Here is a 56,460-nt window from a genome sequence, read left to right as displayed (position 1 = left end):
CCCGGCGTGCTGGGGCAAAGCCTGACCGGAAAGGCGCTGCAGGACGGGCTTTGGCAGCTCCAGACCTTCGATCTGCGCGCGCATGGGATCGGCAAGCACAAGAATGTCGACGATACCCCTGCGGGCGGCGGTGCCGGCATGGTCCTGCGCGCCGATGTGGTCGCCAGCGCCATCGCCGAGGCGCGTGGGGCCACCAAGGGGATCGCTCCGCTGGTCTATCTGTCGCCGCGCGGGCGACCTTTCGACCAGCAAATGGCGCGGAACTGGGCGCGGATGGACGGGGTGACACTGCTTTGCGGTCGCTTCGAGGGCGTGGACGAACGTGTCTTGCAGCACTTCGGCATCGCAGAGGTCAGCCTTGGCGATTTCGTCCTGACCGGCGGCGAGATCGCGGCACAGGCGATGATCGACGCCACGGTCCGGCTTTTGCCGGGGGTTCTGGGCAATGCCGAAAGCGCCGTCGAGGAAAGCTTTTCGACAGGCCTGCTGGAACACCCGCAATACACCAAACCCGCCACATGGGAGGGGCACGATATCCCCGATGTGCTGCTGTCCGGCAATCACGCGAAGATCGCAGACTGGCGGCGCGCGATGTCCGAGAGGCTGACACAGGAAAGGCGCCCCGATCTTTGGGACGCCTATCCGGGCCGCAAGGACGACAGGGGCTAGGCCGCAGGCCGCCGCTCGAAGTAGATGACGACCAGCGTCAGCAGGCCCAGAACGGCTGCGGGGACAGCAGACGGACCCAGCACCAGCAGATGCGCGATGATCGCGCCGACCATCGTGGCCCCCAGCAACAGCGCCCCGAGCAGGCGGGTGGATTTGACCCAAAGCATCGCTGCTGCGCCGACCTCGATGATCCCCGTCACATAGCGGAACCACTGGCCCCAGCCGATGGCCTCGAATGTGCCGACCATCATCTCGGCCCCTGCCAGTTTTGCGCCCCCCGCCATGACGAATGCGGCTGTCAGAAGAACGCGGGCGATAAGTGGAATGTAGTGCATGGCTCTTTTCCTTCTCCGAGCAATGACAGGACCTAGCCACAGTTTCTCAGATCACACAACGCCGCCCATGCAGCCATGGTTGTGCGATTTTGCAAAGATCGGCACAGGGGCATGCGGCCGCCGATTGGGGTTGATCGCGGAACCGCAACCGCCTATACGGCGGCTACTCCGGTCAGCGCGCTGATTCCGGGGTTTGGTTTATAGGCAAACCGGACAAGGAACCGCATCTTCGCTGGGTGCAGGTGACCGGGGCGGCCAGAAAGCCACAAGAACAGATGTTGACGCACCTCTGGCGGGCAGGCGACTGGACCCGATCACGACACAGAGCTCTACGCCACGAGAAACATTGCGGCCAACCGCAAGCAACCATAGGAGCGTTTCAGATGGACCTGATCGCACAAATCGAAGCCGAGCAGATCGCTCAGCTGGGGAAAGACATCCCCGACTTCAAGGCGGGTGACACCATCCGCGTCGGCTACAAGGTGACCGAAGGGTCGCGCAGCCGTGTCCAGAACTACGAGGGCGTCTGCATCGCCCGCAAGAACGGCAAAGGCATCGCCGGCTCGTTCACGGTTCGCAAGATTTCCTTTGGTGAAGGCGTGGAACGCGTATTCCCGCTGCACTCTACCAACATCGACAGCATCACCGTGGTTCGCCGTGGCAAGGTGCGTCGCGCCAAGCTTTACTACCTGCGCTCGCGTCGCGGCAAATCCGCCCGTATCGCAGAGGTCACGAACTACAAGGCACCCACCGGTGCCGACGCTGCAAGCTAAGGACAAACGTCATGAAAAAAGATATCCACCCAGATTATCACATCATCGACGTCAAGCTGACCGATGGCACCATTGTCCAGATGAAGTCCACATGGGGCAAGGAAGGCGACCAGATGTCGCTGGACATCGACCCGTCCGTGCACCCCGCATGGACCGGTGGCTCGACCCGTCTGATGGACGCCGGCGGTCGCGTGTCGAAGTTCAAGAACAAATATGCAGGTCTCGGCTTCTAAAGCCTGCTGCATGACAGATGCGATAAACGCCGCCCCTCGGGGCGGCGTTTTGCGTTGATGGACATACAATCATGCCCGATCCGGGCGGCAGGGCCTCAGCCCGCCGCCTTGCCGCGCGCGCGATTACCGCCGCCGCCGCCGCCGCCACGCCGCTTGAACCCGCCGGGCTTGCCGCCGCCCGCGCCCGCACCCGCAGGGCGACCACCACCGCGACGGTTGCCGCCGGTCCCGCCATTGGGGCGCTTTTTCTGGCCCGGCTGGACCTCCCACCGGCGGCCCGAGGCGACGGGGATCGTTTCCTTCATGGCCCTTTCGATGTCCTGCAGCTCGATCATCTCGTCAGGGGCGACCAGCGCCACCGCGCAGCCATCGGCCCCGGCACGGGCGGTGCGGCCGATGCGGTGGACGTAGTTCTCGGCCACGTTCGGCAGATCGTAGTTGTAGACATGGCGCACGGCGGGAATATCCAGACCACGGGCGGCCACATCGGTCGCCACCAGCACACGCACCTTGCCCTGCTTGAAAGCCTCCAACGCGCGGTCGCGCTGACCTTGGGATTTGTTGCCGTGAATGGATGCCGCGGCAAAGCCCTTTTTCTCAAGATGCTTGTACATCTTTTCGCACCCGTGCTTGGTGCGGCCGAAGACCAGCGCCAGTTCGTCACGGTGCGCATCCAGCAATTCGACCAGCAGGTCCATCTTGGCGGCCTGCGCCACGAAATGCACCGACTGGTTGATCTTGGTCGCCGCCTGCCCCGGAGGGTTCACCTGCACGCGCACCGGCTTGTTGAGGTAGGTATCGGCCAGTTCGTTCATCAGTTTCGGCATGGTGGCCGAGAACATCATCGTCTGGCGCTCCTTGGCCAAAAGCGGCGCAATCTGGCGCAGCGCGTGGATGAAGCCCATGTCGAGCATCTGGTCGGCCTCGTCGAGGACAAGATAGATCGTCTCGTCCAGCCGGACCGCGCGGCGGTCAAGCAGATCGATCAGACGACCGGGTGTCGCGACCAAGAGATCGACACCGCCGGCCAGACGCTTGGTCTGGGCGACGATTCCGGCACCGCCCACGACAAGGGCGACCTTCAGGTGCGTGCCCTTGGTGTAGTTGGTCAGGTTGTCGGCGATCTGTTTGGCCAGCTCGCGCGTGGGCGCAAGGATCAGGCCGCGCGCGGTCTTGGGGTTCGGCTTGACCCCCGCCTTCAGAAGCGCGTGAATCATCGGCAGGCCAAAGGCCGCCGTCTTGCCGGTGCCGGTCTGGGCCAGACCCATCACGTCGCGGCCGTTCATGGCGTGCGGGATGGCTTGGGTCTGGATCGGGGTGGGATCGGTGATCCCCTGTTCTTTCAGAACGGTAATCAAACGGGGCGCAAGCCCCAGCATGTCAAAATCCATGACGGGAAATCCTATCTATGCGCGAGCGATGCCCGCGCGGGAAACATGGCAACCTGCCGACCGAATGCCGGGGTTGCGTGCAAGGTTGCGCGCGATGCTGACGTAACGCTGAATTGCGTCGCCGCCGAACGTGCGCTGCTCCCTTGCGTGAAATGGGCGCTGATGATCGAACCGGCATCTTGCGAGGGCCACTTGACCCCTGCTCTGCTCACGCGGCAGGACGCTGCGGTTCGGGGGGTGGATGCGCCTTTGCGGCACATAAGTCAAGCGGAACCGAAAAACCGGGCGAAAGGGTTGCATCCGCTTTCACCTCTGCCAGCGGATTCCTATAGTCCGCGCAAGATCATGGACGGGGAATCACCGCGTGGCGCATATCATCGTCGTCGGCAACGAAAAGGGCGGTGCCGGCAAATCTACCGTGGCCATGCACGTGGCGACGGCCTTGTCCCGCATGGGACACAAGGTCGGGGTGCTGGACCTTGATCTGCGACAGTTGACGCTTGGGCGCTATATCGAGAACCGGCGCGCCTTTCTCGCCAAGGCAGGGCTGAACCTGCCGACACCGGCTTTCACCCCCCTGCCAGAGATCGACGCAAGCCAGCTTGCCGAAGGCGTTCACCCCGCCGACCAGCGGCTTTATGCTGCGGTCGGATCGCTGCAGGACAGTTGTGATTTCATCCTGATCGACTGCCCCGGTTCACATACGCGGCTGGCACAGGTGGCCCATTCGCTGGCCGATACCCTGATCACGCCACTCAATGACAGCTTCGTCGATTTCGACATGCTGGCCCGGGTCGATAGCGAGGGCGAAGAGATCCTCGGCCCTTCCATCTATTCCGAAATGGTCTGGAGCGCCAAGCAGCCCCGCGCGCAGGCTGGCCTCGACCCGATCGACTGGGTGGTCTTGCGCAACCGCGTCGGATCGCAGGCGATGATCAACAAGGACAAGATGGAACGGGTCGTCGGAAAACTCGCCAAACGGATCGGCTTTCGCACCGCCCCCGGCTTTAGCGAGCGTGTCGTCTTCCGCGAGCTTTTCCCCCGCGGTCTGACCCTGCTTGATCTGCGCGATACCGGCGTGCGGGGTCTCAGCATCTCGAACATCGCCGCTCGGCAGGAATTGCGCGACCTGATCAAGGCGCTGAACCTGCCCGGCGTGAAAGCCAAGTTCTGAGGGCTGTCTTTTAGGAAAAACCGACTTTTGTTCGTCACACTGCCCGCCTAGGGTGAGACCAAGAACGGGAGGCCGAACCTTGCGCAAACTGATTGAACTCCAACGCTACGCAACGCTCACTGCCTGTGCCGCGCTGACACTGATCTGTCTGGTTGTCGGGTTCTGGGTGACTTGGGTCCTCATTCTGGCGGCGATTTTCGGGGGGCTCACGTTGCTGGGTCTGCGTGACCTGCGCCAAAGGCGGCACGCCATCCTGCGCAACTACCCTGTGCTTGGCCATCTGCGGTTCCTGTTCGAAATGATCCGCCCCGAGATCCGGCAGTATTTGATCGAGGGCGACAGCGACGAACAGCCCTTTAGCCGTGAACAACGCTCGCTGGTCTATCAACGCGCCAAGGGGGCCGAGGACAAACGCCCCTTCGGCAGCCACGAAAAGGTCTATGAGGCCGGTTATTCCTGGCTGACCCATTCGGTCGAGCCTACGCATTTTGAAAACACCGACTTCCGCGTGACCATCGGCGGCCCCAACTGCAAGCAGCCCTATGCGGCCTCGCTCTACAATATTTCGGCAATGTCCTTCGGCTCGCTTTCGGCCAATGCGATCCTTGCGCTGAACCAGGGGGCCAAGATGGGCGGCTTTGCCCATGACACCGGCGAAGGCGGGATCAGCCGCTATCACCGGCAGGGCGGCGGCGATCTGATCTACGAGATCGGCTCGGGCTATTTCGGGTGCCGCAACCATGACGGCACCTTCAACCCCGAACGCTTTGCCGAACAATCCGCCGACCCGCAGGTCAAGATGATCGAGCTCAAGCTGAGCCAGGGGGCCAAGCCGGGGCATGGCGGGATGCTGCCCGCCGCCAAGATCACCCCCGAAATCGCCGAGGCGCGCGAGATCCCGATGGGCGTCGATTGCGTCTCGCCTGCAAGCCACAGTGCCTTTCGGGGCCCGATTGGATTGATGCAGTTCATCGGACGGTTGCGGGACTTGTCGGACGGCAAGCCGGTCGGCTTCAAGCTGTGCATCGGCCACCGGCGCGAGTTCATGTGCATCGTCAAGGCGATGCTGGAAACCGGTATCGTGCCGGATTTCATCGTGGTCGACGGCACCGAAGGCGGCACGGGTGCTGCACCTCTGGAATTCGCCAACCATGTGGGGATGCCCATGGTCGAGGGGCTGACCTTCGTGCACAACACGCTGCGCGGGGCCGGTCTGCGCGATCAGGTCAAGATCGGGGCGGCGGGCAAGATCGTCTCGGCCTTCGATATCGCGCGGGCGCTGTCACTGGGGGCGGATTGGTGCAACTCGGCCCGGGGCTATATGTTCGCCATCGGCTGCATTCAGGCGCAGGCCTGCCACACGAACCATTGTCCGGTGGGTGTGACGACCCAGGACCCGCTGCGCCAGAAGGCGCTTGTCGTGCCCGACAAGGCCAAACGGGTGCACCGGTTCCATGCCAATACGCTGAAAGCCCTGGGTGAAATGGCGGGGGCGGCGGGCCTCGATGATCCGCGCGATTTCCTGCCCTATCACTTCATGACGCGGCGCGCGGACGGGCGGATCACGGAAAGCAACGATGTCTACGCCTATATGCGCGAAGGCTTCCTGCTGGACGATGGCGACGACAACCCGATCTACCGCAAGCGGTGGGATCGGGCCAGCGCGCAAAGCTACGATCCACCCGATCTGAACATCCACGACTAGGTGGCGTCAGCGGTCGGACCCGCTGCGCAAGGGGATCAGCCCTTTCACCCGCATCGCGATCGAGACCCGCGGCGTCGCGCCGGTTTCCGGCCGCGAGCGCGTCAGCAGCACGGGCGTATTCTCGGAGGTGCCGGCCTTGCTTTCGCGGAAGACGATATACAGGCCGCTGGCGATGATGATGCTCGCGCCGATCCCTGTGGCGGCGTCGATCACCTCGTCGAAGAAGAGATAGCCAAAGATGCTGGCCCAGATGATCTGGCTGTATTGCATCGGCGCGATGATCGCCGCTTCCCCGATCTGGTAGGCGGCAATCACCAGACGGCCCGCAATCCAGGCAAAGGCCGCGATGATCCCCATCATCCCCAGATGTGCGACCGGCATCGGCGTGTAGACGAAGGGCAAGGCACAGGCCATGACGATGAATGTCGCCATCATCGGATAGATCAGCATCACCACGGGGCGCTCTTCCGCGCCGATCTTGCGCACCACGATCGAGGCGAAGGATCCGCCGACCGCTGCCACCATGGCGGCCAAATGCCCCAGCGACAGGTCGGTCTGGCCCGGTCGCAGCACGATCAGCACGCCCGACAATCCGATCAGAACCGCCAGCCAACGCCGCAGGCGAACCTTTTCACCGAGGATCGGAATGGCAAGGATCGTGATCAGCAAGGGGGCCGCAAAGAGGATCGCATAGGTCTGGGCCAAGGGCAGCACCGAGAAGGCGTAGAAGGCCGAAACCCCCGTCGCCACCACCGCCACCGTCCGCACGGCCAACCACCACGGATGCACCGGCACCAGCGTTCCGGGTGTCGCGTCGCGCATCAGCATGATCAGCGCCAGCGGAAAGCTGAGCAAGACGCTGTAGAAAACGATCTGGAACGGCGAATAAAATCCACCGAGGATTTTCACAATGACATCGTGGGTCGCAAAGATGGCAAAGGACAGCAGCGCCAAGAGGGCGCCTTTGGCATTCGGTGACATGGACTGGGTCCCCAATCTGGTGTTACCGCTATCAAAACCGCATCACGGCACAAGTCAACCCGTCACGCTGCAACGCAGCATTGACGGCGGCGACGGGCGCGCGGCGGCAGGCTACAGGCTGGCGTCCAGCGCCGCGAGGATCGCATCGCCCATCTCGGAGGTGCGCAGCGGCACGCCACCCTCGGGCCCCATCAGGTCGGCCGTGCGGGCCCCATCGGCCAGCACCGTCTCGATCGCGGCCTCAAGACGGTCCGCCTCGGCGCCTGCGTCGAAGGAATAGCGCAGCGCCATGGCGAAGGACAGGATACAGGCGATCGGGTTCGCCTTGCCCTGCCCCGCGATGTCAGGGGCGGAACCGTGGACCGGTTCATACATTGCCTTGGGCCGCCCGTTGGCCATCGGCAGGCCGAGCGAGGCAGAGGGCAGCATCCCCAGCGAGCCGGTCAGCATCGCCGCACAATCCGACAGGATGTCACCGAACAGGTTGTCGGTCACGATCACATCGAACTGCTTGGGCGCGCGCACAAGCTGCATCGCGCCATTGTCCGCATACATATGGGTCACTGCGACCTCCGGATAATCGGCGGCCACCTCGTTCACCACATCGCGCCAGAGGATGCCGCTTTCCATCACATTGGCCTTTTCCATCGAGCACAGCTTCTTGTTGCGCTTCATCGCCAGATCGAAGGCGGCACGGGCCGCGCGCTCGATCTCGGCCTCGGTGTAGCGCTGGGTGTTGATGCCGACACGCATGTTGTTTTCGATATGGATCCCGCGCGGCTCGCCGAAATAGACGCCCGAGGTCAGTTCGCGCACAATCATGATATCCAGACCCGCGACCACGTCCTTCTTCAGCGAGGAAAAGTCGGCCAGCGCGTCGAAACACTGCGCAGGGCGCAGGTTGGCGAAAAGGTCCATCTCTTTGCGCAGACGCAAAAGGCCGCGCTCGGGCTTCACGCTGAAATCGAGGTTGTCATACTTCGGACCACCCACGGCGCCCAGCAGAACCGCGTCCACCGATTGCGCCTTTTCCATCGTGTCGTCGTGCAGCGGCACGCCGTGCACGTCATAGGCCGCCCCGCCCACAAGGTCCTCGGCCACATCAAAGACCAGATCGCGCTTGTCGCCGAACCAGGTGATGATCCGTTTGACCTCGGCCATGACTTCGGGGCCGATACCGTCACCGGCGAGGATCAGAAGGGATGGGTTTGGCATGGGACTGTCCTTGCAGGAATTGGGTCATCTGCCCCTAGCGCGACCGGTGGCCATGTTCAAGAGACCAGCGGCTTCAGACCGCTTTCCAGCAGGTCCCAGACCCGCCGCACGCGCGGTGTCTGGCGCATCGCTGCATGGGCGGTCAGCCAGACCGGCAGCACCGGCAGCGCGAACGACAGGTCCAGTTCCTCGACCACCGGGTCGGCCTGCCCGATGATCCGTTGCGCAATCCCGATCCCGCAGCCTGCGCGCAGCAGCGCCCAATAGGCCATGTTGTCGTCGCAGCGCACCTTGAAGAAGTCGCGGGTGACATCGGCCCCCGCGCTGCGAAACCCGTCGACGATATCGGGCGCGGCATCATAGCCGACGACATCATGGGCCAGCAGGTCATCCAGCGTCGCAGGCCGCCCGCGCGCATCGAGATAGGACTTGGCCGCGAAAAACCCCAAGGTCACATCGCCCAGATGCTTGGTGATCAGATCAAGCTGGGTCGGGCGGAACATCCGCACCGCGATATCCGCCTCGCGGTAGAGCAGGTTGCTGGTGCTGTCGCTTGGCACCAGTTCAATGGCGATCTGCGGTTCCAGCGCCCTGATCCGGGCGATGATATCCGGCAGGTGAAAGACCGAGAAAGCGACGCTCGCCGTGATCCGCACCGTGCCCGCCAGCCGCATCTGGCGACCTGCCGCCTGCAGGCTGATCCGGCGCACCGCATCGCGCATCGCCTGCGCCGGCGCGACAAGGGCCGCCCCCGTCTCGGTCAGCGCGAAACCACGCGGCTGGCGGTGGAAGAGCTCGACACCCAAGCGTGCCTCGATCGCCTTGATCTGCCGCCCCAATGTCGGCTGGCTGGTGCCCAAAACCCGCGACGCCCCCGAAAGACTGCCCGTCTCGGCCACCGCAAGGAACGCCTGAACCAGCGCCCAGTCGAGTTTGTCGAAAGACTTGTCCATTCATAATTGAATACATGATCTGAAAATTCTGGCAATTTCTTTTCATATTTGAATATCGCAAAGACGGGGTCATCAGACAAAGGAGACCCCAAGATGCCCATAGTATTGATCCTTGGCGGAAACGGAAAAATCGGCCGCCGCAGCGCAGAGGCTTTCGCCGCCGCAGGCTGGACCCTCCGCCATTTCAACCGCAAGACCGATGACATGACAAAGGCCGCGATGGGCGCCGACGTCATCGTCAACGGCCTCAACCCGCCCGCCTATCACAACTGGGCGGTCCTGATCCCGCAGATCACCGAACAGGTCATCGCGGCGACCAAGGCCAGCGGCGCGACCGTGATCATTCCCGGCAACCTTTACAACTTCGGCAACCAGCCCGGCACCTTCGATGAGAATACACCTCATCTGGCGACGACCCGCAAAGGCCGCATCCGCGTCGCGATGGAACAGGCCTACCGCGCCGCTGGTGTGCAGACCATCGTGCTGCGGGCGGGCAACTTCATCGACCCTGACGGCAACGGCGATATCATGAGCGTTCTGGTGCTGAAGGATGCGGCCAAGGGCAAGATCACCGCCGCCAGCCACCCCGACACCCTGCAGGCCTATGCTTACGTCCCTGACTGGGCCCGGGCCGCCGTGATGCTGGCAGAGCGGCGCGAGAGCCTGTCACAATTCGAGGATGTGCCTTTCGAGGGTCACACCTTCACGATCAACCAGTTGCGCGACACCCTGAACCGCGTGACGGGGCGCGATTTCCGGATTGCGCAGTTCCCGTGGCCAGTCCTGACCCTGCTGTCACCCTTTTGGGAATTGGGGCGCGAGTTGCGCGAGATGCGCTATCTCCATGCACTCGATCACCGCGTCAGCGGCGAAAAGCTGGCGCGCCTCCTGCCCGCGTTCCGGCCGACCGATATGGAAACCGTGATGTCGGCGGGGCTACCGGCTGATATCAAGCCAGACTAGGCGGTGGGGTCCGGCGGCACTGCCGCCCTCGCCCAGAAGCACGGCATCGGCATCGTCGGGCGCAGGCCAGAAGGTGCCAGCCCCTGCGATTGTCCAGTCCCGCGACGGCAAAAGGTAGCTGACCCGCAGCCTGCCCGGCCCGCCTTGGTCCCAATCGGCATTGGGCTGGCCTGCGTGCGGGTCCTGCACATCGCCTCGGGCAAGGAATTCCGCCATCGCCGCGCGATCCCCGTCCCCCGCTGACGGATCGAGGTTGCTGTTGCCTGCGACGACGAAAGACGCGGGCGCGGGGCCGAAGACCCCGTCCAGCACATGCGCCCAGAGCCGCAACTCATCCCGCGCCCTCAGCCCGTTCATATCCTCGGGGCCGTCAAAGACCGGCGGGGTGGCCGAGAAGGTCAGCAGATGCAGCACCCCGTCCGGCAGGACGACCGGCAGGTCCCAATGCGCGGTCGAGGATACCGGCAGGGCGTCCCAGACGGCTTGCGACGGGAAGGGCCGCCCCTCGACCACCGGCAGCACCGCATCCGGCAAATCGCGCCAGAGACGCCCGCTGTGGTCGGTGAAGCCTGCAAGATCAAAGGGATAGCGCGACAGGACGGCCAGCCCGCCATCACCAGCGAAACGGCCATAGCCCCATGCATCCCGCGCCTCGCCCGTCCGGCCGTTGCCGTCGATATCCAAGCCGCTGGCACGGCCCGCGTTCGGCATCCGGGCGAAGCGGTGGGGATAGGGGGTGTCGAACCGCTGCGCCAAGGCGGCCAGCGCCAGCCCGTCATGGTCAAAGTCGACATCCGTCAGGATCAGGATATCAGGGGCGAGCCTTGCAATCACCGCGACGATCGCTGCAATCTGCGGGTCGTCCCCCTTCAGGATATCGCGCAAGAGCAGCCCCGGACCATCGCGGCTGAGCGGGGCTGCGAAAGTGGCGATGCGGTAGCTGTCAGCCGATACGGGCCCGGCGGCGATCAGCAGGGTCAGACATAGCGCCGGATACCAGCGCCACGATCTCCTTGGGCCCTTCGGCGTTGCAGCTCGATCATATAGGCGATCCGGCTGATCGCGATCCCGCGCATCAGAAGGTTTGCCGGAAGGAAGGCCCATGTCGCAATCGTCCAGATCAGGGTCTGCGAGCTGCCCAAATTGATCGGCGTGCCGAAGACGCCCACCAGATAGATCAGACCCGGCACCAGATATGGGGTCGCAAGTCCTAACAAAACGTTAAAGCGTCCGTCCCAGCGCAGCCGCCGGATCACGTCACCGCCCGATGTGGGATCAAATGTCGGCAGGTTGACCCAGACGTTGAACGCATCGCTGCGACGCGGCCAGCGGTAAAGCCGCAGCAGCACGACAAACCAGATGACCGAGAAGCTGACCAGCAGGTAGGCCAGTCCGGCCGCCGAGCGGATCATCTCGCGTTCTGCAGGGCTGGTATCGGCTGGCAGCAGGTCCAGCATCATCCGCGCAGGCGAAAGTGGAAAGTCGATGGCCTTTCCGATTTGCGAGCCGCTGAGCACAAAGAAATCCGACAGCCCGTTCGGCACCTCTTGCCCGCGAAAGATCACCGACAGGCACAGGATCGTGGAAAAGAGGGCTGCGAACCGGACACGGTTGAAGGGCGGCGCATCGCGGAACTCGACGACGCTGGGGCTAGAGGCGCTGTATTCCACGATGGTCAGCAGGGCGGCGAACACCGCCGCCAAGGCCACGATCGGCGTGCTTTCGCTGCCACGGCCATCCAGCAAGACGTAAGGCGTGATCACCAGCAAGGCGACGATTATGGCTCTGACTAATGCTCCGGGCAAGCGATAGAGCACTTTCAACCCCCTTCACCCGGGTCTCACCCCCGGGGCAATCCTGCTTTTGCGACGCAGACAGGCGCGCGATGGTCACACAGGCATTGTGCACAGCATTGAAATCCCGCCGCAGCCGACACCTGACAACATAGAACAATTCTTCATTCATACAGCCCAGAGTGGCGCAGGAATGCAACAGAATTCCCCCTGAAGGGGTGGGCACCGCGACTTTTCAGCATCGCAAATCAAGAAAGCCGCGCTTTGGCGCGGCTTTCGATAGTCTGTCGGCGGGGGTCAAACCCAAGGGCGCTGGGCGCTGGCCCTGGTCTCGTAGCTGTCGATCGCAGCGGCCTTTTCCATGGTCAGGCCGATATCGTCCAAACCGTTGAGCAAACAGTGCTTCTTGAAGGAATCGACCTCGAAGGTGAAGACCTCGCCATCGGAGGTGGTGATCGTCTGCGCTTCGAGGTCCACCTCGATCCGCGCGTTCGAGCCTTTCTCGGCGTCCTTCATCAGCACGTCCACCTGCTCTTGCGGCAGGGCAATCGGCAGGATGCCGTTCTTGAAGCAGTTGTTGTGAAAGATATCGGCAAAGCTGGGCGCGATCACGCAGGTGATGCCGAAATCGGCAATCGCCCAAGGCGCGTGTTCGCGCGACGACCCGCAGCCAAAGTTGTCGCCCGCCACAAGGATCTGCGCCTCGCGGTATTGCGGCTGGTTCAGCACGAAATCGGGGATCTCGTTGCCGTCCTGATCATAGCGCATCTCGTCAAAGAGGTTCACGCCAAGGCCCGAGCGTTTGATCGTTTTCAGGAACTGCTTGGGGATGATCATATCGGTGTCGATATTGACCAACGGCAGGGGCGCGGCAATGCCGCTGAGTTTGGTAAAGGCTTTCATCACATCATCTCCCGTACGTCGGTCAGCTTGCCGGTGATCGCGGCGGCGGCGGCCATCGCGGGCGACATCAGATGCGTGCGTCCGCCACGGCCCTGACGCCCCTCGAAGTTGCGGTTCGAGGTCGCGGCACAGCGTTCACCCGGGGCCAGTTGGTCGGGGTTCATCGCCAGACACATCGAGCACCCCGCCAGACGCCATTCGAAACCGGCGTCGATGAAGATCTGGGCCAGCCCCTCTGCTTCGGCCTGAGCGCGCACAAGACCCGATCCGGGCACGACCATCGCGCGTTTGACGGCGATCTTCTTGCCTTTCAGGATTGCGGCCGCGGCGCGCAGGTCCTCGATCCGGCCGTTGGTGCAGGACCCGATAAAGACCGTGTCGATGGCGATGTCCTTCAGCGGCGTGCCGGGCTTGAGGTCCATGTAGTCAAGCGAGCGCTGCGCAGCCCCCACCTTGCCGCCCTTGAAGTCTTCGGCGGCGGGCACCTTGGCCGTGATCGGCAGCACGTCCTCGGGCGAGGTGCCCCATGTGACGACGGGGGCGATGTCTTCGCCCTTGATGGTCACGACCTTGTCGAAATGCGCGCCTTCGTCGGTATAGAGCGTTTTCCAATAGGCGACCGCGGCCTCCCATGCAGCGCCTTTCGGCGCATGCGGGCGGCCCTTGCAGTAGTCAAAGGTCTTTTCGTCAGGCGCGATCAGACCGGCGCGGGCGCCGCCTTCGATCGCCATGTTGCAGACGGTCATGCGGCCTTCCATGGACAGATCGCGGATCGCCTCGCCGCAGTATTCGATCACATAGCCGGTGCCGCCTGCGGTGCCGGTGGCGCCGATGACCGACAGGGTGATGTCCTTGGCGGTCACACCGGGGCGCAGCTTGCCGGTGATCTCGACCTTCATGTTCTTGGACTTCTTCTGGATCAGCGTCTGTGTGGCCAGAACATGTTCCACCTCGGAGGTGCCGATGCCGTGGGCCAGCGCACCGAAGGCGCCATGCGTCGCCGTGTGGCTGTCACCGCAGACAACGGTCATGCCGGGCAGGGTCCAGCCCTGTTCGGGGCCGACGATGTGGACGATGCCCTGCCGGACGTCGGTCACGGGATAGTAGTGGATCCCGAAGTCCTTGGCGTTCTGGTCGAGGGCCGCGACCTGAATGGCGCTGTCCTCGGTCATGTTCTTGGGATCCTCGCGGCCCATCGTGGTGGGCACGTTGTGATCCGGCACCGCGATGGTCTTTTCCGGCGCGCGCACCTTGCGACCCGCCATGCGCAGCCCTTCGAAGGCTTGCGGGCTGGTCACCTCGTGAACCAGGTGGCGGTCGATATAGAGCAGGCAGGTGCCGTCCTCGGCTTCATGGGCGACGTGGGCGTCCCAGATTTTATCATAGAGCGTCTTGGGGGACATGGGTCCTCTCCCGATGTTTGAATGTGGAATTTTCAGGCGTGCGGAAAGGCGGCGGTCTTAGCCGCGGGCAAGGATCGTGCAAGACGCACCGAAGAACCGCCAGGGCAGGCGCGCGCGATCATCCATGTCGAAAACCATTTGCATGGATGCGGGAATACACGTGAAAAGGGCCGCTCGCAAGATGGCAAGCGGCCCTATGGGCACCGATCAACGATCGCGGCTCAGGTGGTCGGGAACCATGTCTCCATCGCGGGGGTGCTGATCCCGATCCCCTGCAACGTGGCGACCGGATCATCGAGGCTGGCCTCATTGGTGAGATAGACCTCGACATTGATCAGTGAGTTATCGACGATCTCACCGCTTGGGGGGGTATTGCCCGGAATGCCGCCAAACCCGATCCTGAACCCTTCGAGGAATGCGCTGGCGCTTTCCTGATCGGTCACATCACCATCAGCGTTGTCCCAGGTCACGGTCACAAGCATGCCCGCACCGCGATCAGGCGTGGCGTCCTGGAATGCGTAGTTGATCGTGAAATCCGCGTCGCCCTGCATCATCGGTGTGCCGTCCGTCGCATAATCGACAGTCAGAACCAGTGTATCATCCGCACGATCAAAGTCGGTGACGATGATGGATGTCTCCTGCCCATCCGAGACATTGGCCAGCGCGATGTTCATGTTGTCGCCGGTGCCATTGGTCATCACGCCTTCGCCGGTGACCATGACAAGGGTATCGTCGTTGCTCTGGTCGGGGTTATCGGCGTCAGTCAGGCCGCCGTTCATGACGGTGCCATTCTGCCAGCCGAAGATCGTGTCGTTATTGTCTTCGCCGGACATGACGTCCGCGCCGCCCCTGCCGAAGATCAGATCATCGCCCCTGCCGCCGCGAATGATGTCATCACCCGAGCCACCGTCGATATAGTCATCGCCCTGATCACCAAAGAGCCGGTCGTCGCCCTCTTCACCGAAGATCCGGTCATTGCCCGAGCCACCGCGCACAAAGTCGTTTCCAAGTCCGCCATAGACAATGTCGTCGCCGCCGCCGCTGAAGATCCTGTCGTTTCCGCCGTTGCCATAAATCGTGTCGTCACCAAGGAACGTCCGGATCAGGTCGTTTTCTTCGGTGCCGTCGATCACGTCGTTGCCGGGACCGCCGAGGATTTCATTGTCGATTTCGTTTTCATTGTCGGTCTCATCGTCATCCCCACCGAACAACGGGATCAGCAACGCACCACCCAATAAAACAAGCAACACAACAGACACAGACATCTAAATCCACCTCGCAAGAAACCAACGTCTCAGTAGTAGCTTGGACACCATCACCGCGCAACTGTTGAGTAAGGTCAAAGCCCGTTTTCGGCTTTCGCGCCGCAAACAGAGCCTACTTGAAGGCGCGTGCGGTCGCATGGCAGGCTGCTGGCACAGGGAAACACGATCAGGACCATGGCCCAGCACAATCAGTTCGCCGAAACAACGCCGGATGGCGCGGCTGTGTCACCGGATGTGGCCATCAACGAGGTGCTGGAAATCAGCACCTCGCTGATTGCGCAGGGTCAGACGTTTCTGGAAAGCCTGTTCCGCCCCTGGAACTTCTATCAGGTGCTGATCGTTGTCGGTCTCTTCGTCATCGCCCATCTGATGCGCGCCGTCCTTGGCCCACGTATTCGGGCGTGGATGGCCGCGCGGGAAAACTGGCCGAAATGGCGGATGCGCGTGCTGGTCGTGGTGCACCAGCGCCTGCGCGCCATCTTCTTCGTGACGCTGATCTGGGCGGTGATCTATATCATGCGCGAGGTCACCTGGCCCAGCCGCAGCTACCTGCTGGGCATCGTCGGCACGCTGGCCTTTGCGTGGCTGGTGATCGCCTTCGCCACACGGCTGATCAAGAGCCAGCTTCTGCGCCGCACCGTCCGCTATGGCGCGTGGATCTGGGTCACGTTGCAGATCCTTGACCTGATCGACCCGGCCGAGCGTCTGCTGGACAGCATCGGGTTCAGCATGGGCGCGATGCGGTTCTCGCTGCTGCTTTTGGTGCAGGGGCTGGTGATCCTGACGGTGCTGGTGGCGCTGGCGCGGTTCTTCACCACGACCACGGCGGCGCGGATCAAGGGGAACGCGGACATCAGCCCCTCGATGCAGGTGCTGATCGTCAAGGGCGTGCAGATCGGCTTTTACGGGCTGGCGTTCTTCGTGGGTGTCCGCGCGCTGGGGATCGACCTGACGGGTCTTGCGGTCCTGTCGGGGGCGATCGGTGTCGGCCTTGGTTTCGGTCTGCAAAAGGTGGTGTCGAACCTTGTTTCAGGCGTGATCATCCTGCTCGACAAGTCGATCAAGCCCGGTGACGTGATCAGCCTTGGCGATACCTTCGGCTGGATCAACTCGCTGGGCGCGCGCTATGTCTCGGTCGTCACCCGCGACGGGCGCGAGTATCTGATCCCGAACGAGGATCTGATCACCGGACAGGTGGTGAACTGGTCGCATTCCAACGAATTCGTCCGGCTCGACATCCATTTCGGCACCGCCTACACCGACAACCCGCACGAGGTGCGCCGGATCGCCATCGAGGCCGCGCAATCGGTCGACCGCGTGCTGAAATCTCGGCCCGCTGTCTGCCATATCGTGGGCTTCGGTGACAGCTCGGTCGATTACATCCTGCGGTTCTGGATCACAGACCCGACAGACGGGCTGACGAACATCCGCGGCAACGTCTATCTGGCGCTTTGGGATGCCTTCAGGGACAACGGCATCAGCATTCCGTTCCCCCAGCGCGAGGTAAAGCTGCTGGAAAGCGAGCGCGTGAACGTGACGTTGCAAGACTAAGACCAGCCGCGCCCGCGCGCCACCGCCATAAAGGCACAAAAGCCGCGCATCGCTGCGCGGCTTTCGTTTCGGATCGGTCGAACCCTACTTCCGGTTCATCCGGTTCTGGATCAGATCATCCACCACCGAAGGGTCGGCCAGTGTCGAGGTATCGCCCAGCGCACCGAAATCATCCTCGGCGATCTTGCGCAGGATGCGGCGCATGATCTTGCCGGAACGGGTCTTGGGCAGGCCCGGCGCCCATTGGATCAGGTCGGGCTTGGCGATGGGGCCGATCTCGGAGCGGACCCATGTTTCCAGTTCCTTGCGAAGCTCATCGGTCGGCTCTTCCCCGTTCATCAGCGTGACATAGGCATAGATGCCCTGCCCCTTGATGGCATGGGGATAGCCGACCACGGCGCTTTCGGCGACCTTGGGGTGGGCGACAAGGGCGCTTTCCACCTCGGCGGTGCCCATGCGGTGGCCGGAGACGTTGATCACGTCGTCCACGCGGCCGGTGATCCAGTAATACCCATCCGCATCGCGGCGGCAGCCGTCACCGGTGAAGTAGTAGCCTTTGTAATCCGCGAAATAGGTCTTTTCGAACCTTTCGTGATCGCCCCAGACGGTGCGCATCTGGGCGGGCCAGCTATCCTTGATGCAGAGCACGCCTTCAGCTGCGGTGTCGGTGATTTCCTGACCTGTGGTTGGCTCGAGGATCGCCGGCTGCACACCGAAGAACGGCAAAGTGGCCGAGCCGGGTTTCGTCGCCGTCGCCCCGGGCAGCGGGGTCAGCAGATGGCCGCCGGTTTCGGTCTGCCACCATGTGTCCACGATGGGGCATTTGCCCTTGCCGACGACATCATTGTACCAGTTCCAGGCCTCGGGGTTGATCGGCTCGCCCACGGTGCCAAGGACCTTGAGATGGCTCAGGTCGTAGTTCTCGACAAAGCTGTTGCCCTGCCCCATCAGCGCGCGGATGGCGGTGGGCGCGGTGTAGAACTGGTTCACCTTATGCCTTTCGCACACAGCCCAGAAGCGCCCCGCGTCGGGATAGGTCGGCACGCCTTCGAACATCAGCGTGGTGGCACCATTGGCCAGCGGCCCGTAGACGATATAGCTGTGGCCCGTGACCCAGCCCACGTCAGCGGTGCACCAGAAGATGTCCCCGTCGTGATAGTCGAAGGTGTATTGATGGGTCATCGCCGCATAGACGAGATAGCCGCCGGTCGTATGCACCACACCCTTGGGCTGGCCGGTCGAACCGGAGGTGTAGAGGATGAACAGCGGGTCTTCAGCCGCCATTTCTTCGGGCGGGCAATCGCCGCCGACCTTGTCTTCCATCTCGTGCAGCCAGTAATCCAGCCCGTCGCGCCATGCGACCTGCTGGCCGGTGCGCCTGACCACCAGACATTTCACATCGTTGTAGTCATGCAGCAGCGCCTGATTGACGTTGTCCTTCAGCTTGGTCACGCGCCCGCCGCGCGGTGCGCCGTCCGATGTGATCACGACCTTGGCGTCACAGGCGTTGATCCGCGCGCCAAGTGCCTCGGCCGAGAAGCCGGCGAAGACGATAGAATGAATCGCCCCGATCCGGGCACAGGCCAGCATCGCATAGGCGGCCTCGGGGATCATCGGCATGTAAAGGACCACGCGGTCGCCCTTGCCCACGCCCATATCCTTGAGGACATTGGCCATCTTGCAGGTCTTGGCGTGCAGTTCCTTGTAGGTGATATGCGCGGCGGCATCATTCGGGTCATCGGGTTCCCAGATGATCGCGGTCTGGTCGCCGCGCGTCGCCAGATGGCGGTCGATGCAGTTGGCGGCGACGTTCAGCGTGCCGTCCTCGAACCAGCGGATGTCGATATTGCCGGGGGCAAAACTGGTGTTCTTGACCTTCGTGAAGGGCTTGATCCAATCCACCCGCTTGCCGTGCTCGGCCCAGAAGGCGTCTGGGTCGCTGACCGAGGCGGCATACATCTTTTCGTATCTTGCCTTGTCGGCATGCGCAGCGGCGGCCATTTCAGCCGAGGGCGCATAGAGTTTCGCGGATTGGTCAGTCATGGCGTCTCCCCCCAATTGACAGTCTTTGCAGTCAGCGCGGCGCGGCCTCGCTGCCTCCTCCGGGGGCAATCTTCACGGTTTTGTGGGTGAATCCAAGAGAGCGCCTGCGCATGGGGCGGGATTTGTAAAGAAAATCACCTTGCGCGGGAAATGGGCAGAAAACTTCTTGACAGCCCGTGTCGCTATTCCGCCGCCGCCGGCACACCCAGCCCGCCGATATCCGCCAGACGCGCGATGACGTCATCGACGCCCTTGCCGTGGCGCAGGCTGGCAAAGATCACGGGCAGGTCGCCGCGCATCCTTGCAGCATCCCGCGCCATCACCTCTAGCGAGGCCCCGACATAAGGTGCCAGATCGGTCTTGTTGATCACCAGAATGTCCGAGCGCGTGATCGCAGGGCCGCCCTTGCGGGGAATTTCCTCGCCCGCCGCCACGTCGATGACATAGACCGTCACATCCGCCAGTTCCGGGCTGAACGTGGCCGAAAGATTGTCGCCCCCGCTTTCGATCAGGATCAGGTCGAGGTCCGCATGACGCCCGCGCAGTTCGGCGACAGCGGCAAGGTTGATCGAGGCATCCTCGCGGATCGCGGTATGCGGGCAGCCGCCGGTTTCCACACCCATGACGCGGTCGGCGGGCAGGATCTGCATCCGCATCAGCGCCTCGGCGTCTTCCTGCGTGTAGATGTCGTTGGTGATCACGGCGAGGCTGATCCGGTCCTTCAGCGCGCGCGCAAGCTGCGCGGTCAGCGTCGTCTTGCCCGCGCCCACAGGGCCGCCGATGCCGACGCGCAGGGGTCCGTTGGGTGACATGGGGGGCCTCCTATGATCTGAAAATGCGCGGTTGCTGGGTTTCATGCTGCATCGATGCGGTATCGACGGCGAATGTCGCGGAACCGATGTCGTCGAGGGTCGCGGCCTCTGCCGCCGCGGCCACCGACAGGATGGCGGGCGCGAGGCCTGCAAGGATGCGCTGTCCTTCGGTCTGGCCCAGCGGCATCAGACGTTGCGCGGCCTGCACGAGGTTCGACAGGAAAGCCTGCAACCAGACCTGCAGGACCGGCGGCAACGGCAGACCCGCCAGCGCCGCCGCCCGGCCCACCGCGACAGGAAAGGCCATGTCGGGCAGGTCCAGCCCCCAGACGGCCCGTGTCGTCGCGGCAAAGGCCGCCCCCTGCTGCAGGGTTTCCATCCGGCGTTCGCGGCTGGGGGCAAGGGCTGCCGCGAGGTCCGCAATCGCGCTCACATCTTGGGCCCGATAAGCCTCGCACAACAGGATCGCATCCGTCCGGCCCGCGCCCTGCGCCAGCACCGCCGAAAGCCAGTCCGCCAGATCATCCCGCCCCGTCACGTCGCCCCGCGCGATGGCGCGTTCCAGCCCGTGCGACCACGCGAAGGCCCCCACCGGATAGGCCGGCGACAGCCACTGCGTCAGCGTCAGAAGGCCCGCGTCACGCATGGGAATGACCGTGGTCGTGCCCCATCGTGCGGCCATGGCCATAGGCCCCGCCTTCGGGGGTGAAGGGGCCGGTCACATCCTCGACCCGCGCACCCAAGTGTTCCAGCATGGCGCGCATGACCTTCTCGCGCTGCACATAGAGCGCGTCGTCCGCGATCGCACAAGGCGCGTGGCGGTTGCCGATATGCCATGCCAGACGGGTCAGATCGCCCGTCACCCGCATCAAGGGTTCATCGGCTGCGACCACGGCGACCTTTCGACCATCGGTCAGAACAAAGGCGTCATGATCCGTGACAGAGGTCGTCTGCGCCAGATCGACCAGAAACGCCTCGCCCTGATCGGTGAGCAGCTTCTTGCGGCGCAACAGACGCGCGTCGTAGGTCAGGCTGACCGTGGCATCAGCCTGACCGTGAAAATGGATGATCGCGTGGGCCACACTCATGCGTGGCCCCCGGCGTCATGCCCTAGACGTCGTGGGGCGTGACCATGCGGAATGCCTCGGCGCGGGTCAGGCCCTTTGCGGCCAGTTCGGCGTCGGACATATTCGCCACAGCGCGCAGGGCCTGCGTGCGGGCGTTGTTCATTGCGTAATGCTCGACCCAGCCAGCCAGTGCGGCGAAGGGTGCCAAAAGCACCTCGGCCAGGATTTCGCGGTTGGTAATCAGTGTGTTGTCGGGACGGAGTGCCATTGTCAGCCTCTTGCGTGTGAATGTCGTTCCTCCCGACACGACAGCTATGCCCCACCCCGTGGTCCGGCAACGTCCAAAACTGCAAAGCCATCATGCGACCCATGCAAGGCTGCCCTTTCAAAACAGGAAATACCGCTGCGCCATCGGCAGTTCGGTCGCAGGCTGGCAGGTGAGCAATTCGCCATCGGCGCGCACTTCGTAGGTCTCGGGGTTCACCTCGACCTTCGGCATGGCATCATTGAGCTTGAGGTCCTTTTTCCCGATCCCGCGCGTGTTCACGACAGGTAGTGTCTTCTTGGCAAGACCAAGGCTGTCACCGATCCCTGCATCCTGTGCCGCAGCACTCACGAAGGTCACCGCCGAGTTTTCAAGCGACCGCCCGAAGGCCCCGAACATCGGCCGCGTATAGACCGGCTGCGGTGTGGGGATCGAGGCATTGGGATCACCCATCTGCGCGGCCACGATCGTCCCGCCCATCAGGATCATCTCGGGCTTCACGCCGAAAAACGCGGTGTTCCACATCACGAGATCAGCCCGCTTGCCCACCTCGATCGACCCCACATGCGCCGAGATGCCATGCGCGATGGCCGGATTGATCGTGTATTTCGCGATATAGCGGCGGACGCGCAGATTGTCGTTGTCGCCCTGTTCCCCGGCCAGCGCGCCGCGCTGCACCTTCATCTTGTGGGCGGTCTGCCATGTGCGGATGATCACCTCGCCCACGCGGCCCATGGCCTGACTGTCAGAGGCGATGATCGAGAAAGCCCCCATGTCGTGCAGGATATCCTCGGCGGCGATGGTCTCGCGGCGGATGCGGCTTTCGGCGAAGGCCACGTCCTCGGGGATGGATTTGTCGAGATGGTGGCAGACCATCAGCATGTCGAGATGTTCGTCGATGGTGTTGACGGTGAAAGGCCGGGTCGGGTTGGTGGAGGATGGCAGGACATGCGGCTCGCCACAGATCTTGATGATGTCGGGGGCATGGCCGCCGCCCGCGCCTTCGGTATGGAAGGCGTGGATGGTGCGGCCCTTCATGGCGGCGACGGTGTTTTCGACAAAGCCGGACTCATTGAGCGTGTCGGTATGGATCATCACCTGCACGTCCCAGGCATCGGCGACGCCAAGACAGCAGTCGATGGCGGCAGGCGTCGTGCCCCAATCCTCGTGCAGTTTCAGACAGGATGCACCCGCAAGCACCTGCTCTTCCAAGGCAGCCGGAAGCGAGGCATTCCCCTTGCCCGCAAAGGCGAGGTTCATCGGAAAGGCATCCGCCGCCTGCAACATCCGCCCGATGTGCCACGGCCCCGGCGTGCAGGTGGTTGCGAGCGTCCCATGCGCAGGCCCCGTCCCGCCGCCGATCATCGTAGTCAGGCCGGAATGCAGCGCATCTTCGATCTGTTGCGGACAGATGAAATGGATATGGCTGTCGATCCCGCCCGCAGTCAGGATGCGGCCTTCACCGGCAATCGCCTCGGTCCCCGGGCCGATGATGATGTCGACGCCTGGCTGGGTGTCGGGGTTGCCCGCCTTGCCGATGGCGGCGATCATCCCGTCCTTCAGACCCACATCGGCCTTGTAGATGCCCGTCCAGTCCACGATCAGCGCGTTGGTGATGACCGTATCAACCGCGCCTTCGGCCCGCGTGCGCTGGCTTTGGCCCATGCCGTCGCGGATCACCTTGCCACCACCGAACTTGACCTCTTCGCCATAAAGCATGGCATTCTTGCCTGACCCGTCCCCTGCCGCAGAACCGGCGCGTTCCGCCGTCAGGTCGCGCTCCACCTCGATGATCAGCGCGGTATCGGCGAGCCTGACACGATCGCCCACCGTCGGGCCGAACATTGCCGCATAATCGGCGCGCGAGATCGTGGCGGGCATGGGGGACTCTCCGTCTTAGGTCTTGGGGGTGGTTTCCTTTCCGTCCCAAGGCGCATCGGCGACGGTCACGGTCTTCTTGCGTGGCGCAGCCTTGGCTTGGGTGGAAGGGGCGGGTTTCGGGTCGGCCACCGCCGCGACTGGCGCTGGCGCTGGTGTCGCTTCAGGCGCTTTGGCAACGGGCGCGGGCGCGGGCTTCGGCATCTCTGCCTGCACAGGCGCAGGGGCCTTGGTCGCGGCAGGCTTCGCTGCGGCTTTCTTTGCAGGTTTTGCCTTGATCGCCGGTTTGGCCTTGGCAGCAGGTGCGGCAGGCTTTGGCGCGGCTTGCGCTGGCGCTGCGCTCTTTGCAGCTTCGGCTTTCGCCACAGGCGCAGTCTTCGTCTCGGGTGCTGTCGGCGCAGCGGCAGGTGCTTCTGCCTTGACCACAGGCGCAGCCTTGACCGGAACAGCCGGCTTGGCGACAGCCTTCTTCACTGCGGCCTTCTTGACGGTCGCCGCTTTTGCCTTGGCTTTCCTGGCGACAGCCTTCTTCGGCGCGGCTTTCTTTGCTGCAGCAGGCTTTGGTGCCGCCGCTTCGGACGGGGCGTCTGGTGCCATGAATGGCATCACCATCGCACGGCGGGTCGCGATGGTCTGGTCAATGAATACATCTGTCAGGCGCATCTGCTGGCCGATGATCGCACTGGCGGCATGCATGGCTTGGGCGGAAAGTGTAAGGGTAATGGCGGGTGTCATGAATAATCCCCTCGGGACAAGTTTCGGCTAGCCCGATCATATCCCAAGAAATGCGGCACTGCAGCATTTTTCTGCGTTGCAGCGTATGGACACCCGTCATCGCTCACAGTTTGCCCATCACTTGCCCGTTGAATCCGTAAATCCGGCGGTCTCCCCCCATCGGGATCAGGTTCACCTCGCGGCGCTGTCCCGGCTCGAAGCGCACGGCGGTGCCTGCGGCGATATCCAGACGCATCCCCCGTGCCGCCGCACGGTCGAAATTCAGCGCCGGATTGGTCTCGGCGAAATGGTAGTGCGAGCCGACCTGCACGGGCCTGTCACCGGTATTGGCCACCTCCAGCGTGATCGCCTTGGACACGGCATTCAGCGTCAGTACGCCTTCGGCGGCAAGAACCTCACCCGGTTTCATTCTGCACCCTCCGCTTCATCTTGCCCAAAATACGCATATGCCTAACGGATCGGGTCATGCACCGTCACCAGCTTGGTGCCATCGGGGAAGGTCGCCTCGACCTGCACCTCGTGGATCATTTCGGCGATGCCATCCATCACCTGATCGCGACGCAGCACCTGCGCCCCCGCCTGCATCATATCCGCGACCGAGCGCCCGTCCCGCGCCCCCTCGACCACCGCATCGGTGATCAGCGCAATCGCCTCGGGGTAGTTCAGCTTGACACCCCGGGCAAGCCGCCTGCGCGCGACTTCGGCCGCCATGGCGACAAGCAGTTTGTCTTTTTCACGGGGGGTCAGTTGCATCGGTCAAAGTCTCCAGACACGCGGGATCGGCACGTCGGCCAAGGCGGTAATGACGCCAAGCATCTGGTGGCGCAGATCAAAGCCATCATTCGCCAGGAGGCGCACCAGCAAAAGATCATCGGCAATCAGGCTTGCGCCACTCAGGCCATCAAGGCGCAACCGCCCGTATCTTTCGGCCGCCGCAGGCCCCGCCAGCAGCACCGTCGCCATGGCCCGCGCGCCCTGCCCGGTCGCCTGCCGTGCCATCAGCGCGGTGGCATCGCCCGCAAGACTGATCGCATCGGCAAAGACCAGCGCACCATCGCGCCAGACCCGCCATTGGTCACGGAACAGGACCGCGCGCACAGTCTCGCCCATCGCCTGACGGCCCAGCACCAAGGGCTCCACGATCAGGGCAGAGCCATCGCCCACCAGATGCACCGACAGCCTGCGCGACAGGGCGGCGTGATCGAAAAGGATGGTTTCCTGCGGGATCCAGTCGATGCGGGCACCGGCACCGGCCCGCAGGGTGACATCGACCTGCGCCACCTCGCCGGGCTGGGCGCGATAGCCGCGCTCGGCCGCCTGACTGGACAGGACGATATGCGCCCCGGCCTCTGCCTCGGCGGCAATCACCATCCGGTCACCGCCCGTCAGCCCGCCTGAGGTGTTCAGGAACACCGCATCCAGCGCATTCCCCCGCACCCGCGGAAACAGCGCCTTGAGCGCGCCTTCCTGCCGCAGATCGGCGATCACGCTGTCCTGCCCGCGCCGTTTGGCACGCAACAGCAATGACCCGCGCGCGCGCGGCGGCACAGGGCTTGCCTGATCGTAGGGGATGGGGGCAGAGAGGGTGATCTTGAACGCTCCGCGGACATGCTTTGCGCTTACATTGCAAAGAGCCGTCTACCCTGACCAGTGGCAAGGCGGAAAAATCGGGGCCTTGCGACACCAAATGCGCAAGACGCACAAAAAAAGGGCACCCGCAGGTGCCCTTCTTGACATGATTGCGTCGGCCTTACGGCTGGTCCATCCGCACCGCATAGCGGACACTGCCTTTGACCGGTCTGCTGAAGTTCAGATGGACATTGCGCCGATTGGCCCCCTGCTCGCCCCGCGACCATGGCAAATCGAAGACCGGCGACCCGCCATTGTCGGTGATCGCACCCTCGGGCATCACCTGTTCGACCGTTTTCGCATATCCCGCGAAGGGCAGGGCATCGCGGGTTTCCAGAACCCAGGTCGCGGCTGCCGTCTGCTGCTGGTGCAACAGATAGGCAGGGTTCGACACAGGCTCGTTCACGTTGTGGAACGTATTGGCCTGAAACACGAAACTGCGAGTCCGGCCATAGTCGAGATCGGCAAAGGTCGTATCCACATGTTCGACGCGATCAATCGCGCCGTTGATCGACCGGAACACGTTCCCGACCACGGCAAAGCCGTTGATGAAATGGCCCTGCCCGTAAGGCTTGATGACGATGAAATTGAACCACGGGGCGACATCGTTGGTGGTGAACATATTGCCGGTGATGGTCAGGCCACCAAAGGAAAACTGATTGCTGAAGGCCGGATTGCTCTCGTGCTCGTTCGTCCATTCGATAAAGTTGTTGTCGCAATAGTTGCCGGTGAAGATGCTCTTGGGATTGGGTGCGGTGATCACGATCCCCCCTTTGCGCACTCCGTTCACGTCATCGTCGCCATGAAACCAGTGATTGCCGACCAGCAGCGTGCCAGAGCCTGCCAGAACGCAGAAATGCAGGAATTTGCTGACGCGGTTCGACCGGATTTTCACGTCATTGGCGTTGGCGTTGAAGCCGATGCTGACACGGTTGCCAACCACCACGCCTTGCTCGTCCGAGATCAACTGGCACCGGTCCAGCATCATCCCCTGACACCCGCGCCCCGGTGAGGTGATCCCGCGGTTCTTCGGGCGGTTGATGAAGCAATCACGGACATGAAAGGTAAAGCCATCCGGCGCCATCATGATGCCGCTGGCCACACCACGGCCCTGAAACTCGATATCCGAGAGGATGAACTGGCTGAACTTCTCGTAGCCCGAAAAGTCGAGCAGATACTTGAAGCGGGTAAAGGTGAAGACCTGCGTGCCTTCCGCATCATAGAGAGGGCTGCTCAATTCGATGGTCTGCGCGCTGGTGTTCACGGATGTCACGTAGATCTCGCGCCCGACACCATTGCCCGTGACAAGTGCACCGACCGGAATGCTGGTCGCATTGACCACATTGGTCAGCCGTTTGTTGTTGCTGACGGCATAGCTCGCCTGCGAGGTGACGACCTGCGTATCCCATGCCGCGCTGTCGTCGGGTTGGAACTGGCCGTTGCGGATGACGCGGCGGGTCTCGAAACGGGTGCGGGTCGGATCGCATGCCTGCATATCGACGGGTGCGGTCAGCAGCACACGACGACCGCACAGATCGAGTGAATCGTGATCGGCAAAGTTGATCAGCGCCTGATAGGCCTTCTTGAAGGCCAGCTCCTCGTCCTGAAACGCCGCCAGATAGCTGTCATAATCGTAATCACGCTGCAGGATGAAACGATGCTCGGGGTTCTGCACGATCCTGCCCTGAAACCGGACAGGGTTTTGCATCGTGACATTGCCGCCGAGAAAGTAGACCCCCGCGGGCACCATGACCGCCTTGCCATTGGCAGCACTGTCGGCGGCGACAAAGGCCGCACGGTCGTTGGTCACACCATCGCCAACCGCGCCATAGTCGCGCACGTCCACCAGCCCGACCAGATCGCGGGTAAAGACAGACGAGACATCCTCGATGGTGATGTCGTCGATCCGCACGATACCTCCGGTCGCGCCGGTCAGGTTCAACCCGAAATGCCCGTATTGCGCGCCATGCCATGGCAGGTCCACGCCGGTCCGGTCGGCGGTCGCGACGATCCCCTTGATTTCAACCACCTGTCCATAGGTGGTCAGTTGCACCGGTGCCGCCGCCTGCGGCAGGCCCGCCACCGGCAGACCGCCAGCCATTCCCGCCCATCCGGCAATCGCGACGGCGGGCATCGGACCCGCCACCGCCTTCACGCGCACGGTGATCTGCAGATAGCACCCCGGCAGGATCGGTGTTTCGCCCATGTAGCGCAGCTTTTGCGTCGTGCTCTGGGTCAAGATCTCGAGGCACCCGCCGAAGTCCTGATCGGCGGCGACGAAATTGCCCGACCCGCTGAGCGCATAGGTATCCGACCCCGGCGTCCCGTCCCCGCTTGACCAGAGGGCAAGACCTACGGAAAACGGCAGGGGATCGAAAACGATCCCATCGGTGATGGCTTTGTTCATGGGGTATCCTTCTGGCTGATCGGATGCACCGGACGCAGGTCCAATGCGTTGCCAGAAAGCTAGCCCGAGGGTCTAAATCACCCCTTGGCCCACCGTCACGCGGGGCCAGGCAACGCCCATGCCTTAGGCGCTCAGGTCCGGAGCAGGTAGCAGCTGGACACCGTTGATCTGCCAGCCCTCGGATGTTTCAACCATCTGATAATCAAGGATATGCAGGTTGCCGTTCTTGTCGCGGACCATCACCTTCTGCCAGAGAAAACCGTTGATATCCCGCAGTTCCAGAAAGCTGACATCAGCGTTGTCCCAGACCATCGGATACCCCTGCTGGACCATCATCCCGAAGTTGCCGGGATTGCCGAACAGACGTTTGATATTCGGGCTGGCATATTGCCACGCCCCGTCGATGTCGCGGTCGTTGAAGGCGTCAAGCTGGCTGCCGATCACCCCTTCGATGGCACCGGAATCCTGGGCGACGGCCGCAGTCACCGAAAGCCAGAACCCAAGAACAAGTCCGAAAATACGCATGATCCGCGATCCTCTCTGTGGTCTCCTGTATGGAAGATACGCAAGCAGGCGCGGATTAGTTTCGTTTTTTGTCGGTCAGGACAGCTTTTCTTCGATCAGCGCAATCGTCTCGTCGACACCGTAAAGCGCGATGAACCCGCCGAAGCGCGGTCCCTGCGAGGCCCCCAGCAGCACCTCGTAAAGCGCCGTGAACCAGTCGCGCAGCGGCTCGAACCCGTGCTCTTTGCCGACGGCAAAGACCATCGACTGCAACTCTTCGGCATCAAGGCCGCCGTCCCATGCCTTCAGCCGCGCGACCAGATCGACCATCGCCGCCCGTTCCTGATCGGTTGGCGCACGATAGACCTTCGCGGGCTTCACGAAGTCGTTGTAGTAGCGCACAGCAAACCCTGCCGCCTGATCCATCTGCGGATTCTTCGCAGCCGTGGCCTCGGGCGCATAGCGCTGGATGAACCCCCAAAGCGTTTCCTTGTCCTCGGCCCCCGACACCGAGGCGAGGTTCAAGAGCATCGCAAATGGCACAACCATATCGGACACCGGCACGTCAGGCCCGTGAATATGGAACACAGGATTGTTCGCCCGCCCCGCATCATCCTGCGTGCCATAGGCGCGCAGCTGCTGGTGATACTCGTCCACCGCTTTGGGGATCACATCGAAATGCATCCGCTTGGCCGTCTTTGGCTTTTGATACATGAAATACGACAGGCTTTCGGTCGCGGCATAGGTCAGCCATTCGTCGATCGAGATCCCGTTGCCCGAAGATTTCGAGATCTTCTGCCCGTTCTCGTCGAGAAACAGCTCGTAAGAAAAGTGGTTCGGCTTGCGCCCGCCCAGTATCTCGCAGATGCGGTCATAGATCGCGGTGTTAGTGGCGTGTTCCTTGCCGTACATCTCGAAATCGACGTCCAGCGCCGCCCAGCGCGCGCCGAAGTCGGGCTTCCATTGCAGCTTAACGTTGCCGCCCGTGACAGGCAGCGTCCATTCGCGGCCATCGGGATCATCGAAGGTGATCTCGCCCCTCACCGCGTCCACATGCTTCATCGGCACGTAAAGCACGCGGCCCGTCTCGGGGTGGATCGGCAGGAAGATCGAATAGGTCTCGCGACGCTCTTCACGAAGCGACTTCAGCATCACCTCCATGATCGCGTCATAGCGTTCCGCCGCCCGCAAAAGCACCGCATCGAACTGGCCCGAGCGGTAGAATTCGCGCGCCGAGTAGAATTCATACTGGAACCCGAAAGTATCAAGGAACCGGCGCAGCATCGCGTTGTTGTGGTGGCCGAAACTTTCATGTGTCCCGAAAGGATCAGGCACATCGGTCAGCGGCTTGTGCATATGCTGGGCCAGCATGTCTTGCTGGGGCACGTTGCCCGGCACCTTGCGCATGCCGTCAAGGTCGTCCGAAAAGCAGATCAGCTTGGTCGGAATATCCGAGATCACCTCGAACGCGCGGCGGATCATCGTGGTGCGCAGCACCTCGCCGAAGGTCCCGATATGCGGCAGACCCGAGGGGCCATAGCCCGTCTCGAACAGCACATACCCTTTTTCGGGGTCCTTCTTTTCGTACCGTTTGAGCAATGCGCGCGCCTCTTCGAAAGGCCAGGCCTTTGATGTCATCGCTGCGTCACGAAAGCTGCTCATGGATTTTCTCACATATTTGTGGGGGCAAGGTGCCCGCCGGAACCCGCACTCCCTATTGCGAGAGTGACACCGGGTCAATAAATGTCGGTCATTGACAAAGGACAGACCCATGCTTGAAGACGCACCGCTTTCCGCACAAGACGCGCTTGCCGCGCTCATGATTGCGGTATCGGCCTCGGACGAACATATCCGCACCGCCGAACTTGTGAAAATGAGTAACGCTATCAACAACTTGCCCATTTTCGCAGGCTACGATGCCGAACGCCTGCCGCAGATGTCGCGGATGGTCTTCGATCTGCTGGAACAGGTGGACGGTCTAGATGCCCTGTTCGGTCTGATCCGTGATGCGCTGCCGGAACGGCTTTATGAAACCGCCTATGCGCTGTCCTGCGATGTCGCGGCGGCTGACGGCAGGATCGTCGGCCCCGAGGCGCGCATGCTGGAAGAGATTCGCGATGAACTGAACCTTGACCGCCTGCATGCTGCCGCCATCGAACGCGGCGCGAGGGCGCGGCACATGACCCTCTAGGCGGGCAGTCGCGTCGCGAGGTGGCGCACGATCTTGCCCTGCATAGCCCTTGCGCGGCGGCTCCAAGCCACGGCGCCTTGCGGGCGTTCTGCACCGCTGCGCTTGCCCTCTTCGCGGCGGGGCAAATCAGACGAGAAAATCGCGAAAACAAGGTTGCGGCCCTGCTCGGTCCGGACATACCCCGCAAGTGACGACACGAAATTGAGCGTGCCGGTCTTCGCCCGGACATCCAGACCCTGGCGCAGGATCTCGGTGCCCGCATCATCGAAAACGCGCACGGGCCGCAGGATCGGGAACAACTGGTCATGCACGCGGGGGGCCGCAAGGATACCGACCATATCCGCAGGGCTGATCCGCGAGGCATCCCCAAGTCCGGAATGATCGACAAAGGCAGGTGCCACGCGGCCCTCGCACCGCAAGGACGCCCAGTCGGACATGGCCACAGCCGAATCCTGCAACCCGACCCGCTGTCCCAAGAGCGCCTTTGTCGCCGACATGCCCGTCACCTCGGCCGACAGGTTGATCGAATTGCGCAGCATGAACTGCAACTGCTGGGCCAGAGGATTACTTTGCAGACGTGCCAGAACCGGCCCCCCCGGCTGCGTCGGCGTCTGTTTCGGGGACTGCAGGACGACGCCATTGCTGCGCATGAAGGTCGCAAAGACCTCGCCTGCGTAAAGTGCCGGATGGCGCACCGGCAACCAACGCGAGCCTGCATCGTTCAGCGAACTGCGCGCGACCGTCCACCTGTCGGCATTGCCAGCATTGGCATAGGTGAAGACCGGTGCGGCACGGTCGACAATATCGACCTTGGCGACCGTCACGGCAGGGCGATAAGTGTCGCTGCGCGCATCTACGAATGTCTCGAACCCCTCGCCCGCGCGTTTCCATTCGAAATGGACGCGATTGTAATTCAGGTTCAGCCCCGTGATCGTGGGATTGTAGCCGAAATGGTCCAACTGGCTCGGGTCGATCTGATCGACCTTGCGCAGGGCTTCGTCCCAGACAAGGAAATCCCCCTTCACCTCGCGCAAGCCCGCGTCCTTCAGTCTGGCGGCGAGGGTCGCCAGATCATCCGTCGCCAGATCGGGATCGCCGCCGCCGGCAAGGATCAGGTTGCCCTCGACCACGCCGTTGACAATCGGCCCATCGGCATGGACCCGCGTTTCGAACCGGTGGCCTGCGCCCAGCGACTCGAGCGCGTAAAGTGCTGTCACCGCTTTGGCCGTGCTTGCGGGCGGCTGGGCCACAGCGCCCGCGATGTCTTCGATCACGGCACCCGTCGCCAGATCGGTCACAACAACCCCCGTCACACCCGTCAGCCCTGCCTCTGCGACAAGTTTCCGGATCGCATCCTCGGCTGGCACCCGCGCGACCGGCCGCATCGAGGTGAAAGGCGCCTCGCCGAAGGCCGCCGTGGCAAGCACCGACCCCGTGGCCGCCAGCATCGCGCGTCTGTTCATCCGCATCACCATTCCCCCCGTGCTCGGATCGCGCTGGAAGACTGGTCGGACATCGGCACATTGATGAACGTCCAAGCCGGAGCCTCCAGATACCCCAGGACATGCGACGCACGGCCCATGATCCGGGCCTGCCGATAAACCTTTGCCGCCTTCGACCGGCGCGCGCCGATCCTCTGGCCCGGTCGGGCCATCACGCCCACCGGCACCGTTTCGATGATCCAGCGCCAGTCCTGCCAGCGGTGGAACTGTGCCAGATTATCCGCCCCCATGACCCAGACAAAGCGCACACCCGGATAGCGGCGGCGCAGCGCCCTGATGGTCTGCGCGGTGTAACGCGTGCCCAGATGCGCCTCGATATTGGTCACGGTGACCCGGGGATGCCGCATGATCGCGCGGGCCGCCTGCATCCGGTCCTGCAAAGGCGCCGGGCCATGTGCCTTCAGCGGGTTCCCCGGCGAGACCAGCCACCACAGATGATCCAGCCCGAACCGTTTCAGCGCCGCTTTCGAGATATGCACATGCCCTTCGTGCGGCGGATCGAAAGACCCGCCCAAAAGGCCGATGACCTGGCCCGCGCGCGCTTGGGGACCACCCTTCACACGACTGATCCGAAACTGCACAACTGTCCTTCAGACACGTCGATCTCTGCCCATTGCCCTGTTTTGCGCCCCACTAGCCATTTGAAGCGCATCGAAGTCAATGTTCCAACCCAAATTGCGGTGATCAGACCTGATAGCGGACAAAGGCGAAGGCGCCGCTGTCGGGTGCCCAGCTCGGGACATTGATCGTGCCTTGTCCGCCGAACAGCCTGCAAAGCGTCTCGGCCCTTCCACCCATCGCAGGCATCAGTTTCAGCGCCACATCGAGATTGGCCGGATGTCCCTTGGTCTTGGGCGGATAGGCCAGATAGACCACCTGCGCCCCATCGGGCGAGGGATGCGGAAACCAGTTGACCGCCGCATCCCCGGTCATCCGCTGCAAGCCCGTGCCATCGGGACGGATACGCCAAAGATCCACCGCGCCGTCGCGTTCACCGTTGAACCAGATCCACTGGCCGTCGGGCGTGTAATCCGGCCCGTCCACATGATCGAAGGCATCGGTCACACAAATTTCCCCGCCCCCCGCTGCCGCGACCGTATAGAGCGCGAACCTCTTTCCCCTGTGCCCGACATAGGCCAGCGTCCCCCCGTCAGGCGACCAGCCGTGCCAGTAGGATGGCACCTTGTCCGTCACCCGCTGCGGCGTGCCGCCAGCGATTGGCAGCGTGTAGATACAGCTTTTGCCTTCTTCGGTGCTGTCACTGATCACCAGCCGCTGACCATCCGGCGAAATCCCGTGGTCATTGTTGCAGCCGACCGCAAAGCCGGTGTCGATCAGCGCGAGCGACGGCGCATCCAGCGGCAGGCGATAAAGCCGCCCGCCACCGTTCACGATCAGATAGCCGTCAGGATGCCAGTTCGGGGCCTCGATATGCCCTTTGTGGCGCAGGATCACCCGCGCCTTGCGGCTGGCAAGATCGTAGAGGCAAACCTCGCTGATCACGCCGCACCGGCGGGGACATAGTCAAAGCGGGTAAACCGCGCCTCGCGGCCATGACCCGTCATGTCGAAGGCCACCATCCCCACGAATGCGCCGGTGAACGAGGCATGTTCGCCCTGCCCGCCTTCATCCGAGATGACAGAGGCGTCCAGAACAGGCCCGAAGGGCCGCCAGTCGCCGTCCAGAAGAACAAAGAACTGCTGGGCCGCCAGATCGACCTCGACTTTCAGCCGGACCGGCCCTTCCGGCAGGGGCATGGGTTCCGCCGCCATCACGACATTGCCGCCCGGCCAGTCGCCCGGACATGAGAGAAGCACCAGCGCCCGCCCGATCCCGGGCTCGTGCGAGACAACGGCGGCGTGATACTTGTGGCGGTTGTAATAGGTCGCAAGGCCCGCACCCTCTTGATAGGTTTCGGGGGCGAAATCGACCTCGGTTTCGGCGGCATAGCCGGGGTCCTCTTGCCTGCGCGCGACAAGGGACTGTTCGTTCCAGCTTCCGATGCTTTCGCGCCCGATCAGGGTCAGCGCGTCCGCGTCCTCGCGGAACAGACGCTCCTTCTGCGGGATACGCAACCACTGAAATTCCATCGGCAGCGGCCCGCCCAGCTTGCGCCTTACCGCCGCGCGTGGCGCTGCGCTGGCCCCTGTCGGCGAGGGCACCTCTGCGCGCGCAACCATTCCGCCCGCCTTGAGGTAAAGCCAGTCATCGCGCCATTCGACCTCTTCGATCCCGGTCTCGCGCCCCGTGGCGCAGAACGGCCCCGGCTGCTGCGGGCGGCCCATCAGGAAGGTGTGATAATGGCGGCCCCAATGGGTCTCGACATACTGGCCGTGGCCGGTGCGCTGGATCGGGCTGTCGGACCCATCCGCGCAGATCACGTGCCGGTTCGGATGATCCTCATAGGGACCCCAGATATCCCGTGACCGCGCCATGGTGACGGCATGGTTGTAACCGGTCCCGCCCTCGGCGGTCGTCAGGTAGTAATAACCGTTGCGCTTGAAGAGATGCGGCGCCTCGGTCAGCCCGCGTGGCGTCCCTGCGTAGATGTTCCGGACCGGCCCGAAGAGCCCGCGCTCGGGCGACCATTGCTGCAACAGGATACCGTCAAAGGCGTCATGCGCAGGATTACACCCCGTGCCCTGCCCGCGATGGTTCCAGCGCATGTTGACGAACCATTTGCTGCCATCCGCGTCATGGAACAGCGACGGATCGAACCCCGAGGCATTCACGAACCACGGATCGGTCCAGTCGCCGTCTATCGTCTCGCAAGTCGTGATGTAGTTGAACGCGTCCTTGTAGCTGCCATCCAACCGCTTCACATCCGTATAAACCAGCCAGAACCTGCCGTCCGCATGGGACAGGCAGGGTGCCCAGATGCCGCCGCTGTCGGGGTTGCCACGCATGTCCAAAAGCGCCGCGCGGTTCAGAGGCCGCGCCACCAGCCGCCAGTTCACCAGATCACGCGAATGATGGATCTGCACACCGGGATACCACTCGAAGGTCGAGACGCCGATGTAGTAATCCTCGCCCACACGGCAGATCGACGGATCGGGGTTGAAACCCGGCAGGATGGGATTGCGGATCATCTGCGAGCCTCGGACTTGAAGTTGCGCAAAGCGGGTGCCGCAGGGGGTGACAGGGGTTTCATCGTTGCCTCCTATAACGATTACGGAAGAGGCCACCATGCCGCCCCGCGAATGTCAATCACAGGATCGGGGCCATGTGGCCGATTGGTGGTTGAGATTCCCCGGCAGGACAGGCGATATGGCGCGCAAGCCGATAATATGCGCGAAAGGAACCACGATGACGGAATTGACGACCAGAAACGGCACGAGGGTCACAAGGTTTGCTTTCGGCACGATGCAATTCGGCGGCAAGGCGGATGAACGGGCCAGCCATGACATGTTCGGCGCTTGCCGCGCGGCGGGGATCAACCACTTCGACACCGCCGTCGGCTATACCGGCGGCGCGTCCGAGACGCTGCTTGGCCCGATGATCCGGGCCGACAGGGACGCCCTCTTCATTGCTACCAAGGTCGGCTTCGAAGGGGGCGCTGGCCGCGCGAACATCCTTGCGCAATTCGATCAAAGCCGACGCCAGCGCGGCGAGGACGCCGTCGATCTGCTTTACATGCACCGTTTCGACGATGCCACACCACTGCAAGAAACCTTCGAGACGCTGGCCGAGCTTCAGCAATCCGGCGCGATCCGCTATATCGGCGTGTCGAACTATGCCGCTTGGCAGGTGATGAAGGCGCAAGCGGTCGCCCGCGCCCTTGGCACGAAAATCGACGCGATCCAGCCGATGTATAACCTCGTCAAACGGCAGGCCGAGGTCGAGATCTTCCCGATGGCCGCCGATCAGGGGATCACGATCTTTCCCTATTCGCCCTTGGGCGGCGGGTTGCTGACAGGCAAATATGCGAAGGGCGCGCTTGGACGGCTGGCCGAGGACAACCGCTACAACGCCCGCTACGCGCAAGGATGGATGCACGACTGCGCGGCGCATCTGGCCGAACTGGCAGCGACGATCGGGCAGGACCCGGCCACCTTGGCGGTCGCATGGGCCGCGCGCCATGCAGCACAGCCGCGCCCGATCATTTCGGCGCGGTCGACCGAGCAACTCGCCCCCTCTCTTGCGGCGCTGGATTTTGTCATGGACGACGCACTTGCAGACCGGATCACCGCGCTCAGCATCACGCCAGCGCCCGCAACCGACCGGGTGGAGGAAGCATGATCGACTTTCTGGTCATCGGTGGCGGGATTGCCGGCGTTTCCGCCGCCGCGCGCCTGTCCGAACTTGGAACTGTCACCGTGCTCGAGGCCGAGGACGCGCTTGCCTATCACGCCTCGGGCCGGTCGGCGGCGCTGTTCGAGGAAAACTACGGCAAGCCTTCGACGGTCGATCTCAACAAGGCAAGTCAGGCCTTTCACGCCGCAGCCGATGTCCTTAGCCCGCGCGGGCTTATGCTGGTGGGCGGGGCGGACCAGGCCGCGCTCTTTGCAGCCGACCAGACCGCGATGAAGCTGACATCGATCACGGTGGACGAGGCTTTGGGCATGGTCCCGATCCTTGACCGCCGCGTGATCGACCGCGCAGCCTATGACCCGCACGCCTGGGACATCGACACCGACAGGTTGGTGCAGACTTTCGCCAGAACAGCACGCGGGAACGGCGCCGAGATCGCGACGAAAGCCGAAGTCACGGCCCTGTCCCGCATCGCCGGCGGTTGGTCGGTCACCACAAGGACCGAGATCTACGCCGCCCGCACCATCGTCAATGCCGCCGGTGCATGGGCCGACCGGATCGCCGTGATGGCAGGCATCGCGCCGCTTGGGCTGACGCCGCTCCGCCGGTCGATGGCGCGTATCCCCGCCCCGGGCGGGCATGACGTCAGCGGCTGGCCGATGCTCTTTGGTCCGGGCGAGGACTGGTATGCGAAGCCCGACGCAGGCGCGCTGATCGTCTCGCCCGCCGAGGAAGACCTTGTCGAACCCCATGACGCCTATGCCGATGACATGGTGCTGGCCGAAGGGCTCGCGCGGTATGAGGCGAACGTCACCGAACCGGTGACGCGGCTCTTGTCCTCTTGGGCGGGTCTGCGAACCTTCGCGCCGGACCGGTCGCTGGTTCTGGGCCCCGACCCGGCCGAGCGGTCCTTTGTCTGGTGCGCAGGACAGGGCGGCTACGGGATGCAGTCATCCCCCGCCGCCAGCCAGCTTCTGGCCGATCTGGTCGCCGGGCGCACACCGGAATTGCCGCACGAAACGGTGCAAGCCCTTCTGCCGGCTCGCTTTTCGGGCGCGTGATGTGGTGCGGCGGGCAGCGGGGCGGATCGCTGATGCGCCCCGGTGCTGCGCCACTGTCCTATGCGTCGATCCGGATCCTCGCGTTGGTTGGATCGTAAGGGCTGTCCTCGACGATCTCGGCGGGCCAAAGCTGGTCGAGCATCTTGACCCGCAACTGCGTGCCCACCACGGCGCTGTCGGGCTTGACATACCCCATGCCGATGGATTTTCCGAAAGCCACCGAATAACCGCCCGAGGTCAGGCGGCCGACGCGGTTGCCGTCCCTGTCATAAAGCGCCTCGCGGCCCCAAGGGTCGGCGTCGTCGGGGCCGTCGATCAGCAGGGTCACGCATTTGCTGCGGATGCCCTTCGCCTCCATCGCGGCCTTGCCGTAAAAGTCCTTGGACAGGTCCACAAAGCGCGGCAAATCCGCCTCGAGCGGGGTGGCGTCGCGGCCAAGCTCATTGCCGAAGGCGCGATAGGATTTCTCTTGCCGCAGCCAGTTTTGCGCCCGCGCACCGACCAGTTTCATGCCCTGTGCCTCGCCCGCTTTCTCAAGCAGGTCAAAGAGATAGTTCTGCATTTCGATCGGGTGGTGCAGTTCCCAGCCCAGCTCGCCGGTATAGGCCACACGAATCGCGTTGACGGGGCACATGCCCAGTTCGATCCGCTTGGCCGACAGCCACGGGAAGCGCTTGTTCGACAAGGCGGTGGCCGGATCGGCGTCCTTGATCACCGCGTTCAGCACGTCGCGCGATTTCGGTCCGGCGATGGCGAAGACGCCCCAGCGGGTTGTGACATTCTCGACCCCCAGCCACTGGCCGGTCGCGGCATTGGCGCTCCACCAGTCCTCTTCCGCCTTCTTGAGATAGTCGCTGTCGTAGGCCTCCCATGCGCCGGCGGAGACGAGGTAGAATTCATCCTCTTTCAGCCGGACGATGGTGTATTCGGTGCGTGTGGTGCCATGGCTGGTCAGCGCATAGGTCAGATTGATGCGCCCGACTTTCGGCAGGCGGTTGCAGGTAAACCAGTCGAGAAAAGCCGCAGCACCCGGGCCGAAGACGCGGTGCTTGGCGAATGCGGTGGCGTCGATCAGGCCCACGCCTTCGCGGATCGCGCGGGCCTCTTGCACGGCATATTGCCACCACCCGCCACGGCGGAACGATCGGCTGGCGTGGTCGTCAAACCCTTGTGGCGCATAGTAATTCGGGCGTTCCCAACCGTTCACCAACCCGAATTGCGCGCCGCGTGCGGCCTGACGGTCATAAGCCGGAGACGTGCGCAGCGGGCGGCAGGCGGGGCGTTCTTCGTCTGGGTGGTGCAGGATGTAGACGTGGTCGTAGGCCTCTTCGTTTTTGCGGGCGGCCCATTCGGTCGTCATCCAGTCGCCGTATCGCTTGGGGTCAAGGCTGGCCATGTCGATCTCGGCCTCGCCCTCGACCATCATCTGGGCAAGGTAATGGCCCGTGCCGCCAGCCGCCGTGATCCCGAAACTGAAGCCCTCGGCAAGCCACATGTTCCGCAGTCCCGGGGCCGGACCCACCAGCGGGTTGCCGTCGGGCGTATAGCAGATCGGGCCGTTGAAATCGTCCTTCAGGCCGCTGTCTTCACAGGACGGGATGCGGTGGTTCATGGCCATGTACTGCGCCTCGATCCGTTCCAGATCGAGCGGGAAAAGATCGGCGCGGAAGCTGTCCGGCACGCCGTATTCAAAGACCGCAGGCGCGCCCTTTTCATAGACGCCGAGGATCCATCCGCCGCGTTCCTCGCGCACATAGGATTGCGCGTCGGCGTCACGGACAACGGGGTGTTCGACATTGCCCGCCTTGCGGAACTCGACCAGCGCAGGATCTTGATCCATCACGATAAACTGGTGTTCGACGGGGATCGCGGGGATCTTGATGCCCAGCTTTTTCGCCGTGGTCTGCGCGTGGTTGCCCGAGGCAGTGACGACATGTTCGGCGGTGATCACGATCTGCTCGTCGGAAGGGACAAGATTGCCGCCTTTTTCGACCATGCGGGTCGCGGTGACCTCCCAGGCGGTGCCGGTCCAGTGGAAGGCGTCGGCCTGCCATTTGCGTTCGATCATCACGCCGCGCTGGCGCGCACCCTTGGCCATCGCTTGGGTCACATCGGCGGGGTTAATGTAGCCGTCGGTGTGATGATAAAGCGCGCCTTTCAGGTCTTCGGTATTGATCAGCGGCCATTTCGCCTTGATCTCGTCAGGGGTCATCCAGACGTAAGGCACGTCGCAGGTCTCGGCGGTCGCGGCATAGAGCATGTATTCATCCATGCGTTCCTGCGTCTGCGCCATGCGCAGGTTGCCGACCACGGCGAAGCCTGCGTTCAGGCCGGTTTCTGCCTCCAAAGTCTTGTAGAAATCAACAGAGTACTTGTGGATATGGGTTGTCGCATAGGACATGTTGAAAAGCGGCAGAAGACCCGCCGCGTGCCATGTGGACCCGCTTGTCAGTTCGTCGCGTTCCAGCAGCATGACATCGTCCCACCCAGCCTTGGCGAGGTGATAGGCGATGGATGTGCCGACCGCGCCGCCACCGACGACCAGAGCTTTGACTTGCGTTTTCATGACCTGCGACTCCCATGGGTTCTTGGCGCGTAATCTGCGCGAAATGGCACGGCCATGAAAGAACCAGCCGACGCGTTTGGGCGCGAAAGCGACAAGCGGCACGCAACGCGCGGTGCGCCGGTCGCCGTCCGCCCCCCGAATCGGGGATGAATGCGTGTGTTTGTTGGGGTTTTGCGGTGCTGCATCACGTCGGCATAACGTCGGCATGACGTCGGCGGGCTGGGGACAGAAAGCGGGGTTAAGGATGCATGCGGGGAAGATGTGAATGGGGCATTAACCTTTGGGGCCAGTTCGTGTGACAAGCAGGGGTCCGTCCGCAGGTCTCGGGGAGACTCTTCATGGTTGCAATGCAACCGGCGCTGCGCCAAACAATTGACGACGGGGCGTTCCCTTTGTCGCAACCATCGACCTGCGAGATGGGAAAGCGTCTGGACAACAGGGTGGCGAGGCAGGCGAGATGACGATCACTCCGGTTCTTTTGTGTGGTGGGTCCGGGACACGGCTTTGGCCTTTGTCGCGCAAGTCCTACCCCAAGCAGTTCGTGCCGCTGATCGGGCAAGAGACGCTGTTTCAGGCCTCGGCCGCGCGGCTGGTCGCACCGGGGTTCGCCGCACCCGTGGTCGTCACCGCCGCGGATTTCCGGTTCATCGTGACCGAGCAGTTGCACGATGCAGGCATCGATCCGGGCGCGATCCTGATCGAACCCGCGGCGCGCAACACCGCCCCCGCCGTCCTTGCGGCGGCCCTGCATGTCGCGGCCACAGACCCCGATGGACTGGTGCTGGTGGCGCCTTCCGATCACGTGATCCCCGATGCCGCCGCCTTTCGCGCCGCCGTTCTGGCAGGCGAGGCCACCGCCAAGGCGGGCCGCATCGTCACCTTCGGCGTGACCCCCGACCGGCCCGAGACAGGCTATGGCTATCTGGAACTGGCCGCCCAGCCGGATGGTCTCACACCTGTCGGACTGACGCGCTTTGTCGAAAAGCCGGATCAGGCGACCGCAAGCGCCATGCTGGCGGCGGGCAACTTTCTGTGGAACGCGGGGATTTTCCTCTTCTCGGCCAAGACCATGATCGCGGCTTTCGAGGCCCATGCCCCTGCCCTGCTTGCCCCTGTGGGCCACGCCTATGCCGAGGCCACGCCCGATCTGGGCTTTCTGCGTCTGGCGCCGGGTCCTTGGGCAAAGGCGGATGAAATCTCGATCGACTATGCGGTCATGGAACGGGCTGCAAACCTCAGCGTCATCCCGCTGGCGACGGCATGGTCGGACCTTGGCGACTGGGACGCGATCCGGCGGCTGGGCCAGGGCGATGCACGCGGTGTGATCACCAGCGGGGCCGCCACCGCGCTGGAGTGTGACACCACGCTGATCAGGTCGGAAAGCGACACGGTCGCAGTCGTAGGGATCGGGCTGAAGGATACCATCGTCGTGGCCATGAACGACGCCGTTCTGGTCGCCGACCGGAGCCGCGCGCAAGAGGTGAAGGACGCCGTTGCCGCCCTCAAGCGACAGGGCGCACGACAGGCCACGGACTTTCCCAAGGACCACCGGCCATGGGGCTGGTTCGAAAGCCTTGTCATCGGCGACCGCTTTCAGGTCAAACGCATCCACGTCCACCCGGGTGCTGCCCTGTCGTTGCAAAGCCACCACCACAGGGCCGAACACTGGATCGTGGTCGAAGGGACCGCGAAGGTCACCGTCGATGACGACATCCGGCTGCTGTCCGAGAACCAGTCGATCTACGTGCCCCTGGGGGCCGTCCACCGTTTGGAGAACCCCGGCAAGGTCCCGGTCGTCCTGATCGAAGTGCAGACCGGCACCTACCTCGGCGAGGACGACATCATCCGCTATGATGACGTCTATGCGCGCGGACAAATCGAAAGCAAACAATGAAAAAAGCACTGATCACGGGCATCACGGGGCAGGACGGGTCCTATCTGGCGGAATTCCTGCTGGCCAAGGGCTATGAGGTGCATGGCATCAAGCGGCGCGCCTCGTCTTTCAATACCCAGCGCATCGACCACATTTATGAGGATCCCAACGAAGGTGGCGCGCGGATGCGCCTGCATTACGGCGATCTGACCGATACCTCGAACCTGACCCGCCTGATCCGCGATATCGCCCCCGACGAGGTCTATAACCTCGGCGCGCAAAGCCATGTCGCGGTGTCCTTTGAAGCCCCCGAATATACCGCCGATGTGGACGCCCTTGGCACCCTGCGCCTGCTCGAGGCGATCCGGTTTCTGGGCATGGAAAAGACCACGCGCTTCTATCAGGCCTCGACCTCGGAACTTTACGGTCTGGTGCAGGAAACCCCCCAGCGCGAGACGACGCCTTTCCATCCCCGCTCGCCCTATGCAGTCGCCAAGCTTTACGCCTATTGGATCTGCGTGAACTACCGCGAGGCTTACGGGATGTTCGCCTGCAACGGTATCCTCTTCAATCACGAAAGCCCGCGCCGGGGCGAGACCTTCGTGACCCGCAAGATCACCCGCGGTCTGTGCAATATCGCGATGGGGCTGGAGCCCTGTCTCTATATGGGCAACATCGACGCCTTGCGCGACTGGGGCCATGCCAAGGACTATGTGCGGATGCAGTGGATGATGCTGCAACAGGACCAGCCCGAGGATTTCGTGATTGCCACGGGCCGCCAGTATTCGGTGCGCGACTTCATCCGCTGGACCGCCGCCGAACTGGGGCTGGAACTGGAATTCTCGGGCGAGGGTGTGGACGAAATCGCCACCGTTGCCGCCGTCAAAAGCGACCTTGCCCCCGCCCTGCGGGTCGGTGACGTGGTGCTGCGCATCAACCCGCGCTATTTCCGCCCCGCCGAGGTCGAAACCCTGCTGGGTGATCCTTCCAAGGCCAAGGAGAAACTCGGCTGGGAGCCCGAGATCACCGCGCAGGACATGTGCGCGGAAATGGTCGCCGAAGATCACAAGGCGGCGCGACGGACGGCGCTCTTGAAGGAACACGGGCTGGACTTGCCCATGGCGCTGGAGTGACGATGGCCTATGACCTGACGGGCAAGCGCATCTGGGTGGCGGGCCATCGCGGCATGGTCGGCAGCGCGGTCGTGCGGCGTCTTGCGGCAGAGGATTGCGAGGTGATTACCGCAGGCCGCGATGTGGTCGACCTGACCGATCAGGCGGCGGTCGATGCCTGGATGGCGGCGACACGACCGGATGCGATTGTCATGGCGGCCGCAAAGGTGGGCGGTATCCTTGCCAACGACAGCTACCCGGTCGATTTCCTTCAGGAAAACATCATCCTGCAAAGCAACATCTTCCGTGCCGCTCATGCCAATGACGTGCAGCGTCTGCTGTTTCTGGGGTCCTCTTGCATCTATCCCAAACGCGCCCCCCAGCCGATCAGCGAAGACAGCCTGCTGACCGGCCCGCTGGAGCCCACGAACGAATGGTATGCCATCGCCAAGATCGCGGGCATCAAGGCGGTGCAGGCCTACCGGCGGCAATACGGGCGGGACTGGATCTCGGCCATGCCGACGAACCTTTACGGGCCGGGGGACAATTACGACCTGCAAACCTCGCATGTGCTGCCCGCGCTATTGCGCAAGTTCCACGAGGCGAAGGTCGCAGGCGCGGCAGAGGTCGTGATCTGGGGCTCGGGCACCCCCCTGCGCGAGTTCATGCACTGCGACGATCTGGCCGATGCGCTGGTGTTCCTGCTGAAGACCTATTCCAACGAGGGGCACATCAACGTCGGATCCGGCGAAGAGGTCGCCATCAGGGAACTGGCCGAAGCGATCGCAAAGGTCGTGGGCTACGAGGCAAACCTAGTCTTCGACAGCACCAAGCCAGACGGGACTCCGCGCAAGTTGATGGACAGCGCGCGGTTGCGAAGAATGGGGTGGCGCCCGAGGCTGGATTTGCAGCAAGGCCTGCGGTCAACCTATGCCGCGCTGGTTGAAACAGGCGCGCTGACCCGGCCCTAGGCGCCCTCCTGCCCCAGCAGAAGATCGGTCACCTGCTGCACACCGGCGGCCACAAGGCTTGCATCGCCCCGCGCTTCGACGTTCAGGCGGACCAGAGGTTCGGTGTTGGAACTGCGCAGGTTGAAGCGCCACGCGCCCAGATCGTAGCTGACGCCGTCTGTCCTGTCGGTGGCCTGCGCCAGACCCGCAAATCGCGCCTCGACGCGGGCCATCGCGGCCTGAGGATCATCCAAGGTGAAATTGATCTCGCCCGATGATGGAAAGGCCGCGATCCGGTCGGCGACAAGGGCCGCAAGCGGGCCGTGGCGGCTGACCAGTTCGGCCATCAGCAACCACGGGATCATGCCGCTGTCGCAACAGACGAAATCGCGGAAGTAGTGATGGGCCGACATCTCGCCCCCGTAGACGGCATCGTGATCCCGCATCGCCTGCTTGATGAAGGCATGGCCCGTCCGGCTTTGCACCGCGCGCCCGCCCGCCTTTGCGACGATATCCTGCGTGTTCCAGATGATGCGCGGGTCGTGAATGATTCTGGCGTCGGGTTCCTTGCCCAGAAACGCCTGCGCCAGAAGGCCCACGACATATTCGCCATCAACAAATGCGCCGGTGTGATCGAAGAAGAAACAGCGGTCAAAGTCCCCGTCCCAGGCCACCCCGAAATCCGCCCCCGTCGCCAGCACCGCCTTGCCGGTGACCGGCCTGTTTTCCGGCAAGAGCGGGTTCGGGATGCCTTGCGGAAACCCCCCGTCGGGATCGTGGAAAAGGCGTTCGAACCGCAATGCCGCACCCCTTGCCGCCAGCGCATCCGCAATCGCGTCAAAGGTCGGCCCGGCAGCCCCGTGACCGGCATTGACCAAAATCTTCAACGGCTTAAGCGCGCGGGCATCCACAAAGTCGCAGACACGGGCGACATAGGCCGCGCGGGCCTGCGGGCCGATGTCGCGCAGCGCACCACCGGCCGCCGGGGCGAAGGTGTTCGCCTCGGCCAGCGCCCTGATCCGCGCCAGCCCTTCGGGATCAAGCGGCGCAGACCCCGCCTGCACCATCTTCATTCCGTTGTAGTCCATCGGGTTGTGTGACGCCGTCACGCAAATCCCGCCGTCTGCGCCGACATGCGATGTCGCGAAGTACATCTCTTCGGTGCCGCAAAGCCCAAGGTCGAGAACATCGCAGCCCGCGTCCGCAACACCCTTGGCGACACTTGCCGACAGACTTTCGGACGAGGCGCGCACATCGCGGCCCAAAACGACCCTGCGTGCCTGCAAGGCGACAGCAAAGGCCCGCCCGATCCGATAGGCAATCCCCTCATCCAGATCGACCCCAAGGCGGCCACGCACGTCATAGGCCTTGAAACAGGTCAGCATATCGCGGGTAAGGTCCTTGTCCACATGGCCTGGCTTTCCCCAGTGACCGCGACAGGCGGGATCACCGGTGATCTTTGCCAGCCCTTTCGTCGGCGCTGCTTTCATGACATGATCCCTGCCCTTTCATCGCGGTCAAGGCTCATCTGCCGCAAGATCCCGTCGGACCGGCACACGGGGCAGCATCTTCATGACGGGGCAGGATCGGACCGACCAAAAGGTCGCAGACGACAAAGATTCACTTTTCCGAGAACCACCTGTCGTGCGATGCGACTTTATGTGATCCTCCGACCATTGGGGCGATCCTGACTGATGATCCAGGCGCTTGGTTTTACCATAACGAGGAACATTCGCATGACAAACTTCTTTTCCCGCCCTCAGCAGAAACCGGTGGTTGCGCGGATTGCCGTGGCGACAGCGCTGGCCGGCGCGCTTGTCGCGGCACCACTGCAGGCGCAGACGACAAATCTCACCGGTGTCATGGTTTCTGAACAGATCGCCGATGGCGGGGCAAGCCAACGCATCACGCTGGCGGGCAATTTGCGCATGCTGAACGAGCGCATCGTCTCGGCCGCCTGCTATTTCGCGGCGGGGATGGAACCCGTCAGCAGCAGGGCAACGCTGACCGAAACAGTTGCGCGTTTCGACCAGATCGCCGCGGCGCTTGAATTCGGCGACCCCGCCTTGGGGATCATCGAGGCCGAGGAACGCCCCCGCACGCTTGCGAGATTTGCCGCGCTGAGCGAGGTCTGGCCACCGATGGCCGCGCTTGCCGCGAAAGTCGAAGCGGGTGACGGCAGCGTCGACGACATCGCCGCGATGGCATCGCAGAGCGTGGCGGTTCGCGATATCGTCGACGGTCTGATCGTGCAGATCAGCAGCCAGTATTCCACCCAGACAACCGTGCTGCAAAGTGACGTCCTGCGGTTGGACATCGCCGGACGACAAGAGACGCTGTCCCAACAGATCGCCAAGACCGGCTGCCTGATTTCGCGCGGGATCAATCCGGATCAAAGCGCCGCCGAACTGGCCACAGCGGCCGAGATCTTCGACACCTCGATGACTGCGCTGCGTCAGGGTCGGCAAGACGTTGGCATCGAACCGCCGCCAACGGATGAAATCGCCGCAAGTCTGGACGAAGTCGCGAAAAACTGGTCATTCATGAAGCGGGTCGTGTCGGGATTGACCGCCGGTCAAATGAGCGACGACATCACCTTGGGTGTCATGTTCCTCATGAGCAACCAAGTCACGGACAACATGGCGAAGGCCGTCTCGCTTTATCAGGAAGCCTCAAGACTGGATGGCTGAGGCCTGACCGCTTTGACCGTCGGGCCGACATGCCTGATCACAACATCGCGGGCACCACCAGATCGGGCGGCCTGTGCCCGTCGGCGAAGGTCTTGATGTTGATGATCACTTTCTCGCCCATCTCGACCCGGCCCTCGACCGTGGCAGAGCCCATATGCGGCAGCAGGATCGCGTTGGGCAGGTCTTTCAGGCGGGGGTTGATCTCGTGTCCGCGCTCGAAAACATCGAGGCCCGCGCCCGCGATCTCGCCCGCGCGCAGCATCCGGGTCAGTGCGTTCTCGTCGATCACCTCGCCGCGCGAGGTGTTCACGATCACCGCCGAAGGCTTCATCAGTTTCAGCCGCCGCGCGTTCATCAGATGGAAGGTGGACGGCGTATGCGGGCAGTTGATCGAGAGCACATCGACCCGCGCCACCATCTGGTCGAGACTGTCCCAATAGGTGGCGTCCAGTTCATCCTCGATCTCGGGGCGCAGCCGCCGCCGGTTGTGGTAATGCACCTGCATCCCGAAGGCCCGCGCGCGGCGCGCGACGGCGGCGCCGATCCGGCCCATCCCGAGGATCCCCAGCCGCTTGCCCCGCAGCCGCGTGCCCAGCATCGCGGTCGGCTGCCAGCCCTGCCACTGGCCGGACTTGGCCAGCGCCATGCCTTCGCCCATCCGGCGGCTGACGGCCATCATCAGGGCGATGACCATGTCGGCGGTATCCTCGGTCATCACGCCGGGGGTATTGCTGACGTGGATGCCGCGCTGGCGGGCGGTGGCGACGTCGATATGATCGACACCCGCCCCGTAGTTGGCGATCAGTTTCAGCCGGTCACCGGCCCGCGCCAGCAGTTTGGCGTCGATCTGGTCGGTGATCGTGGGCACCAGCACATCGGCCTCGGCCATGGCGGCGGCCAGTTCGTCGGTCGTCATCGGCGTGTCGTCTTCCCGCAGACGGACGTTGAAGAGTTCCGTCAGCCGGGTCTCGACAACCTCGGGCAACCGTCGCGTCACAACAACACTCAACTGCTTACCCGGCATCGATCTCTCCCTTTCGCTTTGCAAGCGCGCCTTCGCATGGCAGGTTGCGCGAAAGGGACGCGCAGCACAAGAACCGCGCGGCTGAAAAAGAGCAGTGAACACGATGAAAGCTATGGCGCATGGGTTGCGGGTCTTGGTCGTCGCGGTGTGGGCGATGGGGGCCTTTGGTCCTGTGGCAGCACAGGAAATCGCCACGGGTCCGGCGATTGGTCCCGAGACGAACCTGCCGCTGCCCCGTTTCGTCTCGCTGCGGGCCTCCGAGGCGAATGTGCGCCGTGGGCCGTCGCTGTCGCACCGCATCGACTGGGTCTTCAAGCGCCGCGACATGCCATTGCAGATCGTCGCCGAATACGGCCACTGGCGCCGCGTGATCGACCGCGACGGGCAAGGCGGCTGGGTGCATTTCCGGATGCTGTCAGGCGCGCGGACAGCCATCGTGATGAGCGAGGGCGAGGTGCCGATGCGCGCGCGCCCCGATCCGGCGGCAATGGAAACCGCGCTGCTGGAACCCGGTGTGATCGGGCGCTTGGGCGAATGTGATCCCGACTGGTGCCGGATCGTCGCGGGCGGCTTTCGCGGCTGGGTGCAAAGAGGATCGCTTTGGGGTATAGGCGAAGGCGAACTTCGCGACTAAAGCCCCCGCCCGATGTCAGAGACGACCGCCAAACGCTTGAATACCTCTGCCGGGGTCCTGTCGGTCTCGGTGGCACTTGTGCTGGTGCTGGCCAAGCTCTGGGCGCTGGGACAGACAGGGTCGCTGGCGGTGGCGGCGACACTGGCGGACAGCGCGCTTGATCTGATGGTGTCCCTGGGTGGGCTGGTCGCGATCATCTATGCGGCCAAGCCTGCCGACGACGATCACAACTTCGGGCATACCTCGGCCGAGGACCTCGCCGCACTGGCGCAATCGCTGTTCATTCTGGTTTCGGCGGCGGTCATCGCCGTGGCGGCGGTGCTGCGGCTCTTGTCGGATCAGGCGACCTTCCCCGAGCGCGAGGCGCAGGGCATCGCCATTTTGGTCTTCTCGATTGTGGTGACCTTCGGGCTGGTGGTCTGGCAGCGCTATGTGGCCAGAACCACCGGCAACAAGGTCGTGGCCGCCGACAGCCTGCATTACATCGGCGACCTGATCCCGAATACCGGAGCGATCCTTGCGCTCTGGGCGTCTGGGGCGCTGGGGCTGCACCAGATCGACAGTGTCGTGGCGCTGGCGGCTGCGGCGTTTCTGGCCTTTGGCGCGTTGCGGATCGGCAAGGCCGCTTGGGATGCGCTGATGGACCGGCAGGCGGACCCTGCGATGATCGCGCGGATCGCCGATATCGTCCAAGGTTTCGCGGGCGTGCATGGGTTCCATGACCTCAAGACCCGCTCGGCGGGCAGCAAGGTCTTCGTGAACCTGCATATCGAGCTGGACGGGGCGCAGACGCTGGATCAGGCCCATGCCATCGGCGCGGCCCTGCGCCGTGCGATCATCGCCGAATACCCGCAGGCGGATGTGCTGATCCACAAGGACCCTGTCGGGGTGACCCGCCACCCCGACGACCCGCGCATCTAGGCGGCTTTGTCGAGCCCGCGCCCTTTCAGGAGCGCCTCGACCCCCGGCAGGCGACCACGGAACTGCGTATATAAGTCGGCCGCATCGACCGATCCGCCCGATGACAGCACCGTTTCCTCCAGCCGCTTGGCGGTTGCGGGATCGAAGGGATCGCCCGCCTCGTCAAAGGCCGCGAAGGCGTCGGCGTCCATGACCTCGGACCACATGTAGCTGTAATAGCCGCTGGAATAGCCGTCGCCAGCAAAGACATGGGCGAAATGCGGGGTGGCGTGGCGCATGCGGATGGCGCGGGGCATCCCGATCTCTTGCAGGATCTCCTCTTGCCGCTGCATCGGATCGGCAGGCGCGGGGCCGTCGTGAAAGCCAAGGTCCACAAGGGCCGAGGCCACGTATTCGACGGTCTGGAAGCCCATGTCGTAGGTCGCAGCCCCCAGCACTTTATCCAGCAGCGCCGATGGCATCGGCTCGCCCGTCTCGGCATGGGTTGCGAATTCGGACAGCACCTGCGGCACCTCCAGCCAGTGCTCAAAAAGCTGGCTGGGCAGTTCCACGAAATCGCGGGCGACGGATGTGCCCGAAATGCTTTCATAGGTCACATCCGACAGCATCTGGTGTAGCGCATGGCCGAATTCGTGAAACAGCGTCCGCGCGTCGTCATAGGACAAAAGCGCGGGCTTGCCCTTTTCGGGTTTGGCAAAGTTGCAGACGTTCACCACCAGGGGGCGCACCTCGGCATCCAGACGGTGCTGGCTGCGCATCGCCGAACACCACGCGCCGGAGCGTTTCGACCCGCGCGCGAAATAGTCGCCGATGAAAAGGGCGATGTGTTCGCCCTTGCGCGTCACCTCCCACAGGCGGACGTCAGGATGATAGACCGGCCCGTCTGCGGGCGTGAATTCCAGCCCGAAAAGGCGGTTCGCGCAGGCAAAGGCGGCTTCGATCATCCGGTCGAGTTGCAGGTAGGGCTTCAGTTCCGCCTCATCGAGGTCATGCAGGTCCTTGCGCCGCTTTTCGGCATAGTAACGCCAGTCCCATGGTTCCAGAGGGCCGTCGAAACCTTCGGCATGCAGCATCCGTTCCAGCGCCCTGGCGTCGCTTTCGGCGGCTGCCTTGGCCGGTTCCCAGACCTGCATCAGCAGGTCACGAACCGCCTGCGGGGTGCCCGCCATCTCGGTTTCCAGCTTGTAATCGGCGAAGCTATTGTAGCCCAGCAGCGATGCGCGTTCCTGCCGCAGTTTCAGGATTTCGGCGGCAATCGCGCGGTTGTCGGTCTTGCCGCCATTCGCGCCGCGCGCGCCCCATGCCTGATAGGCCTTCTGGCGCAGGTCGCGGCGGGCCGAGAATTGCAGGAAGGGCACGATCAGCGAGCGCGACAGGGTCACGACCGGACCGCCTGCCTCTTTCTCTTCGCCCGCCGCACGGGCGGTGGCGATCACGAAATCCGGCAGCCCCTCCAGATCGTCCTCGGCCAAGGGCAGGAACCAGTCGCGTTCATCGGCGAGCAGGTTTTGCGTGAATTCGGTGCCAAGGACGGACAGGCGCGATTTGACCTCGCGCAGGCGCGCGGCCTCTGCCCCTTGCAACTGCGCGCCGGAACGGACAAAGCCGCGCCGCGTCAGCATCAACACGCGGGCTTGTTCATCGGTCAGGTCCAGATCGTCGCGCCCCTGCCAGACCGCCTCGACCCGGGCGAAAAGCGCCTTGTTCTCGGTGATCTCGGACCCATAGGCGCTGAGCAAGGGGGCAAAGTCGCGCTGCAATGCCTCGCGCCGTGCGTTGCTGTCGGCCCCGGCCACATTGTAAAACGCGCCCAGAACGCGGTTCAGCGTTCCTTCGGCGCGTTCCATGGCTTCGATGGTATTGGCGAAGGTGGGCGGTTCGGGGCTGTCGGCAATCGCCGCGATATTGGCCCGCGCCTCGGCCAGGGCCGCATCGACGGCGGGCGGATAGTCGTCGTCGGTGATCGCATCGAAGGGCGGCAGGCCGTAGGGCGTGGTCCAGTCGGACAGAAGCGGGTTGGTCATGGGACATCTCCTTTGTCCCCAACCTAGGATGCCGCCCCTGCAGGTGCCAGCATCTGCGCATCATCTTGCCGAAATTACTTCACCCGCGCCGCCGCAGACCGCGCAGTCGTCCCTGCGCTTGACGGCAATCGTCCGCGATTGCGCATAAAGCGCGTCGTAGATGTGCAAGCGTCCGCGCAAGGCGTCCCCCGCACCGGTGATCAGCTTGACCGTTTCCACCGCCATCATCGCCCCGATAACACCGGGCAAAGGGCCGATGACCCCGGCCTCGGCGCATGAGGGGACAAGGGCGGGATCGGGGGCTTGCGGGAAGACGCAGGCATAGCAGGGGGCATCGTTTGCGGGGTCATAGACGCTGATCTGCCCTTCCCATTGCGTCAGCGCGCCAGCGACCAGCGGTTTGCCAAGCTGCACGGCGGTCTGATTGACAAGGTAACGGGTCGCAAAGTTGTCGGACCCGTCGAGGATGATATCGTAATCGGCGAAGAGATCCGCCGCGATCGCGGCCTCGAGCCGCCGGTGATAGGGGCGCACATCGACAAAGGGGTTCTGGGCGCGCATCATCTCGGCTGCGGAATGGACCTTGGGCACACCGATGTTGCGGTCCAGATGGATGACCTGCCGTTGCAGGTTCGCGTTCTCGACGGTGTCGTCGTCGATCACCCCGATGGTTCCGACACCGGCGGCGGCAAGGTATTCCAGCGCGGGCGCCCCCAAGCCCCCTGCCCCGACGACCAGCACCCGCGCCTCGCGCAGGGCCTTTTGCCCGACACCGCCGACCTCGCGCAGGATGATGTGGCGGGCGTAGCGTTCCAGCTCGGTTTCCGAGAATTTGTCAGAGCGGATGACGGGCTTGGCAGTCTGCGCATCCTGCACACGCGCGCGCAGACCGCCCAGAAACCGCCGGTAAAGCCAGACCAGCACGCCGAAGCCCAACATGATCGCCCAAAGCCGGATGTCGCCACCTGTGGCCATGCGCAGCGGGTGACCATCGGGCAGCACCACATGGACGATCATCACCGCCACCAGCAGGATCGCGGTCATGTTCCAGCGAGCGGCCATGGGCACCTTCATCGCCCAGCCGATGGCCCAAAGCACCGCGACCATGCTGCCGACCATGATCATAGGCCGGTGGACCCGAAACCGCCCGCGCTGCGGGGTGTGTCGTCAAGAAAAGCGGCGACGTGGCATGTCGCCCGCACCACGGGGGCCACCACCATCTGCGCGATGCGCATGCCGTGGGTGATCTCGAAGGCATCTTCTCCGAGGTTGACCACGATGATCCCCAGCGGCCCGCGATAGTCGCTGTCGATGGTGCCGGGCGCATTGGCCAGCGTGATCCCGTGCTTCAGTGCAAGGCCCGAGCGGGGCCTGATCTGCACCTCGTAGCCTGCGGGGATCGCCATGCGCAGGCCGGTCGGGATCAGCGCGCGCTGCATCGGGGCAAGGGTGACGGCCTTGCGGTCCTGCAGGTTGGCGCGGATATCGGCCCCCGCCGCCCCTGCGGTTTCGTAGGCGGGCAGGCCAAGGGAGGTGTCGGCCCAGTCTTCCCACATGACTTCGATCCGCACGGTCACGCGAGCGCCTTTGCGATACGCGCGGCCAGTTGCGCGGCGACGGCGGATTTGCTCATCCGGTCCCAAGTCTCGGACCCCTCGGCGGTGATCAGCGTCACGGCGTTCTCGGCCCCGCCCATGATCCCTGTCCCGGGCGAGACATCGTTGGCCACGATCCAGTCACAGCCCTTGCGGGCGCGTTTGGCGGTGGCGTGGGCGATCACGTCATCGGTCTCGGCGGCGAAACCGACGACCAGTTTCGGACGCCCGTCCGTCTTCTGCGAGACCGTGGCGAGGATGTCGGGGTTTTCCGCGAAATCAAGCTTCGGCAGGCCTTTGCCGTCCTTCTTGATCTTCTGCGCCCCCGCGTTGGCAACGCGCCAGTCCGCCACGGCGGCGGCAAAGACGGCGGCCTCGGCGGGCTTGGCGGTTTCGACGGCAGCCATCATATCCTGCGCGGTCTGGACCCTGACCACCCTGACGCCTTGCGGCGGCGGCACATCGGCGGGGCCGGTCACAAAGGTCACGTCGGCCCCCAGTGCGGCAAGGGCCGCCGCAATCGCGGTGCCCTGCGCCCCTGAGGAACGGTTGGCGATGTAGCGCACCGGATCGATCGGTTCATGCGTGGGGCCCGAGGTGACAAGGATGTGCTTGCCCTTCAGCGGACCGTCAGCAAGGGCCGCATCAATGGCGGCGATGATCTGCGGCACTTCGGCCATGCGCCCGGGGCCGTATTCGCCGCAGGCCATGTCGCCTTCGTTCGGGCCGACGGTCAGGTTCCCGTCGCGCTGCAACGTGTCGAGGTTGCGCTGGGTCGCAGGATGCTCCCACATCCGCACGTTCATGGAGGGGGCGATCAGCACGCGCTTGTCGGTGGCCAGCAGCAGGGTCGACGCCAGATCGCCGGCAAGACCGCCCGCCATCTTGGCCATCAGATCGGCGGTCGCTGGTGCCACGACGATCAGGTCGGCGGCGCGGGACAATTCGATATGCCCCATCTCGGCCTCGTCCGTCAGATCGAAGAGGTCGCGGTAGACCTTGGCCGCCGCAAGGGCAGCGACCGAGAGAGGTGTCACGAATTCCTCGCCCGCCCTGGTCAGAACCGGCGTCACCTGCGCGCCGCCTTCCCGCAACCGCCGGATCAGGTCCAGCGTTTTGAAGGCGGCAATGCCGCCCCCGATGATCAGCAAGATGTGTCTGCCAGCAGGCATGGTGTCTCTCCGGTCGGATCAACTGGACACTAGGTCAATTCCGGCCGGATATTCAATGCGTGCTGTTACAGGAAGAACGCGTGCACTTCCGAGCTTTGCGCCTCGAGGCTTTTGCGCATCTTCACGAAGGCTGCCGCCTCGAGCTGGCGGACCCGTTCCTTGGACAGGCCCAGCTCGCTGCCGAGGCTTTCCAGCGTGCGCGGGTCATCGCGCAGTTTGCGTTCGCGGACGATGAACTGCTCGCGGTCATTCAGCGAGGTGAGTGCAGTCAAAAGCCACTGCCGCAGGGTGTCGTTGTCGTGGGTATTCTCGACGGTCTCTGCCGCCTGTGGGCCGTTATCTTCAAGCGCGTCGATCCATTCGCGCCCTTCATCGTCAACGGATTGCGTCGCGTTGAGCGAGAAGTCGGAGCCGGAAAGACGCCCTTCCATCATTTCCACGTCATGCAGAGGCACGCCGACCTCAATCGCGATCAGTTCGCGCATTTCCTGCTGGTCGAGGGTGCGGCCCTCGGCGGCGGCTTCCCGTTCCAGACGGGCCTGCACGCGGCGCATGTTGAAGAACAGCGATTTCTGCGACGAGGTCGAGCCGGTCCGGACCATGGACCAGTTGCGCATCACATAGTCTTGGATGGATGCCTTGATCCACCAGACGGCATAGGTCGAAAAGCGCACGCCGCGGTCGGGGTCGAATTTGTCCGCCGCCTTCATCAGGCCGACAGAGGCTTCCTGGATCAGGTCGTTCATCGGCGCGCCATAACGCTTGAACTTGGCCGCCATCGAGATCGCAAGGCGCATGTAGGCGGTGATCAGACGGTGAAGGGCCTTTTCGTCGCGATGGTCGCGCCATGCGTAGGCCAGCGCCAGTTCGGTCTCGGCATCCAGCAGTTCCGCCTTCATGGCGGTGCGAGACAAGGTTTGGTCGGAAAATCCGGAAACGCCCATGTTTATTCTCCCAGGTAGCCGTTCGCTGCATTAACTTCTTGGTTTGATATCGTTACGCAGGGGGGATGCGACTGGATCAGAAAAAGTGCGGATATGACATTGCCTCGACTCTCTCTCGTGCTAGGTGGCGCGGCCAGCGGTAAATCAGCCTTTGCTGAAGGACTGGTAAAATCCGGCCCGGCAAGACCCACCTATATCGCAACCTCGCAGGTCCATGATGACGAGATGGCCGCCAAGGTCGCGGCCCATCGCGCGATGCGTGGCGAAGACTGGACCACCATCGAAGAGCCTCTGGATATCGCGGCAGCGCTGACCACCGCCCCCGCCGATGCACCCGTCCTGATTGATTGCGCAACACTCTGGCTGACCAATGTGATCCTTGGCGAGCATGACCTTGACGCCGCCCAGCGCGATTTTCTGGCCGCCATCGCTGCGGCAGGGCGACCTGTGGTTGTGGTCTCGAACGAGACCGGTCAGGGGATCGTGCCTGAAAACGCGCTCGCCCGGCGGTTCCGGAACGCCCAAGGACGGTTGAATCAGGCGATTGCCGCGCAGGCAGACCTTGTCGTAGTCGTCATGGCGGGCCTGCCGATGGTCCTGAAAGGCAAACTGTCATGACACGGCTCTGGCTGGTCCGGCATGGGCCGACCCATGCCAAAGCGATGGTGGGCTGGTCGGATATACCGGCGGACCTGTCTGACGAACCGGCGCTTTGGCGCCTGCGGGACTATCTGCCGGATGCGCCGGTGGTGTCCTCGGACCTGCAACGCGCCGTCGCCACCGCCGATGCCTTGCAGCCGACCGCACGCTTGCCCGATGACGCCGCCCTGCGCGAGATCAACTTCGGCGCTTGGGAAATGCGGACTTTCACCGAGGTCGAGGCCGAAGACCCGAAAACGATCCGCGCCTATTGGGACAGCCCCGGCGACATCGCGCCACCGCACGGCGAAAGCTGGAACGCGGTCTGTCGCAGGGTCTCGGGTGCCATCGACGGCTATCTGGCGCAAGGGCTTCCCGACCTGATCATCGTGGCCCATTTCGGGGCGATCCTGACACAACTTCAACGGGCCAAGGGCATCAGCGGGTATCAGGCTTTCGGACACCGGATCGACAACCTGTCCGTCACCGAACTGGGGTATGACGGCAGACAATGGAGCGTCGGCGCGATCAATCACAGGCCGTGATGGACAGCCCCACAAATCTTCGTTGCCATCTCGGGCGCAAATCGGTCTAGGCTCCGATCCATGTCCTATCGCCTTCTCATCGGCCAAAAGAGCTATTCAAGCTGGTCGCTGCGCGGCTG

The 56,460-nt window shown here is 63.4% G+C and carries 53 protein-coding genes (1 of these 53 only partly in view); 18 read left to right on the top strand and 35 right to left on the bottom strand.

Translation table 11 applies throughout. The annotated features are described in order from the left end of the window. On the top strand, positions 1 to 669 hold the 3' portion of the coding sequence (trmD, locus tag V7N12_RS03135) for a tRNA (guanosine(37)-N1)-methyltransferase TrmD (RefSeq protein WP_333712626.1). 135 nt of this gene lie to the left of the window's left edge; the window shows 669 of its 804 coding nt (coding positions 136-804); its start codon lies off the left edge, out of view; it ends in the stop codon at positions 667 to 669. Here trmD and V7N12_RS03130 read toward each other — a convergent pair. Then, positions 666 to 1,004, bottom strand: a complete 339-nt coding sequence (locus tag V7N12_RS03130) for a DoxX family protein (RefSeq protein WP_333712624.1) — start codon at positions 1,002 to 1,004, stop codon at positions 666 to 668. The genes trmD and V7N12_RS03130 overlap by 4 nt on opposite strands. 383 nt (positions 1,005 to 1,387) lie before the next feature. Here V7N12_RS03130 and rplS point away from each other — a divergent pair, with 383 nt between their 5' ends. Continuing rightward, a complete protein-coding gene (rplS, locus tag V7N12_RS03125) occupies positions 1,388 to 1,777 on the top strand; it encodes a 50S ribosomal protein L19 (RefSeq protein ID WP_333712623.1) in 390 nt (129 codons plus the stop codon). 11 nt (positions 1,778 to 1,788) lie between these two features. After that, on the top strand, positions 1,789 to 2,010 hold the full coding sequence (gene rpmE / locus V7N12_RS03120; RefSeq protein ID WP_333712622.1) for a 50S ribosomal protein L31: 222 nt from the start codon (positions 1,789 to 1,791) through the stop codon (positions 2,008 to 2,010). 95 nt (positions 2,011 to 2,105) lie between these two features. On the opposite strand, the gene V7N12_RS03115 is transcribed toward rpmE, so the two are convergent. Then, on the bottom strand, positions 2,106 to 3,401 hold the full coding sequence (locus tag V7N12_RS03115; RefSeq protein WP_333712620.1) for a DEAD/DEAH box helicase: 1,296 nt from the start codon (positions 3,399 to 3,401) through the stop codon (positions 2,106 to 2,108). A 364-nt stretch (positions 3,402 to 3,765) separates the two neighbouring features. Here V7N12_RS03115 and V7N12_RS03110 point away from each other — a divergent pair, with 364 nt between their 5' ends. Both V7N12_RS03110 and V7N12_RS03105 read left to right on the top strand, forming a co-directional pair. Next, entirely contained in the window at positions 3,766 to 4,575 is an 810-nt protein-coding gene (locus V7N12_RS03110) for a division plane positioning ATPase MipZ (protein WP_333712618.1), read from the top strand. Between the two features lie 79 nt (positions 4,576 to 4,654). Next, the gene (locus V7N12_RS03105) at positions 4,655 to 6,280 is read left to right on the top strand and encodes an FMN-binding glutamate synthase family protein (RefSeq protein WP_333712617.1); all 1,626 of its coding nucleotides are present in this window, start codon (positions 4,655 to 4,657) and stop codon (positions 6,278 to 6,280) included. A 6-nt stretch (positions 6,281 to 6,286) separates the two neighbouring features. On the opposite strand, the gene V7N12_RS03100 is transcribed toward V7N12_RS03105, so the two are convergent. From V7N12_RS03100 to V7N12_RS03090, 3 genes are all read right to left on the bottom strand, one after another. Beyond that, positions 6,287 to 7,261 carry a DMT family transporter gene (locus tag V7N12_RS03100; RefSeq protein ID WP_333712616.1) on the bottom strand — a complete coding sequence of 325 codons (975 nt, stop codon included), beginning with the start codon at positions 7,259 to 7,261 and terminating at the stop codon, positions 6,287 to 6,289. Between the two features lie 111 nt (positions 7,262 to 7,372). Then, positions 7,373 to 8,476: a 3-isopropylmalate dehydrogenase gene (gene leuB / locus V7N12_RS03095; protein ID WP_333712615.1), complete on the bottom strand. Its 1,104-nt coding sequence runs from the start codon at positions 8,474 to 8,476 to the stop codon at positions 7,373 to 7,375. A 56-nt stretch (positions 8,477 to 8,532) separates the two neighbouring features. Further along, positions 8,533 to 9,429, bottom strand: coding sequence for a LysR family transcriptional regulator (locus V7N12_RS03090; protein ID WP_333712614.1), 897 nt, complete (start codon positions 9,427 to 9,429; stop codon positions 8,533 to 8,535). A 93-nt stretch (positions 9,430 to 9,522) separates the two neighbouring features. On the opposite strand from V7N12_RS03090, the gene V7N12_RS03085 reads away from it, so the two are divergent. Beyond that, the gene (locus V7N12_RS03085) at positions 9,523 to 10,392 is read left to right on the top strand and encodes an epimerase (RefSeq protein WP_333712613.1); all 870 of its coding nucleotides are present in this window, start codon (positions 9,523 to 9,525) and stop codon (positions 10,390 to 10,392) included. Here the strand turns inward: V7N12_RS03085 and V7N12_RS03080 are convergent. The 5 genes from V7N12_RS03080 to V7N12_RS03060 all read right to left on the bottom strand — a co-directional run bounded on the left by V7N12_RS03080 (position 10,366) and on the right by V7N12_RS03060 (position 15,756). Then, entirely contained in the window at positions 10,366 to 11,277 is a 912-nt protein-coding gene (locus tag V7N12_RS03080) for an endonuclease/exonuclease/phosphatase family protein (protein ID WP_333712647.1), read from the bottom strand. The genes V7N12_RS03085 and V7N12_RS03080 overlap by 27 nt on opposite strands. A gap of 92 nt (positions 11,278 to 11,369) precedes the next feature. Continuing rightward, positions 11,370 to 12,209 (bottom strand): hypothetical protein, encoded by an 840-nt coding sequence (locus tag V7N12_RS03075; protein ID WP_333712612.1) that lies wholly within the window; start codon positions 12,207 to 12,209, stop codon positions 11,370 to 11,372. Between the two features lie 273 nt (positions 12,210 to 12,482). After that, complete coding sequence (gene leuD / locus V7N12_RS03070) at positions 12,483 to 13,088, bottom strand: 3-isopropylmalate dehydratase small subunit (RefSeq protein ID WP_333712611.1); 606 nt, start codon at positions 13,086 to 13,088, stop codon at positions 12,483 to 12,485. Beyond that, positions 13,088 to 14,491 (bottom strand): 3-isopropylmalate dehydratase large subunit, encoded by a 1,404-nt coding sequence (leuC, locus tag V7N12_RS03065; RefSeq protein WP_333712610.1) that lies wholly within the window; start codon positions 14,489 to 14,491, stop codon positions 13,088 to 13,090. Before leuC ends, leuD begins: the two co-directional genes overlap by 1 nt. Before the next feature lie 221 nt (positions 14,492 to 14,712). After that, entirely contained in the window at positions 14,713 to 15,756 is a 1,044-nt protein-coding gene (locus V7N12_RS03060; protein ID WP_333712609.1) for a calcium-binding protein, read from the bottom strand. Positions 15,757 to 15,930: 174 nt separating this feature from the next. On the opposite strand from V7N12_RS03060, the gene V7N12_RS03055 reads away from it, so the two are divergent. Further along, positions 15,931 to 17,307, top strand: coding sequence for a mechanosensitive ion channel family protein (locus V7N12_RS03055; protein ID WP_333712608.1), 1,377 nt, complete (start codon positions 15,931 to 15,933; stop codon positions 17,305 to 17,307). Between the two features lie 84 nt (positions 17,308 to 17,391). Here V7N12_RS03055 and acs read toward each other — a convergent pair whose 3' ends face one another. The 13 genes from acs to V7N12_RS02990 all read right to left on the bottom strand — a co-directional run bounded on the left by acs (position 17,392) and on the right by V7N12_RS02990 (position 30,309). Next, positions 17,392 to 19,350 (bottom strand): acetate--CoA ligase, encoded by a 1,959-nt coding sequence (acs, locus tag V7N12_RS03050; protein ID WP_333712607.1) that lies wholly within the window; start codon positions 19,348 to 19,350, stop codon positions 17,392 to 17,394. 182 nt (positions 19,351 to 19,532) lie between these two features. After that, positions 19,533 to 20,162, bottom strand: a complete 630-nt coding sequence (gene ureG, locus V7N12_RS03045) for an urease accessory protein UreG (protein WP_333712606.1) — start codon at positions 20,160 to 20,162, stop codon at positions 19,533 to 19,535. Positions 20,163 to 20,172: 10 nt separating this feature from the next. Next, positions 20,173 to 20,808: an urease accessory protein UreF gene (locus V7N12_RS03040; RefSeq protein WP_333712646.1), complete on the bottom strand. Its 636-nt coding sequence runs from the start codon at positions 20,806 to 20,808 to the stop codon at positions 20,173 to 20,175. Continuing rightward, positions 20,801 to 21,250: an urease accessory protein UreE gene (locus tag V7N12_RS03035; protein WP_333712605.1), complete on the bottom strand. Its 450-nt coding sequence runs from the start codon at positions 21,248 to 21,250 to the stop codon at positions 20,801 to 20,803. The genes V7N12_RS03040 and V7N12_RS03035 overlap by 8 nt, the downstream gene beginning before the upstream one ends. A gap of 22 nt (positions 21,251 to 21,272) precedes the next feature. Then, complete coding sequence (locus tag V7N12_RS03030; protein WP_333712604.1) at positions 21,273 to 21,497, bottom strand: DUF1127 domain-containing protein; 225 nt, start codon at positions 21,495 to 21,497, stop codon at positions 21,273 to 21,275. A 117-nt stretch (positions 21,498 to 21,614) separates the two neighbouring features. Then, complete coding sequence (gene ureC, locus V7N12_RS03025; protein WP_333712603.1) at positions 21,615 to 23,375, bottom strand: urease subunit alpha; 1,761 nt, start codon at positions 23,373 to 23,375, stop codon at positions 21,615 to 21,617. Between the two features lie 15 nt (positions 23,376 to 23,390). Further along, a complete protein-coding gene (locus V7N12_RS03020) occupies positions 23,391 to 24,107 on the bottom strand; it encodes a hypothetical protein (protein WP_333712602.1) in 717 nt (238 codons plus the stop codon). Positions 24,108 to 24,210: 103 nt separating this feature from the next. Next, positions 24,211 to 24,516 (bottom strand): urease subunit beta, encoded by a 306-nt coding sequence (locus V7N12_RS03015; protein ID WP_333712601.1) that lies wholly within the window; start codon positions 24,514 to 24,516, stop codon positions 24,211 to 24,213. A gap of 41 nt (positions 24,517 to 24,557) precedes the next feature. Then, the gene (locus V7N12_RS03010) at positions 24,558 to 24,860 is read right to left on the bottom strand and encodes an urease subunit gamma (protein WP_333712600.1); all 303 of its coding nucleotides are present in this window, start codon (positions 24,858 to 24,860) and stop codon (positions 24,558 to 24,560) included. 3 nt (positions 24,861 to 24,863) lie between these two features. Further along, on the bottom strand, positions 24,864 to 25,625 hold the full coding sequence (locus V7N12_RS03005) for an urease accessory protein UreD (protein ID WP_333712599.1): 762 nt from the start codon (positions 25,623 to 25,625) through the stop codon (positions 24,864 to 24,866). 232 nt (positions 25,626 to 25,857) lie between these two features. Continuing rightward, positions 25,858 to 28,143, bottom strand: a complete 2,286-nt coding sequence (locus V7N12_RS03000; RefSeq protein ID WP_333712598.1) for a glycosyl hydrolase family 28-related protein — start codon at positions 28,141 to 28,143, stop codon at positions 25,858 to 25,860. 123 nt (positions 28,144 to 28,266) lie between these two features. After that, the gene (locus V7N12_RS02995) at positions 28,267 to 28,668 is read right to left on the bottom strand and encodes a DUF4864 domain-containing protein (protein WP_333712597.1); all 402 of its coding nucleotides are present in this window, start codon (positions 28,666 to 28,668) and stop codon (positions 28,267 to 28,269) included. A 75-nt stretch (positions 28,669 to 28,743) separates the two neighbouring features. Next, positions 28,744 to 30,309 carry a lysine--tRNA ligase gene (locus tag V7N12_RS02990; RefSeq protein WP_333712596.1) on the bottom strand — a complete coding sequence of 522 codons (1,566 nt, stop codon included), beginning with the start codon at positions 30,307 to 30,309 and terminating at the stop codon, positions 28,744 to 28,746. Between the two features lie 109 nt (positions 30,310 to 30,418). On the opposite strand from V7N12_RS02990, the gene V7N12_RS02985 reads away from it, so the two are divergent. After that, positions 30,419 to 30,838 (top strand): tellurite resistance TerB family protein, encoded by a 420-nt coding sequence (locus V7N12_RS02985; RefSeq protein ID WP_333712595.1) that lies wholly within the window; start codon positions 30,419 to 30,421, stop codon positions 30,836 to 30,838. Here V7N12_RS02985 and dacB read toward each other — a convergent pair. The 4 genes from dacB to V7N12_RS02965 all read right to left on the bottom strand — a co-directional run bounded on the left by dacB (position 30,835) and on the right by V7N12_RS02965 (position 35,429). Further along, positions 30,835 to 32,301, bottom strand: coding sequence for a D-alanyl-D-alanine carboxypeptidase/D-alanyl-D-alanine endopeptidase (dacB, locus tag V7N12_RS02980; protein WP_333712594.1), 1,467 nt, complete (start codon positions 32,299 to 32,301; stop codon positions 30,835 to 30,837). The two genes, V7N12_RS02985 and dacB, sit on opposite strands and share 4 nt — an antisense overlap. Before the next feature lie 5 nt (positions 32,302 to 32,306). After that, positions 32,307 to 32,921, bottom strand: a complete 615-nt coding sequence (locus tag V7N12_RS02975; RefSeq protein ID WP_333712592.1) for a nicotinate-nucleotide adenylyltransferase — start codon at positions 32,919 to 32,921, stop codon at positions 32,307 to 32,309. A 103-nt stretch (positions 32,922 to 33,024) separates the two neighbouring features. Next, positions 33,025 to 33,843, bottom strand: coding sequence for a TolB family protein (locus V7N12_RS02970; protein ID WP_333712590.1), 819 nt, complete (start codon positions 33,841 to 33,843; stop codon positions 33,025 to 33,027). After that, positions 33,840 to 35,429, bottom strand: a complete 1,590-nt coding sequence (locus V7N12_RS02965; RefSeq protein ID WP_333712588.1) for a glycoside hydrolase family 43 protein — start codon at positions 35,427 to 35,429, stop codon at positions 33,840 to 33,842. Before V7N12_RS02965 ends, V7N12_RS02970 begins: the two co-directional genes overlap by 4 nt. Positions 35,430 to 35,646: 217 nt before the next feature. On the opposite strand from V7N12_RS02965, the gene V7N12_RS02960 reads away from it, so the two are divergent. After that, positions 35,647 to 36,579 carry an aldo/keto reductase gene (locus tag V7N12_RS02960; RefSeq protein WP_333712586.1) on the top strand — a complete coding sequence of 311 codons (933 nt, stop codon included), beginning with the start codon at positions 35,647 to 35,649 and terminating at the stop codon, positions 36,577 to 36,579. Further along, entirely contained in the window at positions 36,576 to 37,652 is a 1,077-nt protein-coding gene (locus V7N12_RS02955) for an NAD(P)/FAD-dependent oxidoreductase (RefSeq protein WP_333712584.1), read from the top strand. Before V7N12_RS02960 ends, V7N12_RS02955 begins: the two co-directional genes overlap by 4 nt. Before the next feature lie 58 nt (positions 37,653 to 37,710). Here the strand turns inward: V7N12_RS02955 and V7N12_RS02950 are convergent, their stop codons facing one another. Then, positions 37,711 to 40,218, bottom strand: a complete 2,508-nt coding sequence (locus tag V7N12_RS02950; RefSeq protein WP_333712582.1) for a GcvT family protein — start codon at positions 40,216 to 40,218, stop codon at positions 37,711 to 37,713. Between the two features lie 457 nt (positions 40,219 to 40,675). On the opposite strand from V7N12_RS02950, the gene V7N12_RS02945 reads away from it, so the two are divergent. Genes V7N12_RS02945 through fcl form a run of 3 tightly spaced genes read left to right on the top strand, consistent with a single transcriptional unit; the run spans position 40,676 to position 44,174 of the window. Further along, positions 40,676 to 42,112, top strand: coding sequence for a mannose-1-phosphate guanylyltransferase/mannose-6-phosphate isomerase (locus tag V7N12_RS02945; RefSeq protein ID WP_333712581.1), 1,437 nt, complete (start codon positions 40,676 to 40,678; stop codon positions 42,110 to 42,112). After that, the gene (gmd, locus tag V7N12_RS02940) at positions 42,109 to 43,224 is read left to right on the top strand and encodes a GDP-mannose 4,6-dehydratase (protein ID WP_333712580.1); all 1,116 of its coding nucleotides are present in this window, start codon (positions 42,109 to 42,111) and stop codon (positions 43,222 to 43,224) included. The genes V7N12_RS02945 and gmd overlap by 4 nt, the downstream gene beginning before the upstream one ends. Positions 43,225 to 43,226: 2 nt before the next feature. After that, positions 43,227 to 44,174, top strand: coding sequence for a GDP-L-fucose synthase (fcl, locus tag V7N12_RS02935; protein ID WP_333712579.1), 948 nt, complete (start codon positions 43,227 to 43,229; stop codon positions 44,172 to 44,174). Here the strand turns inward: fcl and V7N12_RS02930 are convergent. Beyond that, positions 44,171 to 45,538 carry a phosphomannomutase gene (locus V7N12_RS02930; RefSeq protein ID WP_333712645.1) on the bottom strand — a complete coding sequence of 456 codons (1,368 nt, stop codon included), beginning with the start codon at positions 45,536 to 45,538 and terminating at the stop codon, positions 44,171 to 44,173. The two genes, fcl and V7N12_RS02930, sit on opposite strands and share 4 nt — an antisense overlap. 351 nt (positions 45,539 to 45,889) lie before the next feature. On the opposite strand from V7N12_RS02930, the gene V7N12_RS02925 reads away from it, so the two are divergent. After that, positions 45,890 to 46,843, top strand: coding sequence for a type IV pili methyl-accepting chemotaxis transducer N-terminal domain-containing protein (locus tag V7N12_RS02925; RefSeq protein ID WP_333712578.1), 954 nt, complete (start codon positions 45,890 to 45,892; stop codon positions 46,841 to 46,843). Positions 46,844 to 46,880: 37 nt separating this feature from the next. On the opposite strand, the gene V7N12_RS02920 is transcribed toward V7N12_RS02925, so the two are convergent. Next, positions 46,881 to 47,867, bottom strand: coding sequence for a 2-hydroxyacid dehydrogenase (locus V7N12_RS02920; RefSeq protein ID WP_333712576.1), 987 nt, complete (start codon positions 47,865 to 47,867; stop codon positions 46,881 to 46,883). 103 nt (positions 47,868 to 47,970) lie between these two features. On the opposite strand from V7N12_RS02920, the gene V7N12_RS02915 reads away from it, so the two are divergent. Continuing rightward, positions 47,971 to 48,501 carry an SH3 domain-containing protein gene (locus tag V7N12_RS02915; protein ID WP_443089931.1) on the top strand — a complete coding sequence of 177 codons (531 nt, stop codon included), beginning with the start codon at positions 47,971 to 47,973 and terminating at the stop codon, positions 48,499 to 48,501. Between the two features lie 12 nt (positions 48,502 to 48,513). Then, on the top strand, positions 48,514 to 49,422 hold the full coding sequence (locus V7N12_RS02910) for a cation diffusion facilitator family transporter (RefSeq protein ID WP_333712574.1): 909 nt from the start codon (positions 48,514 to 48,516) through the stop codon (positions 49,420 to 49,422). On the opposite strand, the gene V7N12_RS02905 is transcribed toward V7N12_RS02910, so the two are convergent. The 5 genes from V7N12_RS02905 to V7N12_RS02885 all read right to left on the bottom strand — a co-directional run bounded on the left by V7N12_RS02905 (position 49,419) and on the right by V7N12_RS02885 (position 55,157). Then, on the bottom strand, positions 49,419 to 51,446 hold the full coding sequence (locus tag V7N12_RS02905; protein ID WP_333712572.1) for a M3 family metallopeptidase: 2,028 nt from the start codon (positions 51,444 to 51,446) through the stop codon (positions 49,419 to 49,421). The two genes, V7N12_RS02910 and V7N12_RS02905, sit on opposite strands and share 4 nt — an antisense overlap. A gap of 60 nt (positions 51,447 to 51,506) precedes the next feature. Beyond that, positions 51,507 to 52,571 (bottom strand): HesA/MoeB/ThiF family protein, encoded by a 1,065-nt coding sequence (locus V7N12_RS02900; RefSeq protein ID WP_333712570.1) that lies wholly within the window; start codon positions 52,569 to 52,571, stop codon positions 51,507 to 51,509. Continuing rightward, positions 52,568 to 53,002, bottom strand: a complete 435-nt coding sequence (dut, locus tag V7N12_RS02895) for a dUTP diphosphatase (RefSeq protein WP_333712642.1) — start codon at positions 53,000 to 53,002, stop codon at positions 52,568 to 52,570. The genes V7N12_RS02900 and dut overlap by 4 nt, the downstream gene beginning before the upstream one ends. A 17-nt stretch (positions 53,003 to 53,019) precedes the next feature. Beyond that, complete coding sequence (gene coaBC / locus V7N12_RS02890) at positions 53,020 to 54,213, bottom strand: bifunctional phosphopantothenoylcysteine decarboxylase/phosphopantothenate--cysteine ligase CoaBC (protein WP_333712569.1); 1,194 nt, start codon at positions 54,211 to 54,213, stop codon at positions 53,020 to 53,022. Between the two features lie 65 nt (positions 54,214 to 54,278). Beyond that, positions 54,279 to 55,157, bottom strand: a complete 879-nt coding sequence (locus tag V7N12_RS02885) for an RNA polymerase factor sigma-32 (RefSeq protein ID WP_333712568.1) — start codon at positions 55,155 to 55,157, stop codon at positions 54,279 to 54,281. Positions 55,158 to 55,250: 93 nt separating this feature from the next. Here V7N12_RS02885 and cobU point away from each other — a divergent pair, with 93 nt between their 5' ends. Both cobU and V7N12_RS02875 read left to right on the top strand, forming a co-directional pair. Further along, complete coding sequence (cobU, locus tag V7N12_RS02880) at positions 55,251 to 55,775, top strand: bifunctional adenosylcobinamide kinase/adenosylcobinamide-phosphate guanylyltransferase (RefSeq protein WP_333712567.1); 525 nt, start codon at positions 55,251 to 55,253, stop codon at positions 55,773 to 55,775. Beyond that, positions 55,772 to 56,341, top strand: coding sequence for a histidine phosphatase family protein (locus V7N12_RS02875; RefSeq protein ID WP_333712566.1), 570 nt, complete (start codon positions 55,772 to 55,774; stop codon positions 56,339 to 56,341). Before cobU ends, V7N12_RS02875 begins: the two co-directional genes overlap by 4 nt. Positions 56,342 to 56,460: the final 119 nt, after the last annotated feature.

Origin of the sequence: Yoonia sp. (assembly GCF_036770585.1) — a bacterium.
Lineage (GTDB): Bacteria > Pseudomonadota > Alphaproteobacteria > Rhodobacterales > Rhodobacteraceae > Yoonia.
Note: the sequence above shows the minus strand (reverse complement) of the source record. Positions and strands in the feature narration are given on the sequence as shown.

Excerpts from the sequence above, each read along its gene's own strand:
- V7N12_RS03130 (WP_333712624.1), bottom strand. The coding sequence starts at position 1,004 with ATGCACTACATTCCACTTATCGCCCGCGTTCTTCTGACAGCCGCATTC.
- rplS (WP_333712623.1), top strand. The coding sequence starts at position 1,388 with ATGGACCTGATCGCACAAATCGAAGCCGAGCAGATCGCTCAGCTGGGG.
- rpmE (WP_333712622.1), top strand. The coding sequence starts at position 1,789 with ATGAAAAAAGATATCCACCCAGATTATCACATCATCGACGTCAAGCTG.
- V7N12_RS03115 (WP_333712620.1), bottom strand. The coding sequence starts at position 3,401 with ATGGATTTTGACATGCTGGGGCTTGCGCCCCGTTTGATTACCGTTCTG.
- V7N12_RS03100 (WP_333712616.1), bottom strand. The coding sequence starts at position 7,261 with ATGTCACCGAATGCCAAAGGCGCCCTCTTGGCGCTGCTGTCCTTTGCC.
- leuB (WP_333712615.1), bottom strand. The coding sequence starts at position 8,476 with ATGCCAAACCCATCCCTTCTGATCCTCGCCGGTGACGGTATCGGCCCC.
- V7N12_RS03090 (WP_333712614.1), bottom strand. The coding sequence starts at position 9,429 with ATGGACAAGTCTTTCGACAAACTCGACTGGGCGCTGGTTCAGGCGTTC.
- V7N12_RS03085 (WP_333712613.1), top strand. The coding sequence starts at position 9,523 with ATGCCCATAGTATTGATCCTTGGCGGAAACGGAAAAATCGGCCGCCGC.
- leuD (WP_333712611.1), bottom strand. The coding sequence starts at position 13,088 with ATGAAAGCCTTTACCAAACTCAGCGGCATTGCCGCGCCCCTGCCGTTG.
- leuC (WP_333712610.1), bottom strand. The coding sequence starts at position 14,491 with ATGTCCCCCAAGACGCTCTATGATAAAATCTGGGACGCCCACGTCGCC.
- V7N12_RS03060 (WP_333712609.1), bottom strand. The coding sequence starts at position 15,756 with ATGTCTGTGTCTGTTGTGTTGCTTGTTTTATTGGGTGGTGCGTTGCTG.
- V7N12_RS03055 (WP_333712608.1), top strand. The coding sequence starts at position 15,931 with ATGGCCCAGCACAATCAGTTCGCCGAAACAACGCCGGATGGCGCGGCT.
- acs (WP_333712607.1), bottom strand. The coding sequence starts at position 19,350 with ATGACTGACCAATCCGCGAAACTCTATGCGCCCTCGGCTGAAATGGCC.
- ureG (WP_333712606.1), bottom strand. The coding sequence starts at position 20,162 with ATGTCACCCAACGGACCCCTGCGCGTCGGCATCGGCGGCCCTGTGGGC.
- V7N12_RS03040 (WP_333712646.1), bottom strand. The coding sequence starts at position 20,808 with ATGCGTGACGCGGGCCTTCTGACGCTGACGCAGTGGCTGTCGCCGGCC.
- V7N12_RS03035 (WP_333712605.1), bottom strand. The coding sequence starts at position 21,250 with ATGAGTGTGGCCCACGCGATCATCCATTTTCACGGTCAGGCTGATGCC.
- V7N12_RS03030 (WP_333712604.1), bottom strand. The coding sequence starts at position 21,497 with ATGGCACTCCGTCCCGACAACACACTGATTACCAACCGCGAAATCCTG.
- ureC (WP_333712603.1), bottom strand. The coding sequence starts at position 23,375 with ATGCCCGCCACGATCTCGCGCGCCGATTATGCGGCAATGTTCGGCCCG.
- V7N12_RS03020 (WP_333712602.1), bottom strand. The coding sequence starts at position 24,107 with ATGACACCCGCCATTACCCTTACACTTTCCGCCCAAGCCATGCATGCC.
- V7N12_RS03015 (WP_333712601.1), bottom strand. The coding sequence starts at position 24,516 with ATGAAACCGGGTGAGGTTCTTGCCGCCGAAGGCGTACTGACGCTGAAT.
- V7N12_RS03010 (WP_333712600.1), bottom strand. The coding sequence starts at position 24,860 with ATGCAACTGACCCCCCGTGAAAAAGACAAACTGCTTGTCGCCATGGCG.
- V7N12_RS03000 (WP_333712598.1), bottom strand. The coding sequence starts at position 28,143 with ATGAACAAAGCCATCACCGATGGGATCGTTTTCGATCCCCTGCCGTTT.
- V7N12_RS02995 (WP_333712597.1), bottom strand. The coding sequence starts at position 28,668 with ATGCGTATTTTCGGACTTGTTCTTGGGTTCTGGCTTTCGGTGACTGCG.
- V7N12_RS02990 (WP_333712596.1), bottom strand. The coding sequence starts at position 30,309 with ATGAGCAGCTTTCGTGACGCAGCGATGACATCAAAGGCCTGGCCTTTC.
- V7N12_RS02985 (WP_333712595.1), top strand. The coding sequence starts at position 30,419 with ATGCTTGAAGACGCACCGCTTTCCGCACAAGACGCGCTTGCCGCGCTC.
- dacB (WP_333712594.1), bottom strand. The coding sequence starts at position 32,301 with ATGAACAGACGCGCGATGCTGGCGGCCACGGGGTCGGTGCTTGCCACG.
- V7N12_RS02965 (WP_333712588.1), bottom strand. The coding sequence starts at position 35,429 with ATGATCCGCAATCCCATCCTGCCGGGTTTCAACCCCGATCCGTCGATC.
- V7N12_RS02960 (WP_333712586.1), top strand. The coding sequence starts at position 35,647 with ATGACGGAATTGACGACCAGAAACGGCACGAGGGTCACAAGGTTTGCT.
- V7N12_RS02955 (WP_333712584.1), top strand. The coding sequence starts at position 36,576 with ATGATCGACTTTCTGGTCATCGGTGGCGGGATTGCCGGCGTTTCCGCC.
- V7N12_RS02950 (WP_333712582.1), bottom strand. The coding sequence starts at position 40,218 with ATGAAAACGCAAGTCAAAGCTCTGGTCGTCGGTGGCGGCGCGGTCGGC.
- V7N12_RS02945 (WP_333712581.1), top strand. The coding sequence starts at position 40,676 with ATGACGATCACTCCGGTTCTTTTGTGTGGTGGGTCCGGGACACGGCTT.
- gmd (WP_333712580.1), top strand. The coding sequence starts at position 42,109 with ATGAAAAAAGCACTGATCACGGGCATCACGGGGCAGGACGGGTCCTAT.
- fcl (WP_333712579.1), top strand. The coding sequence starts at position 43,227 with ATGGCCTATGACCTGACGGGCAAGCGCATCTGGGTGGCGGGCCATCGC.
- V7N12_RS02930 (WP_333712645.1), bottom strand. The coding sequence starts at position 45,538 with ATGCTGACCTGTTTCAAGGCCTATGACGTGCGTGGCCGCCTTGGGGTC.
- V7N12_RS02925 (WP_333712578.1), top strand. The coding sequence starts at position 45,890 with ATGACAAACTTCTTTTCCCGCCCTCAGCAGAAACCGGTGGTTGCGCGG.
- V7N12_RS02920 (WP_333712576.1), bottom strand. The coding sequence starts at position 47,867 with ATGCCGGGTAAGCAGTTGAGTGTTGTTGTGACGCGACGGTTGCCCGAG.
- V7N12_RS02915 (WP_443089931.1), top strand. The coding sequence starts at position 47,971 with ATGAAAGCTATGGCGCATGGGTTGCGGGTCTTGGTCGTCGCGGTGTGG.
- V7N12_RS02910 (WP_333712574.1), top strand. The coding sequence starts at position 48,514 with ATGTCAGAGACGACCGCCAAACGCTTGAATACCTCTGCCGGGGTCCTG.
- V7N12_RS02905 (WP_333712572.1), bottom strand. The coding sequence starts at position 51,446 with ATGACCAACCCGCTTCTGTCCGACTGGACCACGCCCTACGGCCTGCCG.
- V7N12_RS02900 (WP_333712570.1), bottom strand. The coding sequence starts at position 52,571 with ATGATCATGGTCGGCAGCATGGTCGCGGTGCTTTGGGCCATCGGCTGG.
- dut (WP_333712642.1), bottom strand. The coding sequence starts at position 53,002 with ATGTGGGAAGACTGGGCCGACACCTCCCTTGGCCTGCCCGCCTACGAA.
- coaBC (WP_333712569.1), bottom strand. The coding sequence starts at position 54,213 with ATGCCTGCTGGCAGACACATCTTGCTGATCATCGGGGGCGGCATTGCC.
- V7N12_RS02885 (WP_333712568.1), bottom strand. The coding sequence starts at position 55,157 with ATGGGCGTTTCCGGATTTTCCGACCAAACCTTGTCTCGCACCGCCATG.
- cobU (WP_333712567.1), top strand. The coding sequence starts at position 55,251 with ATGACATTGCCTCGACTCTCTCTCGTGCTAGGTGGCGCGGCCAGCGGT.
- V7N12_RS02875 (WP_333712566.1), top strand. The coding sequence starts at position 55,772 with ATGACACGGCTCTGGCTGGTCCGGCATGGGCCGACCCATGCCAAAGCG.